Genomic DNA, 57,333 nt, shown 5'->3' on the forward strand with positions numbered 1-57,333 from the left:
TCAGCTGGGATGTCAGCGCCGCCACCGCCGCGAACAACAGTGCGGGCGTGACGAGCTGCACGCCGAGTTCCCCGGCATTGGCGGCGGTGAGCAGGTGCTGCGGCACTCCCACGGCCGCGAGCGCGATCACGCTCACCCCACCGATCGCGCAGGCCTGCACGGCGGTAGCCGTCACGGCGGCCGCGAACCACCGTCGACGCGACTGTCCACCGGACAGCACCAGATCGCCACGGCCCGCGTCCTCCTCACCGCGCAGCGCACCCGAGGTGATCACCGAGGCCCACACCGCCATGATGACGCCGACGCTGGTCATGGTCCGCCATGCCACCCATCCGGTCGGATCACCGATATCGAACGGATAGCCGTAGAGCGCGCGCAGCGCCCCATTGTCGACCAGTGGCGCGAGCATCGCCGATCGCGTCTGCTTCGCCGGGAACGCCACCACGTAGGTTTGCAGCGACGCCGTGCAGAAAACGGCCATGAGCACGGTCATCACCGCCAGCGAAACGCGATTGACGCGCAGCCTCGCTCGCACCATCACGACGTATCCGTGCCACGCTTCGCCCGTCATCGTGACGGCCCGGGCAGCGCGGCGCCCTCCGGCATCGCGTCGGTTCGAGACGGACCTCGGTCGTCTCTGCCGTGGTAGTGGATGAGGAAGATCTCCTCCAGGCTCGGTTCCCGGCTGTCGATCGTCGTCACCGGCAGCCGGGTGAGCGCGGATAGCAGCGGCCCCATCGACCCCCGAATCTGAAGCACCGCATGATGATCGGAGTAGTCGGCGACCTCGACGCCGCCCAGCGCGCGCAGGGCGGCGATATCGACGCCGGACTCGGCGAAGTTCACCTCGACGGTGCGCGCCGACAGGTGCCGCAACTGCGCGAGCGTCCCTTCGTCGATCAGCCGGCCCGCCCGCAGGATGCCGATGCGGTCGCACAGCGCCTCGACCTCGCTCAGTATGTGCGAGGACAGGAATACCGTCTGCCCGCGCTCGCGCGCCTCGCCGACGGTCTCGCGAAAAGCGGCCTCCATCAACGGGTCCAGGCCCGAGGTCGGCTCGTCGAGGATCAGGATCTCGGCCCGGGTGGCGAAGGCCGCCACCAGCTGCACCTTCTGGCGATTGCCCTTCGACAGCGCGCGAACCTTCTTGTGTGGGTCGAAATCGAACCGCTCGATCAGCACATCCCGGTAGTCGCGATCACAGCCACCGCGGAGATTCTCCAGGTACTCGAAGGTTTCCGCACCGGTCAACGCCGGCCACAACATCGCCTCGGAGGCGACATACGCGCAATGGCGGTGCGCGGCAACGGGTTCGGTCCAGGCATCGCGCCCCGCGATGCGCACCGTACCCTGCGTGGGCCGGTGCAGGCCGAGCAGTAGCCGGATCGTGGTGGTCTTCCCCGCGCCATTGGGTCCCAGGAACCCGTAGATCTGGCCGGCCGGAATATCCAACTCCAGCCGGTCCAGCGCGAGCGTACCGCGATAGCGCTTGCTCACCGCGTGCGCCTCGATGACCCCCATGGCCCTCACCTCCGACCAACGGCCCCGCCCTCCATTGTCGGACCGGTCAGCGAGTCGGCACCACGATCATCGGGCATTCCACGCTGTGCAGCAGCGCATTGCTGGTCGAGCCGAGGAGCATGCCGCCGAAGCCGCCGCGCCCGTGGCTGCCCACTACCAGCAACTGGGCGTTCTCCGAGGCGTCCAGGAGGGACTGGATCGGGCGGTCGCGGACCAGGACGCGACGGACCTGGACGTCGGGGTAGCGCTCGCCGAATCCGGCCAGCCGCTCGCCGAGGAGTTCGGTTTCGCGTTCGCGCACGGCGTCCCACTCCGGCAGCGGCAAGCCGGCGCGGTTGGTGTCGCTCCAGGCGTGCAGGGCGTCGAGGCCGACCTTGCGACGCGAAGCCTCCTCGAAGGCGAGTTCCAGGGCGGGCACGCTGTTGGGGGTGCCGTCGACGCCGACGAGCACCGGCTTCTCCGCGGCGACCGGGTCGATCGCCGCGGTCGAATGCACGACCGCGATGGGGCAGTGGGCATGCCGGGTCAACGCGGTACTCACCGATCCGAGCAGACCGCGCCGGACCGCACCGCGTCCGCGGCTGCCGACCACCACCAGGCGGGCGTGTCGCGACCGTTCGATCAGATGCGGAATAGCGGTGTCGAAGGTGATGTCCGAGCTGATGGTCAAGGCGTCGCCGACGGCGGCGGTGCGCGCCACACGGGTCGCTTCGGCCACCACCCGTTCTCCCTCGAGGCGGAGCCAATCGGTGTCGGTGTCGGTGAGCATCGCGCCGGGCCCCCATCCGCCGGGGACCGCCACCGAGGTGACGATCTCCAGCGGCGACCCGTGCAGTCCCGCGTCCACGGCCGCCCACGCCACAGCGAGGTACGAGACGGCCGATCCGTCGGTCGCCACGACAATCGGCGGATTCAGTTGCCCGCCACGAGCTTCGGAGGCCTGCGCCATTTTCCTACTCCCCTCGTCCTTCTACCGCACGCCCGACGCCCGCAGTGCGGCAAGGCGATTGGTGTACTCATTCTCGTCGATCTCGCCGCGCGCGAAACGCTGGGCGAGCAATTCCTGTGGCGACGGAGACTCGTAGCGGCCTGGACGATCCCGGTCGGATACCGCGAACCGAACCGCCAGCGCGATCCCGACGATGAGCACCGCCCAGAAGACCAACATGCCCACGCCCATCCAGGCGTAGCCCCAGCCACTCATATCGTGGCCGTACCAATACATCATGGCGATGCCTCCAGTTCCTTCGTTTCGCCATTACCGCTGGTCTGAACCAGACGCTTCGAGTACCCCCGCCTGCCCCGTCGTCGCGCCCCCGTCGACCACGAATTCCGAACCGGTCGAGAAGGTCGCCTCGGTGACCAGGAACCGCACCATCGCGGCGACCTCCTCCGGCTCGCCGAAGCGCGGCAGAGGCTGTGTGGCGGCGATGGATTCGTCCATGCCGAGGGTCATCGCGGTGTGGATCGGGCCCGGGTGCACCGAGCACACGCGGATATCCGACGAACCCAGTTCCAGCGCCGCGGCTTTGGTCAATCCGCGCAGTCCCCACTTGCTCGCGACGTACCCGCTGATGCCCGCGTACCCCATCAGGCCCGCGGTCGAGGAGATGTTGACGATGATGCCGCCGCCCGCGGCGCGCAGGCGCGGCGCGGCCAGGCGCATGCCGAGCCACGGCCCGAAGAGGTTGACGTCCAGGACGTGCCGGAACAGGTCGGGCGACTCCGATTCCACGGTCCCGTAGTCCAGGATTCCGGCATTGTTCACCAGTGCCGCCAGCGGGCCGAACTCGCGTTCGGTCTCCTCCAGCACCCGGCTCCACTCCTCCTCGTCGGTGACGTCGAGATGATGGAACCGCGCCTGCGGCGCAAAGGTTTCCGCGAGTGCCGTGCCGTCGTCGGTGAGCAGGTCGGCGATGACGACGCCCAGGCCCGCCTTCACCAGTTCCGCGACCACCGCCGCGCCGATGCCCCGCGCACCGCCGGTGACGATCGCGCTCCTGTTCGCGAACTCCGTCATGACGTGTCCTCCGATCCGTGCGAATCCGCTGTTCGGTCACAGCATCGCGCGCGCGTGACCCGCGGCGAGACGGCCGAAAGTCACCGGTTCCGAGGGCGTATGTCGGGCCATCCGTCCCTGCGGGAAACCAGCCGTACGGCCGAGGATCGAAACCGAGTTCCCACCGAGAGGAAGACCCATGAAGACATCGACGGCGACCGCGATCGGGGTGGCCTCGGCCCTCACCGGCCTGGCGGCCGGATACCGGCTTTTCGCACGTGACACGTGCGTGAGCTGGGGATCGACCGCTGAGGAGGTGGAGCGGGTCATGCCCGGCGACGACCTGCTGGCCGAGGCCGGCACCGTGACGACCCGCTCGATCACCGTCGCCGCCACCCCGGAACAGATCTGGCCGTGGCTGGTGCAGATGGGTCCCGGGCGCGGGGGCGCCTACACCTACGACTGGATCGAGAACCTGCTCGGGCTGAACATGCACAGCGCCGACGAGATCCTGCCGCAGTTCCAGCAGCTCGCGGTGGACGACGTGCTGCCCATGGGCGAATCCGGACCGGCCATGCGGGTGGCCGTGCTGGACCGCCCGCGCGCCTTCGTCCTCGCCTCGACCGACGGCCACTGGGTGTGGGCGTTCGGCCTCTACCCCACCGACGAGGGCACCCGCCTGGTCAGCCGTAACCGCATCGCGCTCTCGGATGCCGGTCTGCTGCAACGGCTTTTCTTCATGCTGATCATGGAGCCCGGCAGCCTGATCATGGAGGCCAAGATGCTGCACGGCATCAAGGAGCGCGCCGAGCGCACCGGGCCGTTGCCCGCCCCGGTGACCAACGTCCCCACTGCGCAGGCGGAAAGCCCGTATGTTCCGCACTGGCCGACGCGAACACTCGGATCATGACCGCCACCCCGCACACCACACCCGACCATCGCACTCTGCTGGCCGCGATGCGGCTGGCCTGCCGCGCGCCCTCGGTGCACAACACCCAGCCCTGGCATTGGCGCTTCGACGGTGAGCGACTGCACCTGCGCACCGATCCCGACCGAGTGCTCACCGCGATGGACCCGCAGGGCCGACAGCTGGTGATCAGCTGCGGCGCCATGCTGCACCATGTCCGCACCGCTTTCGGCGCTCAGGGCTGGCACACCGACACGACCCGGATGCCCGATCCGCTGGATCCCGGCCGCCTGGCCGAGATCCGATTCCGGCCCTGGCCTGATCCCCCGGCCGGACTGGTGGCGCGGGCGCGCGCGATCGACAACCGTCGCACCGACCGGCTGCCGATGGACGCGCCCTCGGATTGGGATGCCGTGCAGAGGAGACTGCGCATGCTGGCGTCCCCGCACTATGTCGAACTGGATACCCTCGACGAGTCGGTGCAGGACAGGATGGCCGCGGTATCCGAGCAGGCGGCGGCGCTGCGGCGGCACGACATGATGTACCAGGCCGAAATCGGTTGGTGGACAGGACATTCCGATGTTTCCGAGGGCGTTCCGGCCGACGCGCTCGTCTCGGACGCGGAATTCTCCCGGGTCCGGGTGGGCCGGTCGTTTCCGTCCGCGCCGCACTCCGCGCGCCGCGCCGCCACCGAGGACCACGCCCAGCTGGTCATACTCAGCTCGCCGACCGATTCCGTGCACGACTGGCTGGCGACCGGTGAAGCGCTCTCGGCGGTCCTGCTCGAATGCACGGTGGCCGGTCTGGCGACCTGCACCCTCACCCATATCACCGAATTGCCGACGGGGCGAAACGTTCTCGCCGGTTTCTTGAAGCAGCCGGGCAAGCCGCAGGTGGTGCTGCGGATCGGCATCGCGCCGAGCGACGAGCCGCAGCATCCGCCGACTCCCCGGCGACCGCTGACCGACATCCTGACGATCGACCGGCGCTGAACGGGAAGGCGATAGTCACATGGTCCGCGCGGCATCGGAGGCGGTGTCCGGGAATCCGGCGCCCTTCACCTGGGTGACAGCGATATCGATGCTGGTGTTCTGCGGAATCCTGTGGCTCATCGTCGATTACATGCGCACTCATCCGCGGCCCTCGATGTGGGTCTGGGGGCTGTCGCTGCTGACGTTCCCGCTCTGGATCTGGGGGCCGGGCCGGGATATCGGGCTGATCAACTGGTTCTCCTGGGCCAAGATCCTGTCGGTGCTGATACCGCTGACCCTGGTCGGCGCGATGCGGATCTCGGTGGCCGAGCAACGGCCCGGCCGGGCCTGGGAGATCCTGCGCAATCCGCGATTCCTGTGGTTCCCGTACGCGATCCTGTTCCTCAATATCGCCGAGGCCACCCTGCGTGACGCCCAGATCGGCAACTACTGGAACGCCGCGGTCGGGCTCGGACTGTGCCTCACGATCCCGTACTGCCCGCGCTTCTGGGAGGTCCTGCCCGGCCGCAACGCCGAACTCGTCGCCTACACGACGATGGCGTGGAACTTCCTTTACACCACCTGGAATCTGTGCTTCACCTTCGGCGGATATCCGCCGCAGGAAGAGCATTTCGCCGCCAGTATCTGCATTCTCGCGGTCGCCGAGATCTACCCGCTCGTCAAGCGCCGTCCCGAGCTCTACATCATGGCCCGTATCTACACCCTGCCGGTGTTGATGCTCGTCATCGCCGTCTACAACATCTTCCCGAAGGTCATGCCCTCCGACGGGTGGTTCGACAACGACGTCTGGATCGTCTGGGGCATAGCCAATTTCGTCCTCACCATCCCCTACCTGTTCTGGTACACCTGGCAACTCGAGACCGGCCGCGCCTTCCTCACCTTCCGCCGCGGCCGCGCCCGCGAGGACTTCCTGCGCCGCCACGGCGACCAGGTCCACCGGCTCATCGCCTTCGCCGACTCCCTGGACGCCGCCACCGACACCCACGGTCGCACCTCACCCACGCCGACCGCACCTGAGCCGTAGCGCACGCGGGCTTCGGCCTCATGAATGAATTCGCCACCGCCTACGACACTTTCGCACGCGCGGGCGAGACCGGAGCGTTGACGGTCGTCATCACCGCCCAGTGAGGACGATTTCCCATGAACACCGAGGAGTCCCCGCAAATCCCGCTGCCTGTCGGACCGGCCGCGCTCGCCATCGCCCGCTCCATCGCGGTCACCGTCATGCTGCTGGTGCGCCACAGAATCCGTGTGCCGCGCGAGAACATCGGCCTGCGAATCACTTTCGCTGACGGCGCCACCGCGCCGGTCTTCCGTGAAACCGCGATCGATGGGGTCGGAGCGCTCGACCCATGCATCCTGGTCGTCGTATTCACCCTGCGCGGTGTCCGGGGCCGGGGCCACGCCCTGTTCCGCTGCGAAAGCCTGCTCAACACCATCCTTTTCGCCGGATTCCCCGGCCTCATCACCAAACTCTGGCTGGCTCACGACCAATACGGCGCCTACCGGGGGCTCTACGAATGGGACACCCCCGCCCGAGCCGAGGCCTACGCCCGCAGCCTCTGGCGAATCCTGGCATTGGTCAGTGTCCCCGGCTCGATCGGCTACCACATCATCCCCGGCCGGCGCAGGACCGAACTGTTCGCCGCCGGCCCCGCTCAGCAGGCCGATGACGACGAGGGCGCCTGGTGGCGGGTGACCGGTCTGTCACCCGCCTGATCCGTCGTCGCTCCTCGCGCCGGATCAGGCGGGTGGTCACGGCCCGGCCGATCCGGGGCAGGGCCGCGGTCACCGATGCCGGCGCATGGTCATACGTCACCGGGATCGAGGTCTCTCGCATCGTGCGCGCTCGCCGCCCGCGCGTCATTCTCAGGGAATCAGACCGGGTTCGCGCGGATTCGCCGTGCGGGGAACGAGGAACGATGGATGCGCACCGCGATCGCAGCGCCGTGGTGGCCGGGGTGGACGGCTCGGCGCCTTCACTCAATGCTGTCCGCTGGGCGGCCTATCTCGCCGCGGCGATCCACGAACCGCTCGTGATCGCTTGCGCGCCGAGGTTTCCCCACCACGACGGCGACCCAGGGCACACGCCGCCGAGCGGCAAGGTCGTGCGCTGGCATGAGATCGCCGCGCACATCGCCGAACACGCCGTGGCACTGGTCCGTTCGTGCACTCCGGAGTTGCCCGTCACCACCGAGATCACCCCCGAGGCCGCCGGGCCCGCGCTCATCGCTCGCAGCACACACGCCCGGATCCTGGTGGTCGGGGCCCAGACCGCCTGGGATGGGCGGCTGGTCGGCCCGACGACCATGGAGGTCGCGCGCCACGCGCGCTGCCCGGTCGTGGTGTGGCGCGGTACCGCGGGCCGTCCCATTCCGCGGCGAAAGCCGGTCACGGTGGGTGTGGACGGCACTCCGCTCAGCACGGCGGCCCTCGAGCTGGGATTCGAACTGGCCGAGGCGCTCGCGGTGCCGCTGACCGCCGTGCACTGCTGGCCGGCGAACCGGATCACGCCGGTCGGGCCGACAGCCGATCACACGGCCGCGGAACAAGCCGTCCTGACCGACGCACTGGCTCCGCATCGCCGGGCCCGTCCGGGGGTGCGGGTCGCGGAACTCACCGTTCCCGGTGTACCCGGCACGATTCTGGCGGAGGCGGGACGCGACTCCCAGCTGCTGGTGGTCGGCACCCGGGCCCGCGGCTCCGCGGCCGCCGCATTGTTCGGCTCCACGAGCCGGGACCTGTTGCATCACGCTCCCTGTCCCGTCGTTCTCTGCGGTTGAGCCCAGGAAAGCGGCCGGCGCCGAGATCATCGGATGTGCGCTGACGGTGCGGCTTGCCGCCACCGCCATCGATGTGGCGAGCTGCCCGGTTGCCGACCGCCGCGCGGCGTAACACATCGCGCGGTCCCGCGGTCGATCGTCTACTTAGTCGATCGTCTCTCAGAGGGTTCGGCTTTCGCGGCGGCGGACAGCCGGCTCGTGAACCAGTCGCGTGCCTGTTCGGCGGCTCGGCGCACCGTGCCCGGTTCTTCGGACAAATGGGCCGCACCGGGGACCCCCGCCGGCGCGGTTTCGCACCACATCGCCGCGGCAGCGCGGCGATCGGCGCGATCCTCGAAGAACACCGGAAACTCCTCGCGGACAGCTCCTTCCGGACTCGTGGGCGTACGCGAATCCGGTCAGGTGCGGACGAACAACTCGTGTAGCGGCCGGTCGTTGTGCATGCTCGCGATGGCCTCGGCGAGCAGCGGTGCCACCGAGCACACCTCGAAGGGGGGTGTCACAGCCTCGTGCGCCACGGTGTCGGTGACCACCACCCGGCGGACACCGAGCCGGCGTAGGCGCTCGGCGGCGGCGGTCAGCGGGCCGTGGCCGGCGGCCACCACGATATCGGCCGCCCGGTAGCGCAGGATGTCGACCGCCGCTTCCAGAGTGGCTCCGGTGGAGATCATGTCGTCGACGATCACCGCGGCGCGGTGATCGACGGTGCCGAGGAGTTCGATCGCGGTGACGCGGGTTTCGCTTTCGCGATGTTTGCGCACGAGAGCCACCGGATCCCCGGTGAGAGCCGCATACCGCTCGGCCAGTCGCACCGCGCCGGCGTCGGGCGCGACGATGACGGCGTTGCCGCCGTGCGCCGGGCTGATCCGCTCGGCCAGCAGCGGGATGGCCGTCAAAGTCTCGACGGGGATGGGACTGACGGATTCCAATGCGGCCGTGTGCGGTTCGATGACGACGAGCCGATCCGCGCCCGCGCCCGCGATGGCTTCGGCGACCACCCGCAGACCCAGCGCCTGGCCGGGCCGGGTGCGCCGGTCCTGCCGGGCGTAGCCGAAGTAGGGAACCACCGCGGTCACCCGCGCCGCCCGCGATCGCCGGCAGGCATCGAGCAACAGCAGCAGTTCGAGGACATTGTCGTTGACCGGTGGCGATGTGGGCTGCACGACGTACACGTCCTGGCCGCCGACGTGCCCGACGATCGGACGGATCTCCCCGTCCGGGAACCGCTCCAGCGCGCAGCCGGGCGGCTCGACGTCGAGCAGTTCGGCGACCGCCGCGGCCAGCCTCGGATTGGCGCTGCCGGAAACGACTCGAAGCGGTGTCATGACTGCCTTCCCTTCCTTAGGACCGCGGCTACCCGGCAGATGGAAGCGCATGACCAGGCGATCGCTCGGTCACCGGATACCTACGACGCCGAATCCACCTCGCCCCGAACCGTCATGGCTCCTTCCTCCGCAAACGTTCCCAGCTCGGCGGAGCCCGGCGGCAGGGCCGGATGCCACGCGCTCCAGAGTCGTTGGACTCCCCTCACGGCGCCGCCGCCTCCGGCGTGACGAGAGTGACAACCAGCCGTTCGGCGAGAAGCGCGCGCATGCTCCGCACCGAGCTGGCTCGGGGCGCGGTGCGACGCGAGACGGACGACGGCGACACCAGCTCCGACAGCCGGTTCCGCCACCTGGCGAACGCATGAGGACGACCGGACCGGCCGCGCGGCCGGGTCTCGGCTGGGACCGGTCCGGCCGGGGTTGGGTCCGCCGCGCGAATGCCTTCAGGTCCGGTGGTCGATGACGTCGTGTCTGTTCGCCGGCCGCCGGTTAGAGCTTGTAGCCGATCCGGCGCAGCAGTTCGTGGCGAGAAGCCTGGTCGCCGGGGGTCTCGACGCCCAAGGGCGCGGGGCCGTCCACCACACCGAGGACACCTCGGCCCAGCCCGGTCTCGGCGATCAGGACCTCCACCGGATTCGCGGTGGCACAGAAGATTCCGCAAACTTCCGGCACGCGGCGCACGGCGTCGAGCACATTGACCGGAAATCCCTCGCGCAGGAAGACGATGAACGAATGGCCTGCCCCGACCGCGACGGCGTTCTTGGTGGCGAGCTCGATCAGTTCATCGTCATTTCCGGAACAGCGGACCAGCCGCGGCCCGGATGCCTCGCAGAAGGCCAGCCCGAAGCGCAGGTGCGGGCTGCTGCCCACCAGCGCCTCGTGCAGGTCCTCCACGGTCTTGATGAAGTGCGCCTGGCCGATGATGACGTTCAGATCGTCCGGCTTGTCAATGGGTACGGCGGTCAGCTCCATCCGTTCATTCTGCGCCTGATCAGGTCCCCGGTGTCCGGAATAACCGGCCGGGGGACGTCGGCGATCCGGTGGTGTCAGAGGCCCACGGATCTCCGCGCGCGGTAGCCGTCCGGTTCGGCTGAATGGTCGCGCGGGAAAACCGGACCGCGAGGACGTTCGTCACTCCGCCGACGGGCCGCAGGTCTCTGTCGGGTGGGCGGTCACCGCGGGAGGCTGGAGATGCCCTTCCCTCGACCGGCTCCCTCGCTGGGTCATCGATCGACTGATTCGCCTCTTCCTCAGGAGCACGCCATGACTTCCGAGACCGCGATCGTGCGCGACGAACCGCAGCAGATATTCCGTGACCGCCGCGAGGCGGGCCGGGTGCTGGCCCGGCTGCTCGAGCACTATCGCACCGATCCCGACGTGATCGTGCTGGGTCTCGCGCGGGGCGGCGTACCCGTCGCCTGGGAGGTGGCCGCGGCCCTGCGCGCTCCGCTGGACACGCTCATCGTGCGCAAACTGGGCGCACCCGGGAATCCGGAGTACGCCATCGGCGCACTGGCTTCCGATGGACGGGTCGTGGTGAACGACGATATGGTCCGCGCCCTGCGCCTGACCGACGAGCAGCTGCGCTCCATCGCGCGGGCCGAGGCGCGCGAGCTGACCCGTCGCGAGGCCGCCTACCGCGACGGCCGAGCGCCGGTGAACGTATCAGGGCGGACTGTGATTCTGGTCGACGACGGATTGGCGACCGGCGCGAGCATGTTCGCCGCGGTCGAGGCCCTGCGCGCCGAGGAGCCCAAGCGCATCGTGGTCGCGGTGCCGGCCGCGCCGGAGTCCACCTGCCGGGAATTCGGCGCACTCGTCGACGACATGGTCTGCGCCACCATGCCTTCGCCGTTCCGGGCGGTCGGTGATTCGTTCTGGAACTTCAGCCAGGTCACCGACGAGGAAGTACACACCCTGCTCACCACGCCGACCCTCGGTGGCACGACACCCACCGCCGATCCGGTCGCCGTACTGCGCGCCGCGGCGCTCGAAGCACCGGCGGGCGTCCCGCCCGAGCAGGCGCTGATCGATCTCGTCGGCGACGCGCGATTCGTGCTCATCGGCGAAAGTTCGCACGGCACGGCCGAGTTCTATGCGGCCCGGGCCGCGATTACCGGCTGGCTCATCAGCGAGCACGGATTCACCGGCGTGGCGTGCGAGGCCGACTGGCCCGACGCCTACCGCGTCGACCGCTATGTCCGCGGCCTCGGCACCGACAACTCACCCACCCACGCGCTCAGCGGATTCGAGCGTTTCCCGGCCTGGATGTGGCGCAATACGCAGGTGCGCGAGTTCGTCGAATGGCTGCGGCTGCACAATGACCAGCGCCGCCGTACCGGGCACGAATGCGCCGGATTCTACGGCCTCGATCTGTATTCCATGCACCGCTCGATGCGGCGCGTGATCGAGTACCTCGAGCGCGTGGATCCGGCTGCGGCACGCCGGGCCGTCCAACGCTACGCGTGTTTCGATCGTGTCTCCGAGGAGGACGGCCAGGCCTATGGTTTCGCCGCGGCGTTCGGCGCCGGGGAATCCTGCCAGGCCGAGGTGGTCCGGCAGCTGGTGGATCTACAGCGCGGTGCCGTCGACCTCATCGGAACCGGCGATGGCGAGGCGCATTTCGACGCGCTGCGCAACGCCTGGACCGTCCGCGACGCCGAGGCCTACTACCGGGCCATGTTCGGTTCCCGGGTGAATTCGTGGAACCTGCGCGATCAGCACATGGCAGACACCCTGGACACTCTGACCGAGCATCTGTCCCGACCCGGGCACCCGGCACGAATCGTGGTGTGGGCGCACAACTCCCACGTCGGTGATGCCCGCGCCACCGAGATGGCGGCAGACGGCCAGCTCTCGCTCGGTCAGCTGGTGCGTGAACGGCACGGAAAGCACTGCCGCACCCTCGGATTCACCACCGCGACGGGCACGGTCACGGCGGCGAGCCGGTGGGACGGGGCGGCCGAACGCAAAGCGGTTCGCGCGCCGCTGCCCAGCAGCATCGAGGAGCTGCTGCACGATATCGGGATGCCCGCGCTGTACCTGCGCACCGACCGGCCCAGCGACGTCGCGGAGATTCTGCGTATACCCCGGCTGGAACGCGCCATCGGCGTTATCTATCAGCCCGGCACCGAACGACAGAGCCATTACTTCCATACCCGGGCGGCCGAACGCTACGACGCGATCATCCACATCGACCACACCACCGCCCTCGAACCGCTCGTGCCGGACAGCACGTGGAGCGCGGGCACGACCCCGGAGACCTATCCGACCGGGCTCTGAGACCGTGCTCGCACGGCGGCGAGCAATTCCGCTACGGCGCTGCGGATTTTACGGCGCTGCGGATTTCCGCTGCGCGACGCGGGCTGAGAGTCCCGGCAACCACGCCTGTTCCCTACCCTCCCGCGACGCTCGGCCGTCGTGCCTCCACAGTGCATACGACGTGCGGCGGTGGATGGCGGCCCCGCATCGCGACCCTGAACGTGGTAGTGCGAGGGTCGGCTCGATCCGCGTGCCCGAGTTCGGATTGAGCCGATCTGGGATATCCGAGAATCCTTGGTGGTCACCGGGGTTGGGATCGTATCCCTCGAGGCGCCACCTGAGAGCGCGAGACCACCGCCGTATACGGCCGCGAGTCACGAACAGTGCACGCCGGTGACGGCGAAGCGCTCGACCTCGGCCACGTGACCACCGGTCGCGACGACGATGGTCAGGGTCGCGGGGCAGGCGGCGTCGATGGAAACCGCTGTGGACCACGGCGATCCGTTTCCACCGGCGGCGATCGGTCCGGATTCGCCGACCGGTTGCTCGCGGTCGAGGCGGAGAATCCGTATGCGCAGGCTCTCATCGACACCGGTGACCGTGCCGCCCACGGTCACCGGTGGGTGGACGGCCGTTGCGTAGGGTGGGGTGGAGATGGCGAGCGTGGTGTCCTCGCTGCCGACGACCTCCCAGGGAGCGGTGTCGCCTCCGCCCATACGGACCAGGTGCAGGACCGCCGCCACGGCCGCGACGCCGTTCGGATTGTCGAAACCGACGCTGACCCAGGCTTGTTCACCCTGTTGCGATACCTTCACTATCTTGTCGACGCCGGTGAAACCCAGATAGTGCTGGGTGAAGAATTGCGCGGTGGCGCCGGCGTCCAGGTGCCATGGCTGGTGGCCGCTCGGACCGGCGTTCTGCTGCCAGGCCGCCGCTTCGGCGACGCTTCGGAACGGCCACAGCGGCTCGTAGTGGAAGTCCGCGCCGGTCGGTGTGGTGGAGGGACCGGGCGCGCCCGAGGTCGTTCCCGGTCCGGCCGGGACCGCCGGGGTCCCGGCCGACGACGGCGGCGGTGCGGACTTCTCACCATGGTCGGAAAGCGTGGCCACCAGGGCCGCGGCGGCCAGTACCACCGCGACCGCCGCGAGGACGAGGATGAGCGCCCAGCGCCCCTGTGCCGGAGGGGTCTTCGCTGTCACCGCGGCTCGTCCTCGGCCGTGTCCCGCGGGCCCTGGTCGAGCCGGAACGGCGGGTAGTCATCGGTCAGCAGCGCCGAGTAGGCGAGCACCCGGTAGAACCACCGGTTGACACCCATCACGAAGCCGAACAACCCGGACGGATAGCGACCGGTGAACAACAGCGCCACGGCGGCGATCAGCACCAGCACGCCGATCAGCGGAATCGTGGTGCTGCCGTTGCGGTTACCGGTGTCACCGCCGAGCACCACACCGCCACTGAACAGGGCTGCCAGCACCAGATAGTGCGGAATGGCGAGCAGCCACCATTTCACGAGCACCAGCCCGCGCGACAGCCGTTCGGGGTAGGTGATCTCCAGGTCGGCCGGATAGTCGGTCTGCCGCAACGTGAACGGCGGATACCTGTCGGTGCCCAGCGCGGCGTAGGTGTAGAACTGCACACGCCAGGACCAGCGCATGACGCCCACGGTGAAGTCGAACAGGGAGCGTGGGTACCGCTCGGTGAACAGGATCGCGAACCACGCCACCACCGTGACCGCCCAGAAAGCGATCCACAGGAAGAACAGCACGATGTAGTGGGGTATCGCGAGGATCCATTTCACCAGCCACAGCCAGCGGGACAGCGGCTCGTCCAGGTCGCCACGCAACCGGACGGAGGGGACGGCGGGGTGTTCGGGGTTCATATCGGTCTCCTGATCGAACGGAACAGACGAAGGGGTTATGGGCTCCGGGGATCGAATCCGGTGCTCCGCTTCAGGATTGGCGTCCTTCACGCGGCGGCAGCAGGTGCCCGTCGGCCAGCACGCGGGTCAGGAAGGCGCCGGTGACCCACGCCATGACAGCGGCCATGGCCACACCGCCCAGCGCGCCGATGGCGGCGATGAGAATCGGTGACTGACCCGGCTGCCACAGCGGGGGCGCCACGACCGTGAAGGCGATGAGTCCGCTGATCCACGCGACCGCGTTCGCCAGGATCCACAGCGCCGTCCGATCAGTGAAGCGGCGCAATACCGTCCACTGCGCGACGCCGATCGCGAACACCACGATCAGCGCGCCCGCGACGGCGACCGGGACCTGTGCCCAGGTGGGCCATTCACCGAACTGCTCGCCGTAGAGCATGGGCAGCATGCCAACCGACCAGGCCACCACCGCACCGGCCGACGTGGCCGCCATCCAGTCTCGAATCCGGAATCGGGACAACAGCGTTCGCAGGACCCCGCCCTGGAAATACCCGAGTACAGCGCCTTCGACGGCTCCCGCGGTCAACAGGACGGCGACGACCACGGCCGCACTCGCGTGCGCGGTGAGCGCTCCGCCGAGCGCCGGCGCGAGGAACCCGAGGAACTCCCCGGCGCTCACCCTGGCGAACCAGCGTCGGCGTAGATCGTGCGCCGGGGCGATCGCGTGCGCGGGCGCCGAAAGATCGATCACCACATAGGGATCCCGTGCCGACGCGGCGGTTCGCGGATGTGCCTGCCGGTACACCGCATCGGCCTCTTCATATGCCAGCGTGTCCGGCATCGCGACCTGCGCGAAGCCGGTCCGCCATTCTCCGTCGACACGGATCGCGGCCGCATGCGGTGTCCGGAAGTTGCGCCACCAGGTCTTGGTGCCGGCATACCCGACCCGAATCACCACGGTATCGCCATCGAGCACATAACCCACCGGCAGCGCGATATGCCTGCCGGAAAGCCGTGCCTCGTACCGCAGCTCTCCCACCGAGTGCCGCAGACCCGTGGGCAAGCGTAAGGCCAACAGCATCGCCGCCGCCCCGATTCCCGGGGTCTCATACTTCGTAACCACCGTGTCCTCCGTCCACGAGCGCGTCCATCCACCCGTTGCTCCGATCGTCCGTCGCGAGCGGTCATCCGCGACAGGAGCCAAAGTCCCGCGCCCGACGGCCTTTCGCCGCTGTCCGCCCACCGCGGCAGCGCGGCCTGCGGGACGTTGGTCCTGTCGGCAGCTCCATTCCAGGACTTTCCATGACACCCGGCATGGGCGATGAAGCCCGAGAGATCTTCCAGGACGACCGCGAGTCCGGACGCGCACTTACCCGCCGCGACGATCGCGCACCGGTCTATGTGGCCGGCGTACGGCGATGCCGGACAGGACCTGGACCACGACCCCCGCCGACCCGGCCGGCCGGTCATTGATTCCGAGCTCGCACCGCGGTCAGCAGTTCGGCTATGGCGCTGTGGATTCCGTCGGCGATCACCTCGAGATCCGGGGTGGTGTCGTAATCACCTGTGATGCCGAAGGCGAGCTGGTCGCGATAGCTCAGGATGGCGATGCCGGTGCGCAGCCGCATGGCGATGGGAATGGCCGGCAGCAGCTCCAGCACCTGCCGCCCCAGCATGGTGAGGGTACGGCGCGGGCCCGGGATGTTGGTCGCCACGGCGGTCACGCTGCGCTGCGGCAGATGCGACCACATCCGCACACTCCAGGCGACCGGAGCGAAAGGCAAGCGTCCGGCCACGGCGAGCAGCGACTTCTCGGCTTGAGCGGCCCCGCTCAGCTTGTGCCTGGCCATCCGGTTGTGAATGGCGGTGAGGCGCTCGACCGGGTCCTCCAAATGCAACGGCAGCAGGGACAGCACCGCCGAAACACGGTTGTCGAGAGTCGATTTCGCGTCGGCGGCGCGCACCGACACCGGCACCAGTATCCGCATGGTGTTACCGGTGGGCTGCTCCCCGCGGCCCAGTAGGACGGCTCTGTACGCCGAGGTCACCGCGGCCAGCACGACGTCGTTCACCGTCGCGTCGAAGCCGTGGCCGATCTCGCGGATCTCCGGGAGAGAGGCCCGTGCGATCACGTAGCGCCGTTGCCTGCCGATCGGGCCGTTCAGCGACGTGGGCGCGGGCGCGGAGATGAGCCCGGCCAGCACGGGGACCAGGCTGCGCACCATACCCACCGCATAGCGCGGCGCGTCCACGGGCAATCGGAGCCCGCTGGCGACCCAGCCGAACGGGTTCTTCCGCCCAGCGGCCGCACCATCGCGCTCCGCACTCGTTCGATCCCCCGCCGCACCGTTGTGGTCACAGAAGCTTTCGAACAACGTGACGCCGGAGACGCCGTCGACGAGACTGTGGTGCGCCTTGATGATCACGACCCAGCGCCCGCCCGCGAGGTGGTCGATCACAATGCACTCCCACATCGGATGGTCCCGGTCCAGGCGCTCCACGAGCTCGGCGGCGACGAACTCACACAGGGCCGGTTCGTCGGCCGGTTCGGGCAGTGCGCTCCACCGAAGGTGATGGGCCAGATCGAAATTCGGATCCAACTCCCACACCGGCGCTGTCAGGTCCAGCGGCGCGCGCCGGATGCGCTGTCGTAGACGGTCATTCGCCGCTGCCCGGTCGGCCAGCATGGCGGTGACCTCCGCGCGGCTCGGCGGTTCTCCGGCCAGGATCGCCACCGCCGCGATACCGAGGCTGATATGCCGGTCGGCGTCCTCGAGTTCGATGAACCCCGCGTCCAGCGGCTGCAATTCGGTCATGACCGATACCTGAATTCGATTATGTGCGGATAACGACCGTCGGGGTTTCGACGTTGTGCAGCAGAGTGGAGCTGGTGGAACCGAGCAGCATGCCCGTGAACCCTCCCCGTCCGCGGGTGCCGACCACCACGAGTTGCGCGTACTCCGACTCCTGCAGCAGAGCCTGGGCCGGACGTTCCATCACCAGCATGCGACGGACGGGCACATCGGGATAACGTTCGCCGAAGCCCGCGAGCCGCTCGGAGAGCAGTTCGTTCTCCTGCGCGCGCAACGGCTCCCAGCCGATCAACGGCACGTAGGAGCCGAGGATGTCGGTCCAGGCGTGCAGCGCGGTCAACCCGACCTTCCGCGACGAGGCTTCCTCGAAGGCGAATTCCAGTGCGGGCACGCTGTTGGGGGTGCCGTCGATGCCGACGAGCACCGGCTTCTCGGCGGACAGCGGGTCGGTCGCCGCGGTCGCGTGGATCACCGCCACCGGGCATTGCGCGTGCCGGACGACCGCGTCGGCCACCGAGCCCAGCATGCCGCGCCGGATGGCGCCCAGGCCACGGCTGCCCACGGCGACGGTGCGCACGTGCTCGGACCGTTCGAGGAGATAGCCGATGATGGGTTCGCGGAGCACCTCGGTCGTGATCGGTACGACCGCGCCCACCACCGCGGCGCGCGCCACGCGGCTCGCTTCGTCGACGATTCGCTGCCCGTCCTTGGCCAGCAGTTCCAGATCCGTCTCACCGAGCACTTCGCCGGGTACCTCGCCGACCGGCAGCGAGACGGAGGTGACGATATGCAGTCCGCAGCCGTGCAGATTCGCCTCTACCGCGGCCCACACCGCCGCCTGGTAGGAGGTGGCCGATCCGTCGACCGCGGCGATGATGAGCGAACGCGGTTGCGCGGCACTGGAGCTGGAGTCTGTGGTCATGGTCGGTCGTCCCTGTCGATGGGTCGTGGTCAGGTGCCGATGGGACGGCCGAGCCCGCGCAGCTCCGCCTCCCATCGTCGGTCGTGCAGGCGATGCAGGAGGTGCGTCACGCACCAGAGCAGCGCGAGTGCCCCGGCGCCGGCGCCCAGCTCCAGCGCGACACCGGTGCCGATGCCGTTCCACACCGCCATTTCGGGTTGCTGCGGCGGGTCAGTGGGAATGCCGTCCGGCCCAAGCCAGATCTGCACTGTAGAACCGGACTTCGTGTCGGGACGGACTTCGATCGCTGCGTTCGCGACGCTTCCGTCGCGCTGCCACTGGACCTGCGACTCGAAACGCGCCGGCTGGGCGGGCCCGGCCGGCTGCGTTTCCTTCGGCTCGGTCAGCACCGTCGCGTGAACGGTGGTCTTCTGGGCGTTCTCCGTGCTGATTCGATCAGCGCTGCGGGTGTATGTCGCCGTGCCGACCGCGGCGGCGACCGGCACGGCGAAAAGCATCAAGACGACCATCAACAGGTGAAGAACCGACTCGAAGCGGTCCGATGCCCGCATGAGCGGATTGGTGTTCCACGGCCGCATCCGCCACACCCGCCACAGTAGTGAGCAATTGTGCGACATGGCCTTTCACCTCGTCTCAGGAGTTCTCGTCTGCCCCTTAAGCATGACGTGTCCAGGGGCCGCTCGGTGACGGCCGAAAGTCACCGTTCTCCCGGTCCGAGGTCGCTGATCTCGCGCCGAGGGGCCCATGTCACGGCACCGCGGCGGTGAGAACGAGAACGCCGGTGGCGAGCAGCGCCAGCGCCTTCAGTACTTCCAGCGCGACGTAGCCGTAGTGGGCGCGCGAACGCGGACCGACCTCTCCCGCGAGCACGGCGTCGCTGCGCCGCGTCAGCCGGGGACGCACGAAAACCAGCTGCACGACCAGCGCACCGACCGCGAGGGCCAGCGCGACCGTCGCCACGGCCCCCGGCGGATCAGCCCAGACCGCGGCGAGAACAAGGACGGCGAGCAAGGATTCGACGCCGTTGAGGGCACGGAAGACCAGGCGTCCGATGCCGAGCCCGATGGCGAGGGTGACATTCGGGGCGCGGAACTTCAGGGGCGCCTCGATGAACGAGATGGCCAGGACCATCCCCAGCCAGAGGAAGACGGCCGCGGTGAGGAAAGCGCGGGCGGTGGTCATGGGTGGACTCCTTTCGAGTGACCGGTCACCGACGCTGCCGGTTGCGGTGCACCGGTCGGGAACCGAGCTGGTCGGCGTGGGCGCGCCAGACGATGCAGACGCGGGCGAGATGGCCCGGCGGCAGCGAGAATACGCGCGCCCGGCCGCTGAAAGGCCAGAAGGTGAACAGGGCCGACGTCACCGGCGCGGGCGGTCGGAATCCGATGGGGGCGGACGACATCAGTGCCGGGGCCGCCGTCGTAGTCCAGGCCGCATTCGGTGGCGAGGGCCTCGAGGCGGTGCGCCTGTTCGGCATGTGCGAGCGGAATCATGTACCGCTCTTCCTCTTCGGCGATGGCCGGCCGTCGATACATCTCATGGATCCGTGCTCCGGTCGTCCCCGCGGCCGCGGCGTTCTCCTGCCCTCCAAACCGCCCAGATCGGCTGTGGTCAGCGACTTCTCGGGTCGGCACGCCTCGCCCTCGGAAACGAACCGCACCAGCGACGGCGGGTCGGTGCTCGCTTCCGGATCCTCGTCCACGCTGCGCCGAGGGCGGGCCCCGCGCGGCTGTACCGGCTCACGTGCCATGGTCATCATCAGGCCCTCATCCGCTTGTCGATGCGATTGCCCGCCGTCGAGTCGGCGGGCATCCCGAGCCTCGCGCAGTGATCGGAACGCTCAGCAGAGTCCACAGGTCGTTGGTGAAATGACCATCGCCCCTATATATCCGGCCCTCTGGATCCCGCCGCCGCCCGCGGGACCCGCCACGCGATCACGCGATGGGAGGCAGACCCCGGGTTCGAAGGACTTCCGGACATCGAACGACGCACCAAGGTCACCGGCGCCCCGCCGAAGGTCATCGGTCTTCGTCGAAGGGTGGTGCGGGCCACGGCTCACCGAATACCTTGCGGTTGCTTCGTTATGTCCCGGGTCTGTACAGAGGAATCACGCCACGCTGTCCGCCTCGGGGGAATCACTCGCCAGGAGGACGCTCGGTGACTGCGGTATCGCCGAAACCCGAATTCCCATCGCCGGGTAACTGCCGCGCCTGCGAACAGAGCGATCCGCAATGACGCGCTACGAACCCGGGTCGATGCGGGAAGTCCTGTCGCAGTTGCGATTGCGGGAGTTGCTCGTCGAAGTGCACGAGCGCGTCGAGCAGCTCATCGACGCCCGCGATCGCCTGACCGGGCTGATCGAAGCCATGCTCACCGTCACCGCCGGGCTCGACCTCGAGCAGACCTTGCACACGATCGTGCAGACCGCCGGTGACCTGGTCGACGCCCGGTACAGCGCGGTGGGCGTACTGGGCGGCGACGGGCGGCTGAGCCGGTTCGTCTATACCGGAATCGACACGGAGGCCAAGGGGCGCATCGGCGATCTCCCGTACGGCCACGGTGTCCTCGGGGCGCTGATGACCGAGCCCGAACCGATCCGGCTCGCCGATCTCACGTCTCACCCGGCATCCGTCGGGTTCCCGCCGAACCATCCGCCGATGCACGGCCTGCTGGCCGTGCCGATCCGGGTGCGCGGCACGATCTTCGGCACGCTCTACCTGACCGAGAAGGCCAACGGAAAACCGTTCAGTGAGGACGACGAGCTGATCCTGGAGGCACTGGCCGCGGCGGCGGGCATCGCCGTCGACAATGCCCGGCTCTACGAATCCGCTCGCGCCCGCCAATCCTGGATCGAGGCGACCAGCGAACTCACCACCGAGTTCCTCGCCGGCACCGACCGGGACGCGGCGCTGGCGCATGCGGTCGACCGCGCGCGCCGACTCACGCGATCGGCACAAGCACTGCTGACGACCGTCACCGACACCCGCGCGGCGCTCACGGGTCCCATCGAACTGGTCACCACCCACAGCGCCGGCGTGCCCGAGCCGAAGATCGACCGGACTCTGCGGCTGACCGGAGCCTTGGCCGAATCGATCACGCGTCGCGAACCGGTGCGCCTCGACGACATACAACGCACGGAACTGGCCGCCGCACTTCCCCACGCCGGCCCGGCACTCTTGTTGCCACTTCGAACCCCCGAGGCGGTCCTCGGTGTCCTGATCACCATCCGCCCTGTCGAATCCGCGCCCTATGACGACGAAATTCTACGGTTGGCAACGGCCTTCACCGACCAAGCCGCGCTCGCACTGCAACTCGACCGCACCCGTCCGCACAGTGCGCATCCACGGCCTTGACGTCCTCTCCACCCTCGAGGGTGGAGATCCCTACCAGCGCCGTGCGGGGCGCTCTCGGCGGGTAACTGGTTCCCGGTTCGACGCGCGGCGCGCTCGGCATCCGGCCGGTCACGCGAGTGACCAAATACCCTGTGGCACAGGAGCAACGACCGTGTGCAGCGCACGCCGGATCACGGAGACTGACGACATGAGCGTCGACGATGGTGTGCGCGGCCGACCGGTGCCTGATCCGGCGACAATCACCGCGGTGATCGAGTTGGCGGCGCGCGCGCCGTCGTTGCACAACACTCAACCGTGGCGCTGGCGCTTCGACGGCCGATGCCTTTGTCTGTATGCCGACGCCGAACGGCAGCTGACCTCGACCGACCCGCTCGCCCGCCAGCTGGTGATCAGTTGTGGCGCGATGCTGGACCACGTCGCAACCGTGTTCGCCGACCGTGGCTGGCATACCGATATCGTGCGCGTACCCGATGAACGCCATCCGGACCGGCTGGCCGCCATCGAGTTCCGTCCCTGGAGCAATCCCCCGGCGAATATCCGCGCCCTGGCCCGTGCTGTCGAACACCGCCGCACCGACCGACTGGCCCTCCATGAGCCGGTCGGCTGGGCCGAGGTCCTGCCCAGACTGCGCGCGCTGACTGCGGCACAGTACGTGCGACTCGACGTGCTCGACGAATCCGTCCGGCCGCAACTCGCCGCCCTCTCCCGCGAGTACGCGACCCTGCGCGGCCACGACCTGTTCTACGATACCGAACTTCATTGGTGGGCAGGGCATTCCGATGCGCGGGAAGGTATTCCGCGCACCGCGCTGGCGTCGGAGGCGGAGTTCGCCCGGGTTGGCGTCGGCCGTGTCTTTCCGCCGGGTCCACGCACCGCCCACCGTGATCACTTCGCCGACCGCGCCCAGCTCGTGGTGCTCAGCGCCGTGCGGGATTCGGTGCCGCAATGGGTTCGCATCGGTGAAGCGCTGTCAGCGGTACTGCTGGAGTGCACGGTCGCCGAGCTCGCCACCTGCACCCTGACCAATATCACCGAGCTACCCGCCGGGCGGGACCTGCTCACCGGCATGATCTCCAGCCCTGGCATTCCGCAGGTGGTAGTCCGCGTCGGCACCCCACCGACCGACGACGCCTACCAGCCCGCACCCACCCCTCGCCGCCCGGTCACGGACATATTGACCCTGGCCGGTCCCACCCCTACGGCACCGCCGCGTTCGCGAAACCGCTGACAGCCCGCGATCGGGCCGGGGCCGACGCTCCGGTGCGGGCAGCCCCGCACCGGAGCGTCGGCCTCGCAGTCGTCACCGGAGTCGTTGCAGGCCCCCGTCCGCGCGGACCGCACCGGGATCGAAAACTCCTGTTGTGGTGGACGATTGGGACACTATCGAGCCTGCTGCCGATATCTCCCAGACCGGCTTCGATTAGGGGGTGATATGTGTTACTTCAATTAATATCTCTGATCAGCGCATCCGCGTGAGCCGCTGACCAATCGACACCTGGGGGGCATCACCCGACCGGCCGACGTGTCGAAGCGTAGAAAACAGACTGGGCAATCGATCAGTAACCCAGCGGGCCCCCACTGCGGAATCCGGTCCCAGATCTCCGTCGTAGCGGCGGCACCGCGGGCGGCCACGCCCGTCGGCCCGATCGGCGACGAACAGGAACGGCAGGCCGAACTGCCGAGGCAGCCGACCCTGCGGACACCGTCGAGGCAGTGCGTCAGAGGTCAGCAAGCGGTCCGTCACGGGTCCGAGAGAGTTCCGGGCTTGGACCGGCGCGACCGGCGGTTGCCGTCCTGAACGACAGAGAAGATGTCGCGGCCGATCCTGCGGATCGTCTCGTCGAGATCCGCGACGGCCGAGTCGAGCCGGGCGCCGGCGACCCGCTCATGGATGAGGCTGCGCACGCCGGACAGGGTCAGACCCACCGAGAACAGGCGGTTGATGATGTCGCCCGCGAATTCCGACAGGGTGATCTGGGGCTGGGCGAGAAGCGATTCCCGCAACGTTTCGAACGGATCGCCGTCGGGCCATCGGATCAGCTGCGGCGCCTGCCCGTTCGGTCCCCCGGCGTCGTCGTAGGCGCCGGGTCTCAGCAACGCGGTCACGAGCGCCATGCCGATACGATCGGTGTCGCTCTCCGGACGGAGGCGTTGCGCGATCGCCTCGCCGGCCACGTCGCCGAAGAGCTGCATGACCGCCGGTTCGAGATCGGTCATGCGGTGTGGCCGGCGAGTGTGGGTGGACACCATCCCGATCAGCTCGCCGTCATAGGCGAGCAACGGCGTGGACTGGACGCCCCGGTGTCCGGGGTCGTCGGCGAGGTCGAGCTGCGACGTGAACGACGGCTCGGATCGGACGTCGGTGATCACGATCTGCTCCCCGAGGTGTGCGGCGCGCCCGCACGCGGAGGCGCCGCCGCCGACCACCGCGACGTGGTCGAGGGAGTCGGCGCCGGAACCGCACCGGGCCACGATCCGCAACGTCCCGGTATCGGGGTCGACGAGTTGGACGTTCCCGAAGTCCGCATCGCTCACCGCGATCGCGGCATCGAGCACCCGCACGAGCAGATCCTCGAGCCCCTCGGCGTCGGCGAATGCGCTCGTCGCGGAATGCAACCAGCGCATCTCCGCCGGTCGCCCCATGACGCGACGGATCGCGGTGGCGAAATGCTCCGCACGCCGTACCGCACCCGCCGGATCGGTCGCGCTGGACCGGTCCGCGACATTGGCGACGACCGCCTCGAGCGGCCCGGATAGCAGCGGTTTTCGGTGGGACATTGCGTCCATCCCAAGCCAGTCGGTCGACCCTCGGGTACTGCCATGCCTGACGACATCGATGCCGGTGGTGGTGGCGATCATATTCGCGAGGGCCGGGACGAAATCTGCTGGCCGAGTCCACGCGCCGACAAGGCCACCCGACCACACACGATGCTACGCGCACCCCGAGATCTCCACTACCGGGCGGGCTCTCGGCATCGACGCAGGTATCTTCTGCCGACACGACAGGGCCGTTCGACCCTACGGCTCCGCACCGCACGGCCCGCACAGTGGGAACCAGATTGATGCGGACGGCGGGCCGACCACGGCCGTTCCAGGGAGACGACCATGAGCAGACGAGCCGACGTACCGGCACCCAGCACCCCTTCTACGCCGAAAACGCCTCCGCGACAACACCGTCCAGCCTGGCTACGATGGCTGCTCCCGGTCGTCGCGGCGATCGCGGCTGTCGCCATAGCGATTCTCACTCCCGGACTCCGGACGTCGACGCCGCCCTCGACCACCCTGACCTACAGCCAATTCCTGTCGGAGGTCGATACCCACCAGGTCAAGACCATCGTCGTGCAATCGTCCGGCGAGGCCTCGGGCACCTTGAACAATGGGCACGACTACAACACCGTGATTCCCGCCCAGGCCGGTCCCGCCCTGCTGGACCGATTGGAGAAGGCCGATGTCACCGTGACCGCGGCGCTGCCCGCGAGCGGGCCCTCGGTGTGGTCGCAGATACTGACCTGGGCGGTGATCATCGGGCCGTTCCTGGTGCTGTTCTGGTGGTTTCAGCGCATGGGTCGCGGTGCCGCGAACCCGATCGGTGGCGTGATGGGCGTCGGCAAATCCAAGGCGAAGGTATTCGATACCGAGCGTCCGGCGACCACCTTCGACGACGTCGCCGGCTACACCGGACCGAAATCGGAGATCACCGAGGTCGTCGACTTCCTGCGCGCGCCGGAACGCTATCGCCGCGCGGGCGCGGTCGCGCCCCGCGGGGTGCTGATGATCGGCCCGCCCGGCACCGGCAAGACACTGCTGGCACGGGCGGTGGCCGGCGAGGCCGACGTTCCGTTCCTGTCGGTGGCCGGGTCCAGTTTCGTGGAAATGTTCGTCGGTGTCGGTGCCGCCCGGGTCCGGGACCTGTTCGCGGAGGCCCGCAAACGCGCCCCGGCAATCGTCTTCGTCGACGAGATCGACGCCATCGGGTCACGTCGCGGCGGCTCGACGGCGATGGTGTCCAATGACGAACGCGAACAGACCCTCAACCAATTGCTCTCGGAAATGGACGGATTCGACCCGGCCGTAGGCATCGTCGTGCTGGCGGCCACCAACCGGCCCGAGGTGCTCGATCCGGCGCTGCTGCGGCCGGGACGATTCGACCGGCAGGTCACCATCCCGCTGCCGACGCTGGCCGAGCGGGCGGCGATTCTGGCGGTGCACTGCCGCGGCAAGCAGCTCGGACCGGACGTCGACCTCCAGGTCGTGGCACGCGGCACACCGGGCTTCTCCGGCGCGGACCTGGCCAACCTCGCCAACGAAGCCGCGATCTGCGCGGTTCGCGACGATCGGGAAGTGCTCCGGGACGCGGACTTCGACGCCGCCCGCGACCGAATCCTGCTCGGCCGCCGCGAGGGCTCCAATGTGCTTCTCCCCGAGGAGAAATACGCGGTGGCGGTCCACGAGAGCGGACACGCGCTGGTTGCCGCGCTGTCCGAGCACGCCGATCCGGTCGCCAAGGTCACCATCCTGCCCGCGGGCCAGACGCTCGGCACCACCGAGCAACTGCCGCTGGTCGAACGGCACCTCTACAGCGAGTCCTACCTCACCGACGGCCTCGCCGTGCGACTCGGTGGCCGCGCCGCCGAACTGGCGGTGTTCGGTCAGGGCTCGACCGGGGCGGCCAACGACCTGGCCCAGGCCACCGAACTGGCCACCAAAATGGTTCGGGAATTCGGTCTTTCGGCCGCGCTCGGCCCGGTCGGCTATCCGCGTGGCGGGTCGATGTACCTCGGCGGCGGTGGAGCGGAGTTGTCCAGCCGCCCCTTCGCCGAAGCCACCCAGGCGGCCATCGACACCGAAGTGTCCCGTCTCCTCCGCCAGGCCGAACATCGAGCGGTCGACCTCGTCGAATCCCACCGCGACGCATTACAGCGCCTGGTCGAATTGCTGCTGGAACACGAAACCGTCGATGGCGCTGACGTTTACGCGCTGGTCGGCGTCGACGCGCCCACCGAACGCTCCGGTTCCGCCCCCACCGCCATCGTCGCGCCCCGGCGCGCCGCACTCATCAGCAAGATCAGCGCGGAACCGCGCGAGCGGGGATGACCTCAGCGAGACCCGTGGGCGAGGGCCGGTTGCGCCGCCACCCCGTTCCAGCTCGAGCGGGCGCCGGATTCGCCGATGCGGTACACCTGCACGGTCGCGGCGGCGCTCGCCGCGATGGTGAGGACGGCGATCGCGCCGACGACAACCCGCGACAGCGCTCGACCGCGGGTCTCACGAACATGGACCACCGCCAGCAGGCTCGCCGCGATCGCCAAGGGGATGGCGAAAAAGACGAAGCTGTCGCCGAGATGAGTGTGGGTGCGCAGGTCGGGGGTTCGCCCCACGCGCTTCTCGAGCCACTCGCCCGCCTCGGTGGTGATCGGGGTGAGCATCGCGGTCACCACCGCGAGCGCGACCGTCAGCCAGACCATCCGCCGCCGAGCGGCAGGCCATACCGCCGAGAGGATCGCCAGCACCGCGGTCAGCGGGACCAGGACGACGATGGCGTGGACGAGCAGAATGTGGGCCGGCAGGCCATTGAACGTCGACATCGGCAACTTTCGTTCGGATCGGGGACGGTGTGGGTCCGAGTCTTCACAGACTCGCTGTGAGAACGCTGAGGGTGCGACGGGAGGCCGCTGGGATCCGTGCACGCCGCACAGTCGGCCCGCGCAGCGGGTAGCGTCCGCCCGCAGCGGCGGATGATCAGCCCTGGCCCCCGATGGGCGGGCCCCCGGAGTAGGTACCGTGCACGTCGACGCGGCCGTCGGGCCCCGGCGGCGGTGGTCGGAGGACTTGATCGCGGCGGCTGCCCGACCGATACACGGTGGTGCCCTTGCAGCCCGCGCGCCATGCCTGATGAAAGACGTCGTGCACCTGCCCGACCGCCGCCGTCTCGGGAAGATTGACCGTTTTGGCGACCGCCGCGTCGGTGTGCCGCTGCACCGCGGCCTGCATCCGGATATGCCAGTAGGGCTCCATCTCGAGCGCCGTGACGAATCGGCGGCGCAGGTCGGCGGGAACGCCGGGGTGGTCGGCGGTGCCGGTGGCGGCGATCTCGGCCGCGAGGGCCGGCGTCCAGATTCCGCGTTCGGTGGCGAGTCGTTCGAACAACGGCTCCACCTGGTCGAATTCACGCCCCAGGATATGCCGGGTGTAGGCGAGGGCGAACAGCGGTTCGATGCCCGCCGATGTGCCCGCGAGCAGCGAGATGGTTCCGGTGGGCGCGACGGACGTGACCTGTGCGTTACGCATCGGCCCGCCGGGCAGGGGAGCCCAGACGCTGCCCGAATACCGTGGAAACGCGCCGCGTTCGGCCGCGAGAGCACGGGACGCGGCGTGTGCCCACCGTGAGATCCGGTACATGAGCCGCTGGGTGAACCGCACCGCCGCTTCACTGTCGTACGGAAGACCCAGCGCCGCGAGCGTGTCGGCCAGCCCCATGATTCCGAGACCGATCTTGCGGGTGGCGTGCGCCGCCGCCGCGAGTTCGGGTGCGGGGTAGTCCGCGACATCGATGACATCATCGAGGAACCGCACGGCGACTCGGACCGCACGGCCGAGGCGCTGCTCGTCGATCCGATCGCCGGACAGGAACCGCGGCAGCGCGAGGGATCCGAGGTTGCAGGATTCGTTGGGTGCCAGCGGCACCTCGCCGCAGGGGTTGGTCGCCTCGAGCGCGCCCAGTGCCGGGAGCGGATTGGCGCGATTGATGGCGTCGAGGAACAGCAGTCCCGGCTCGCCGGTGCGCCACGCCTCCGCCACGATCGTTTCCAGCAGTCCGCGAGCGGAGATCTCGCGGACCACCCGCCCGGTGCGCGGGTTGATCAGCGGATGCGGCCGATCCGCGACGGCGGCCAGCATGAACTCATCGGTGACACCGACCGACAGATTGAACGTCGGCAGCGCGGCGGGATCGGACTTCGCCGTCACGAACTCTCGGATATCCGGGTGGTGTACGTCGAGCACCGCCATGCTCGCGCCGCGCCGCCGCCCGCCGAGCCGGATGACCTGTGTCGCGGCGTCATAGAGTCCGATGAACGAGACCGGGCCGCTGGCACGTGCGCCGGTGGAGCAGACGCGGTCATCCCGGGGCCGCAGATGCGCGAAGGAGAATCCGGTTCCGGCGCCGGCCTGGTGCAGCAGTGCGGTCGTCCGCAATGTCGTGAAGATCGAGTCGAGCGAGTCCTCGATCGGCAATACGAAACAGCCGGACAGCACCGGGGATCCGGTGCCGGCGTTCATCAATGTCGGTGAGTTGGGCAGGAATTCGCGCGACCGTAGCAGCCTGGAGAAGCGCGCCGCCCAGCGATCGGCTTCATGCGCCCGGTAGGCGTCCTCCGCCTGCGCCACGAAACCTGCCACCCGGTCCATCATCTGGCCCACGGACTCGCAGACGCGGCCGTTGTCGTCCCGGCGCAGATACCGGTCGGCCAGGACCGCCATCGCCGCGGGTGACATCTCCGGATCCACGGTGCCCGTTCCGTTCGGCGTCGACACCATCGCCTCTCACCTCCGCATCGGCAGCAGACAGTTGGCCTCCGGCACCCTCCCGAGGTCCGGCCGCGACCGGAGGTCCGGTGGCCGCCGAACCGGAGGCCGACGACCACGTTCTGCCCGGTGGCCCTACACGGGCCAACGCCAATCGGTGATCTCCGGCGGGTCCACGCCGTAGCGGCGGGCATAGGCGTCGGCGGCTTCGCGCCTCGCCGTGAGCTGTTCGGTGAGCGGGGCGAGTTGCTCGCACAGCCGCGGAACCTCGGCGAGGGCGGCGGACGCCAGGGTGAAGCGGTCGATCCCGTTCATCGCGCACATGCTGAAAGGCGTGGTGGTGGTTCCGTTGTCGGTGAAGCCGTGGACGTGCATGACGTCGTGACCGGGACGGCGGTAGGCAATGCGGTGGATGAGCCAGGGGTAGCCGTGGAAGGCGAAGATCACCGGGGCGTCGGTGAAAACCGAGCGGTACTCTTCGTCCGAGATACCGTGCGGGTGGCGATCCGGCGGGAACAGGCGGGCCAGGTCCACCACATTGACAACGCGAATTGCCAAGTCCGGCACCAGTTCTCGCAGCAGCGCCGCGGCGGCCAGGGTTTCCTGCGTCGGGACGTCGCCCGCGCAGGCCAGCACGACCTCGGCGGGACGCTCGGAATCCGAACTCGCCCACGGCCAGACGTCGAGTCCCCGTTCGCAGTGCAGCCGCGCCGCGTCGTCGCCGAGGTACTGCAGCGCGGGCTGCTTCCCGGCGACCACGACATTGACGCGACCGCGGCTGCGCAGGCAGTGGTCGAAGACGTGCAGCAGGCAGTTGGCGTCCGGTGGCAGGTACACCCGGCTCACCTCGGGCCGCTTGCTGAGGACGTGGTCGATGAACCCGGGATCCTGATGGGACGCGCCATTGTGGTCCTGCCGCCACACGTGCGAGGTGATCAGATAGTTCAAACTGGGAATCGGCTCACGCCAAGGGAATTCCGCCGCCATGTGCAGCCATTTGGCGTGCTGCACCACCATCGAGTCGATGATGTGCGCGAAGGCCTCGTAGGTGGAGAACACACCGTGCCGACCGGTGAGCAGATAGCCCTCCAGCCACCCCTGGCACAGATGCTCCGACAGCACCTCGAAGACGCGACCGTCCGGGGACAGGCGGTCATCGCCCGCGATTCGCCTGCTGCGCCAGCGTCGGCCGGTGACCTCGAGGACGGCGTCCAGACGGTTGGAGGTGAGCTCATCGGGCGAGAAGAACAGCAGATTACGAGGATTACCGGTCAACGCGTCGCGCAAGTATTCGCCCAGCACCCGGGTCGCCTCCGCCAGATCGGTTCCTGGCGTGGCGAATCCGAGGGTGTAGTCGGTCGGGCATGGCAGCTGCAGGTCCGCACTGTCGTGACCGTGCGCGGCGCGGTTGGCGCTCATGCGCAGATGCTGCGGATGCAGGCGCGCGATCCGGTCCATCGGACGGCCCTCGTCGTCGAAGAGCTCCTCGGGGTGATAGGACCGCAGCCAGTCTTCCAGTTGCGCAAGGTGTTCCGGATTCTCACGCACGTTCGGCAGCGGCACCTGATGGGACCGGAAGGTTCCCTCGACGCGCACGCCGTCCACCATCATCGGGCCGGTCCACCCCTTCGGGGTCGACAGCACGATCATCGGACGGCAGGGGTCTCGCGGACCCAGTCCGCGCTCGGCGTCGTCGCGGATCTCGCGGATCCGCTCCATCGCCTCGTCGAGGACGTTCGCGTACCGTTCGTGCACCTCGGCCCGATCGCTGCCCTCGACGTACATCGGTTCCCAGCCCTGCGCGGTGAGCATGGCGTCCAACTCGGCACGCGACATGCGTGCCAGCAGCGTCGGATTCGCGATCTTGTAGCCGTTGAGGTGCAGGATCGGCAGCACGGTGCCGTCGGTGACGCGGTCCAGGAAGAGCGACCCGTGCCAGCTGGTGGCCAGCGCCCCGGTTTCGGCTTCGCCGTCGCCGATCATGCAGGCCACCACGAGATTCGGATTGTCGAGCGCCGCGCCGGTGGCGTGGGCGAGCGAGTACCCCAGCTCGCCGCCCTCGTGGATGGAGCCGGGCAGGTGCGGCGAGGCGTGGCTGGGGACGCCGCCCGGGAATGAGAACTGCCGGAACAGTTCCCGCATTCCGGCCAGGTTCTGGCCGACCTCCGGGTGCCGCAGTGAATAGGTTCCCTCGAGCCAGGTCGCGGCGGTGAGCGCCGCGGCGCCGTGACCTGGGCCGAGCACGAACAGCATCTCCTGGCGGGTGCGCATGATGACCCGATTGAGGTGAGCGTAGGTCAGGGTCACCCCGGGCACGGTTCCCCAGTGCCCGATCAACCGCTGCTTGATGTGTTCGGGCCGCAGCTTCTCGGTGAGCAGCGGATTGTCCATGAGGTAGATCTGTCCGACGGCCAGATAGTTGGCTGCTCGCCACCACGCGTCCAGATCGACCAGATCGTCCCGGAGTCCGGTTCCGGACCCCGGCATCGTCATTGTCATCGCTTCGCCTCCTCGCCATCGGCATGCACGACCATCACCGGGCAGTGGGCGTGCTGGACGAGGGAATGGGCGGTGGATCCGAGCAGCATGCCGACGAAGCCGCCGCGGCCGCGGTTTCCGACCACGACCAGCTGCGCGGTCCTCGACAGCTCCCGCAGCCGGTCGGCCGGCCCGGCGGCGAACACTTCGCGGGTCACCTCGACGTCCGGGTACTTCTCCTGCCAGCCCGCCAGACGCTCGGCGAGGATGGCCTCCTCGACCTGTGCGAGGTCGCCGGTGATGGCCGGGATCACCTCTCCGGCGAATTGGCCGGTGTCCCAATCGCTCCAGACATGCACGGTGACCAGGCCCACCCGTCGTTCGGAGGCTTCGGCGAACGCCGCCGCCAGCGCGGCCTCGCTGACCCGGCTGCCGTCCACCCCGACCACGACGGGGCCGGAGCACCGGACCGCGTTGCCCGCGTCCGGATCCGGCCGTACCACGATCACCGTGCCTCGCGCGTGGCTGGTCACCGCGAACAGCGTGGAACCCAGGTGCGAGAGCGTTCCGGCCTCGCCGGTCGCCCCGATCACCACCGCGAAGGCGGACTCGCTGAGATCGATCAGCACCTGCGCGGCGCTGTCGGAGGACACCGACGACTCGATCGGCAGTTCCGGCTCGTACCCGGTGGCGGCCATCTGCGCCCGGGCAACCGCCGCCGTGCCGGCGGCCTTGACGGCGTCGAGCAGCGCCGGGGTCGCCACCGCGTAGGGTCCCGTACCGCGGCTGATCGCCACCAGGTCCATGCCGTGGACGATGTGCAGTCGCCGCCCGCGCAGCGCGGCGTAGTTCGCGGCCCAATGCACGGCACGTGCCGATCCGTCCGAACTGTCCACGCCGACCACGACGGGCGCCGAGGCCAGCCGATGCGGTTCGTCGAATTCCTGGTGTGCCATCGTGACCTCCGGGGTGAGGTGAAGTAGTCGGTGCCCGCGGCGGGCTCGTATCTTTCACGGTAGGAACGGGACCGGATCGCCGACTGCGGGCGATTGTCCTCGGACCGGGGACCAAAGACCTCTGCGGGGCAGCCCGCGACCATGGCGTGGACCCGCGGCGGCCGTTGGTCCCCTCGGGATCGGGAACATCGGCTCTGCCGTCTCATCCATGCCGCGACCAGGCTGGCTACCATGAATTCTCCGGCAACACCGCACGCCGTCGCCACCGTGGCCCTGATTATCGGCGCGGGGATGGTCGTCGCGATCCCCGCGGCGACGGACTACCTGTCCGTCTGGTCCCGGCTGTACGGCGCGGTGCTGGTCTATCTCGCGTTCGCCGAATATCTCGCCGTCGCGGTGGGGCTGGTCCGTTGGAGTGTCAGTCAACTACGGTCGTGATCGGTGCTGGGCCGGATTCCTTGATGCCCAATGGTATTCGCACCATGGCCCCGGCCGCCAGCAGCTCGGTGACTCCCTCGCAATGGATTTCGACCGGATCCGCGTGGCCCGGGTCCGCGGCGATCTCCAGCTCGGAGGCGCTGATCCGGATCGCGAGGCGGTGCCCGCGGTACATGATCGAGAAGTGCAGCTCTCCCAGCTCTTCCGGCCAGCTCGGGTGGAAGATCAGGCGATCGGACCGGATCTCCATCCCGGTGAAGCAGCGCTGGATCAGGTCGATGCTTCCGGCCATAGCGCCAAGGTGTATTCCCTCCTCGGTGGTCCCGCCCTGGATGTCGGTGACGTCGGCGTCGAGCACCCGGTGGAAGAAGTCCATGGTCTGGGCCCGATGCGCCCGGGCCAGCACCCAGGCGTGGACCAGGGCGCTCAGTGTCGAGCCGTGTGAGGTCCTCGCCAGGTAATAATCGATGGTCCGCGGGATCATCTCTCCGGGCAGCTCATAGCCGAGACGGTCCAGCACTTCCCGCAATTCGTCGGCCGAGAGCAGGTAGAACAGCATCAGCACATCGGCCTGTTTGCCGGCCCGATAGCGATTGACGTCGTCGCCCTCGGCCTCGAGAATGCGATCCAGCCGCTGGATGTCACCGTAGCGTTGCCGGTAACCCTCCCAATCGAGTTCGGCCAACTGCTCGTAACCATCGAACTGGCTGATGACGCCGTCATGGAAGGGCACGAACACACGGCGGCTCACATGCTCCCAGCGGCTGAGTTCCGCGGGTGAGATCCGCAGCGACTCCAGCAGTTCCGCGCGGGCGCGCGGGGTCAGACGGTCCAGGGCCTCGCGGGCGCGTAGCAGCGTCCACACCGCCATGACATTCGTGTAGGCGTTGTCGTCGATCCCGGTCCCGGGCGAGCTCGGCGACCCGGTGTGGAATTCGTCGGGTCCGATGACGCCGCGTAGGTGATAACGATCGTGACTGGGATCGTAGTCGGCCAGGCTCGCCCAGAAGCGGGCTATCTCCACCATGAGTTCGGCGCCGTAGTCGGTGAGGAATTCGATGTCGCCGGTCGCCTGGTAGTACTGCCAGACGTTGTAGGCGATGGCGCTGCCGATATGGTGGGCGCGCGGGCTCGGATCCGGATTCCAGTGGCCCGACAGCGGATTCAGATGCAGCAGCTGAGATTCCTCTCGACCGTCGGCGCCCGACTGCCACGGGAACATCGCACCGGCCGTACCGGCCGCGGCGGCCGCACGGCGCGCCTCCGGCAACCGCCGATACCGGTAGCGAAGCAGGCCGCGCGCCAGTCTCGGGAAGCGCGGGTTGAGGACCGGGTACACGAACAGTTCATCCCAGAAGATGTGTCCGCGATACGCCTCGCCGTGCAGGCCCCGTGCGGGCACCCCGACATCCAGGTCGGCGGTATGCGGTGAGAGGGTTTGCACCAGATGCAGGAGGTGCAGCCGGATCGTCCGGGTCGCTTGCTCGCCACCGCCGAGATCGATGCGCAGCCGATCCCATAGGTGTTCCCATGCCGCCGTGTGAGACTCGAGGAGGTCCTCGAACCTGCCGGCACTGCGCAAGGACCGTGCCGCCTCCTCGTCGGGCGCCGACACGGCGTGATCGCGGCCGGTCACCACGGCCGCGATCTTCTCCAGCACGACCGTCTCCCCCTCGGTCATCGAGACGCCGTGATCGTGCCCGATCGACCGCTCACCTTCCACGAGTTCGGTTGCGGGGCACAGCTTCACATCCTCGCGGTGCAGCGTCCCGCGGGTCGCGGTCGCGATCGGAATCCTGGACTCCCCGGTGCGCACGACCAACACCACCGCTTCGGGTGACAGCTCCCGCGCCGATACCTGCTCGAGATGGTCCCCCGACAGATCCCGATACCGTGCCACCAGGCTGTTGTCCACGGCGCCGTCCACCCTCGAACGGAAGACCACGGTGCCCGACCAGTTCTCGGCGGTCACCGCGGTCTCGAGCGCACACAGGTGTGGTGCGTGCATCGCCGCGAAGCGCCGCTGCCGCACCCGAGTGATACGGCCGGTGGCGTCCCGGAATCGGAAGTGCCGCAGCAGGACCGCCCGCCGCAGATCGAATTCCTGCCGATACGAGAGCAATTCGACGGTGTCGATGTCGAACCAGTCGCCGTCGCCGATGCGGAAGGTGACCGGCAGCCAATTCGGCAGGTTCACCAGGCTCTCGTTGTCGACGGTGCGTCCGGCGATCTGGTCGAAGAGCCGGTTGTAGATCCCGGCGACGTAGGTGCCCGGGTAGTGATGTTCTCCCGCCGTGCACTCCGGCGCGGCGCCCCGGGTCGCGAGATAGCCGTTGCCCACCGTGCACAGCGCCTCGCGCAGTCGTTCGTGGATCGGGTCGTACCCGTCGAAGCCGAACACCCACGAGGACGATATCGCCATATCGGCTTGGGCCGCGAGCAGTCCGGCGAGTTCGTCGAGGAAGGATCGCACGCCTTCGGGTCCGGGCAGCGCGAGGCGGGCGGCGGTCCGCCGGTCGCCGTTCTCGTCGTGGCGGACCACGATCGGAATGCCCTCGGCCTCGACGGCGTCGAAGGCGTCCTCATCGGTGAGGTCGTCGCCGACGTAGATCGGCAGGGTGGGCGTGGTGAGATGGCCGAGGATCCACTGGAGCGCGGTTCCCTTGTCCCAGTCCATGTCCGGCCGCAGTTCCACCACCTTGCGCCCGCTCGTCACGCGCAGGCCCCGCTTGCGGGCCTGCGCGTGCACAGCGGCGGTCACCGCGCCGACCCGCTCCGGCGCGACCCGCCGATAGTGCGCGGCGACCGCGAAGCGCTTGTGCTCCACCAGCACTCCGTCGATCGAGCCCAGCGATAGCGCCAGTTCCTCGGCTGCCGCGGCCAGAGCCTGCTCCGCGCCCGGGGCGGCCTCGTGCACGTACGTCGTCCCGTCCGGGGCGAGCAATTCGAATCCGTGGCACCCGGCGTACCACAGTCCGTCGACACCCACCCGCCCACGCAGATCATCGAGTTCGCGCCCGCTGACGATGGCGACCGGGCACCGAGCCGCGAGCCGCGTCAGGGCCGCCGCCCCGCCCTCCACCAGGGTCGCGGCGGCCGGATCGGGGACGATGGCCGACAGCGTGCCGTCGAAATCGAGGAGGACGGAGGCCTTTTCGGTGTCGAGCAGGTCACCGAGCCGGGCTGTGACCAGGTCCGGCACCTCCGACATCCGCCGGAAGCCGTTGTGCAGCCGCACCCGGTCCAGATCCGAGACCACCACATCGGCTCCGCGCTCGACCAGCCGGTCGCCGTGCCCGCCCCGATCGACTCCGATCACCAGGCCGAATCCGCCCGCCCGGCCGGCGGCGACACCGGCCTCCGAGTCCTCCACGACGACGGTCCGTTCCGGCTCCGCCCCGAGCCGGCGCGCGGCCTCGAGCAGCATCGCGGGATCGGGTTTGCCCGCCAGCCCCAGCTCCGCGGCCACGATGCCGTCCACCCGCACCGGAAACAGATCTCCGATGCCCGCGGCGCGCAGCACCTCGGCGCAGTTGCGGCTGGCGGAGAACACCGCGACACCGATTCCCGCCGTCTGCAGGCGCCGCACCAGCGCCACGGTGGAGCCGAAGGCCGGGACGCCATCGCGGACGAGGCGTTCGATGAACAGCCGGTCCTTGTGGTTGCCGAGCGCGCACACCGTTCCCGCGTCCTCGGCGTCGGCAGGATCCCCCTCCGGCAGTGAAATGCCGCGCGCGGCAAGAAAATCGGCAACACCCCGGTATCGGGGTTCGCCGTCCACCCACCGCAGGTAGTCCTCGTCGGTGAAGGGCGACAGGTCCTCGCCGGGCGCCGGCGCGCGATGCGCCAGGAAGTCGTCGAACATCTCCTTCCAGGCCGCCGCGTGCACGCGAGCGCTGTCGGTCACCACACCGTCCATATCGAAGATCACCGCATCATGGCGCCGCGCGTCGATCAGCGGCACGGCCTGTGTGTTCTGGTCCACGAATTCAGCCTGCGTGGCGCTGAGCGCCAGGCCAAGGGTCCTGTAGCACCGTAACGAGGACCAACGGCCCCTGGGACGCGCGTGTCGGGCGTCCTAGCGTGAGTCCATGAGTCCACTACCCAGCAGCGAGACGATCGAGCAGGCTGTCCGGTTGGCCGGTCGCGCACCCTCCCTGCACAACAGCCAGCCGTGGCGCTGGGTATTCGATGGTGAAGCCCTGCACCTGTTCTCGGTGCGGGCCCGGATGCTGCCCGCCACCGACCACTCGGGGCGGCAGATGCTGATCAGCTGCGGCATCGCACTGGGTCATCTGCGCGCCGCGCTGGCCGCCACCGGATGGCAGACCCACGTCACGTACTTCCCGAATCCGACCCGCCACGATCAGCTGGCGACGGTCACGCTGGAGCCCGCCCGCATCGTCACCGACGCCGACCGCGACCGTGCCGCCGCCATCACCGTTCGCTATACCGATCGCCTCCCGTTCAGCGCCCCGGCCGAATGGCGGGAGTTCGAACCGGTGCTGCCGGTCATCGTCGATCCGTTCGACGCCGTGATCACCGTGCTGCCGCCCGAGGCCCGCACCGAATTGGCCCGCGCGTCCCGGATGACCGCCGCCGTACGCCGTTACGATTCGGGTTATCAAGCCGAATTGCAGTGGTGGGCAGGGCATTCGCTGGCCGCGGAGGGCATCCCGCCATCAGCCCGCGTCACCCCCGACGAGCGGCAGCGGGTCGACCTGAGCCGCGTGCTCCCGGCCGTCGACGACGAACCGCGCCGGACCGAGATCAAGGACGACGAGTCCGTCGTCCTCGTCGTGTCCAGTGGAAGCAGCTTCACCGAATTGCTGCGCTGCGGCGAGGCGCTGTCCACGATCCTGCTCGAATGCACGGTCGCGGGATACGCGACGTGCCCGATCAGTCACGTCACCGAGGTGCCGCAGAGCCGATCGGTCATCCAGGGGCTCACCGGCCGCGCCGAGCAGCCACAGGTTCTGATACGGGTCGGCACGGTTCCGGCTTCCGACCGGCAGCCGACGCATACGCCGCGATTGCCCCTCACACAGATCCTCGACATCAGCGCGGCCGCAACCCCCGGTGTCCGAACTCCGTCCGGCGATCCCCGATAATCCGCTCGGCAAGCTATGTTCGACCACGTAGTCCTTACAGATGGGAACCGGCCATGATCAAGGTATTTCTCGTTGACGACCATGAGATCGTTCGCCGAGGACTCGTCGACTTGCTCGAGAGCGATCCCGAGCTCACCGTCATCGGTGAAGCCGCCGATGCCGCCCAGGCTCTCGCCCGGATCCCGGCACTGCAACCGGACGTGGCGGTCCTCGATGTCCGCCTGCCGGACGGAAACGGCATCGAGCTGTGCCGCGACCTGCTCTCGCGCCTGGACACGCTGCGTTGTCTCATCCTCACCTCGTTCACCGATGAGCAGGCCATGATGGACGCGATCCTGGCCGGGGCCAGCGGCTACGTGGTCAAGGACATCAAGGGCATGGAACTAGCGAAGGCCATCAAGGAGATCGGGGCCGGCCGCTCCCTTCTCGACAATCGAGCCGCCGCGGCGCTCATGGATCGCTTGCGCCGCAGCACTCAATCCGACGGACCGCTGGCCGGTCTCACCGATCAGGAGCGCAAACTCCTCGATCTGCTCGGCGACGGCCTGACCAATCGGCAGATCGCCGAGCGGATGTTCCTGGCCGAGAAGACGGTCAAGAACTACGTCTCCCGGCTGCTCGCCAAGCTCGGCATGGAACGCCGCACGCAGGCCGCGGTCTACGCGTCCAAGCTGCGTGGCGAGCATCCACACGCGCAGTAGTCCGATCCGCTCGCCGCGCACCGTCGCCGCCCGCGGCGAGCATGCGTTCGTGGGGCGGCAAGTCCTCGGCTACAAGGTCTTTGGTCCCCTGCCTGCGTGCGAGCAGGCCCTACCAGCCTTTCACCTGAAGCGGAACCCTCGACTACATGCACACTCATGCCCGACTCGGCGTCGCGAATCCCGATCTGTCCCAATCGGTTCGCGCCGTCTCCGCGACGGCCGCCGCTCCGCAGACCACCGACGGGGTATTGACCGCGCTGGCAACCGGTGACAGCGGGCTGACCGAGGAGGAACACGCCCGGCGGGCCCGGGTCTTCGGAGCTAATGCGATTCGGGCGCATCGGGCTCGTATCGGACCGGTCGTGGCCCGGCAATTGCGTTCACCGCTCTTGCTGCTGCTGGCCGTGACCGCGGCGGCGTCGTTTTTCCTCGGCGAGCGCACCGATGCGGTGGTCATCGGCGTGATCGTGGCGATGTCCGTGGGCCTGGGCACCGTCAACGAGTTCCGTGCCGAGAAGGCCGCCGAAGCGCTGCACGACCGCATCCGGCACCGCGTCGTGGTGCTGCGCGACGGGCAAGCCCGATCGATCGACCTCGCGGAACTGGTCCCCGGAGACATCGTCGAGCTGCGACCGGGTGAGCTGGTACCCGCGGATCTGCGCCTGCTGTCGACCACCGGGCTGCAGTGCGATGAATCGGTGCTTACCGGAGAGTCCGAGCCGGTGCGGAAGTCGACCGATCCGGTCCCGGAGGGAACCCCGGTCGCCGAACTCACCTCCTGCGCGCTCATGGGCACGGTGGTCGCCGCCGGGACCGGACGCGGCGTGGTCACCGCAACCGGTGGCGACACCGAATTCGGGCGCATCGCAGTCGGTTTGGCGCGGCGGGAGCCCGAGACCGAATTCCAGGCCGGGCTGCGCAAATTCTCGATGCTGTTGGTCCGGGTCGCGGCCACATTGACGATCGGCATCTTCGTGGTGAACCTGATGCTGCATCGGCCGATCCTGGACGCGCTCATGTTCTCGCTGGCGATCGCGGTCGGCATCTCGCCGCAGCTGCTCCCGGCAGTCGTGTCCACCAGTCTCGCAGCGGGCTCGCGGCTGCTGGCACAGCGCAAGGTGCTGGTGAAAAGGCTCGTCTGCATCGAGGATCTCGGCGATATCGAGGTGCTGTTCACCGACAAGACCGGGACGCTGACCGAAGGACGGATCGAGTTCATGCGCACGATCGCCGCTGACGCGGCCGACGGCGATGTCACCGAGCTCGGCCTGATATGCACCGACGGCCTGATCGAGAACGGCCGGCTGGCGGGCGGTGACGCGCTGGACACCGCGCTGTGGGCGGCGCCTGTCGCTCCGTTGGGCGCGATCGAGGGGTACTCACGGCTCGCCACGCTGCCTTTCGATCACCGGCGCCGGATGGTCTCGGTCCTCGCCGATTCACCCGTACGCGGGCGAACCATCATCACCAAGGGCGCGCCCGAGGCCGTGCTGGCATGTTGCGAGAATGTGCCCGACTCGGCGGCGCGGGCGCTCGACGCCGAATTCGCCGCCGGCCACCGCGTGGTCGCCGTGGCGACCCGTTCCGTACCCGGGCAGACCACGCTGACGACCGCCGACGAGACCGGTCTGCGGCTGGCCGGAATCCTGGTCTTCCTGGATCCGCCGAAATCCTCGGCCCGAGAGGCGATCAGCCGACTGGCCGCGCTCGGCATCGCGGTCAAGGTCATCACCGGCGATCATCCGACCGTGGCCGCGCGGGTGTGCGAACAACTGGGCCTGCCGGCCGGCGGCACGCTCTCGGGCGCCGATCTGGATCGGCTCACCGATGCCGAGCTCACCGAGGCATTATCCACCACAACGGTTTTCGCTCGCATCGATCCCGAACAGAAGGCGCGCATCGTGCGCGCGCAACGCTGCCTCGGCGTCGACGTCGCCTACCTCGGCGACGGCGTCAACGACGCGCTGGCCCTGCACGCCGCCGACGTCGGAATCTCCGTCGACGCCGCCACCGATGTCGCCAAGGACGCCGCCGACGTGGTGCTGCTCGAGAAGGACCTGCAGGTGCTGGCCGACGGAGTCACCCAGGGCCGCCGCGTGTTCGCCAACACCATGAAGTACGTCTTGATGGGCACGTCCAGCAACTTCGGCAATATGTTCAGCGCCGCGGGCGCCTCGGCCTTTCTGCCGTTCCTGCCGATGCTGCCCTCGCAGATCCTGCTCAACAACCTGCTCTACGACTCCAGCCAGCTCGCCATCCCCACCGACAATGTCGACGAGGAGCAACTGGCCCGCCCCTCGCGCTGGGACCTGCGGCTGATCCAGCGGTTCATGCTGGTGTTCGGTCCGATCAGCTCGGTGTTCGACTTCGCGACCTTCGGCATCATGCTCTGGGTCTTCCATGCGGGCGAAGCGCTGTTCCATACCGGCTGGTTCGTCGAATCGCTGGCCACCCAGACCCTGGTGCTGTTCGTGATCCGCACCCACAGAACGCCGTTCTTCCGCAGCCATCCCAGCGTCGCTCTGCTCACCGCCGCCCTGGCCGCGGTCGGGATCGGCGCGCTGCTGCCCGTGACCCCGCTGGCCGGCTCGCTCGGCTTCCAGCCACTGCCCGGCGGCTTCTTCGTCGTGTTGATCGGGATGATCCTGGTGTACCTGGCTCTGGCCGAGGCGGCCAAGCATTGGTTCTTCCGGACCGCCCCGGCTGTACCGGCCGCCCGCGAGCGGCGCACCGATCATCGATTGCGCCGTCGCGCAGCGCGTTTCATCACCAGAACGCATCCCGCAATGGGGACTTCCGTGCGTCCGGCCCAGGCATTTGGTCCCTAGAGTCGTACGGCGGGGTGCGGTGTGCTTCTAGACATGACACACCACAAGATCCACGAAGAGCACCGCACCCTCGACCGCGCCGAACTCGCCGACCGACTGCGGCGCGTCGCCGACGAACTCGATTCCGGCAGCGTGATCACCTACGGCGGCGACGGCACCACGGGAACTCTCGCGCTGCCGGACAAGCTCCACGGCGAACTGGAGATAACCAGCGCCAAACACGACGGACACATCAAACTCGTTGCCCGGCTTCACTTCACCGAACCCAAGTCCGAGAATGCTACGCGCGCAGAGGCTCTCGACCGGACCGATACCGACGAGACCGATGCCGATGAATGGGAGGCCGACGACCCGTACGCCTGAACACCCTGTGCGGCCGCTATCCCGCCTTCTCCGCTACCAGCCGCACGCCGGTTACCAGGGTCGGCTCGATGGCGACGATGGTGTCCATCGGCCCGTCGACCCAGGGCCGCAAGAGGCGTTCGTACCGCGCGACCCGTTGCGGATCGGACACGGGGCGAGCGATGCCCGTGACCACCACCGACCATCCCAGCTGTTCGATCGGGTCGATGTCATCGGCTTCGTACGCCACAACGACATTCGAGTCCGCGCGTACTGTCGACGTCAGCCGGGAGGTGAGCCGAGTGCGCACGATGATGATCTCGCCCTCGTCGACCAGATGGTTCACCGGCCGCACGGCGGGCAACGCGTCGCGGGTGAAGATCACTCGCCCGAACGGAACACTCGCCAACAACCGCAGCGCTTCCGCACGGCCCATGGTCTGTGTGGCCCGCGGAACGAAAGAGCCTCCGGACAGCCCGTTCATGCGACAACTCCCGACCCCGGAGCCGCGACCCGGGCGGAGATCACCGACCACGGGCGCGTTCGGACCGATCGAGCTTCGTACGCACGCATGAACTGTCAAGCCTTTCTCACAGGTCCCCTTGCAACATTGGGTTTCCCCCTGATCCATGTCAGCACCACGCCCCGCCGCCCTCACAGGGCCGAAGGTCCCGTCTCGAACTTCCTTCGGACACCGCCCCCGCCGTGGCGCTCTCCCCTCTCCACCGCCGGCCGGCGAAAGCCGCCGCGAGAACGTCCCGGGCGCACTGTGGCCCGAATGGGTCCAACGGCAGCGATCTGGAGGGACTGTGGCCCTGTGAGGTGCGGCATTCCCGCGGTGCACTGCATACGAACGCATTTCAGCGGGAAGGAACAGCGCGATGGCCGATTCACGGTACCGATGGCAGCCTCAGACCGGCGTCGTGGGGGCTGTGCTGCTCATCGGCACTATTGCGCCGCTACTGGCGGGTCTGATCGCCTGGGTTGCCGGCTCGGCGTCGGTCGCCGATTGGTGCTGGGCCGCGGGCACGGTGGTGGCCATTGCGCCGGCGCTGTGGTGGGTGATCTCGGCCCTGCGGCGAGGGCGAATCGGGGTCGATCTCATCGCGGTGTTGTCGTTGGTCGGCACGCTGTGGGTGCATGAGTACCTCGCGGGGGCCCTGATCGCGGTCATGCTCAGTGGCGGGCATGCGCTGGACGCGGCGGCGGAGCGGCGGGCTACACGTGATTTGCGGGCCTTGCTCGAGCGTGCGCCACGGACAGCGCGTCGGCGCTGCGGCGATGTGGTGCGGGTCGTCGATCTCGATGAGATCGGTGTGGGTGACATTCTGGTGATCGCCGCCGGGGAGGTGGTGCCGACCGACGGCAGAATCTTGGATTCGGTTGCGGAGCTGGATGAATCGGCGCTCACGGGTGAGCCGCTACAGGTCGAGCGGACGGCCGGGCAGCCGGTGCGAAGCGGCGTCCTCAACGCCGGCGGTGTCTTCGAGATGCGCGCCACCGCGACCGCTGACGAGAGTACGTATGCCGGTATCGTGCGGCTGGCGCGGGAAGCCGGGGCCGCCACCGCGCCCACCGTGCGCTTGGCGGATCGCTATGCCGCCTGGTTCCTGCCCTTGACCTTGGCCGTCGCCGGGGCCTCCTACTGGTTGAGCGGTTCGCTGGTGCGCGCGGTGGCGGTGCTGGTGGTCGCGACCCCCTGTCCGCTGCTGCTCGCCGCGCCGGTGGCCATCGTGTCGGGCCTGTCGCGCTCATCGCGGATCGGGGTCGTGGTCCGCGATGGTGGCGCACTCGAAAACCTGGGCCGGGCAACCACTCTCGTGATGGACAAGACCGGCACCGTCACCGCCGGCCGACCGATTGTCACCGAGGTCGCCGCGGCCCCGGGCGCGGATCAGACATGGCTGCTACGGGTCGCGGCCTCGGTGGATCAGCTGTCGCCGCACGTGCTGGCCGAGGCGATCGTGACCGAGGCACTGGCCCGTGGCATCGAACTCGACGTCGCCACAGCGGTTTCCGAGCAGGCAGGGCGCGGTGTCACCGGTGAGGTCGATGGTCACCGCGTGCAGGTCGGCAAATTGGCCGAGTCCACGACCGTCCCGGGGTGGGCGCGGCCGGTGCTGAATCGGGCCCGGCTGGATTCCGCCGCGATCGCCTGGATCACCGTCGACGACGTGCCGCTCGGTGCCGTACTGCTGCGAGACCCTCTGCGCCGCCACGCGCCCCGCACGCTTCGACGGCTGCGCGAGGCAGGGCTGAACCGCCTCGTCATGTTGACCGGCGATCGCCCCGAACCCGCCCGGGAGGTCGCGACGGTTTTGGGCCTGGACGAGGTATGCGCGGAACAGAGCCCGGCCGACAAGGTCGAGGCGGTGCGGCGGGAAGCCGACGAGCACGTGACCGTCATGGTCGGCGACGGCATCAATGACGCGCCGGCCCTCGCCGCCGCTACGGTCGGCGTGGCCATGGGCGCCCGCGGCTCGACCGCGTCCTCCGAGGCAGCCGACATCGTGCTCACCACCGACCGGCTGGACCGGCTCGCCGACGCGATGGATATCGCCCGCTGGTCACGGCGGATCGCCGTGCAGAGCGCGACAGTGGGGATGGCGCTGTCATTGCTCGCCATGGTCATCGCGGCCGTCGGCTGGCTGCCGCCCGCGGCCGGCGCGCTGCTGCAGGAGGGGATCGATGTCGCCGTGATCCTCAACGCGCTGCGGGCGCTGCGCGGCGGCCCGGCGGCCGACCGCGGTCTGCCGACCGACACCGAGGAGCTGCTGCGCCGTTTCGCCGCCGAACACGATGTCATGCAGGACGCGCTCGCGACCTTGCGCACCGTCGCCGACCGCATCGCCGACCGACCCGACGCCGCAGCCCTGGCGACACTCGAGACCACGCACCGCTTCCTCGTCGAGGACCTGCTGCCACACGAGCAAGCCGAGGAGACGCAGCTCTATCCCGCCCTCGCCGGGCCGCTCGGCGGATCCGAGGCGACGGCCACCATGAGCCGCGCCCACGCCGAGATACAACGGCTGACCACCCGCATCGGCACTCATCTCGAACTCGCTCGCGCCCGTGGCGGTTTCGATCCGGATCAGGTCGACGATCTGCTCGCCTGCCTCTACGGGCTGTACGCGGTGCTGCGCCTGCATTTCGTGCAGGAGGAGGAGAACTACTTCACCCTGGCCGCCGACGAGCGGCTGTGATCATGGCCGGCCCGACCGAATGCCGGCCATTGCGGCCCGGTCTCGCTCCGGGCAGGATGGCCTTGCTCATCACAGCGGCGGGAGCGCTGGCGGTCTGCGGACTCGCCGCGCTGTTCGCCGCGATTCTGGACAACGTCCTCGACGGTGACGGTGTCACCGCATGGGACGGGCCGATATCGGCATGGATCATGGTGCATCGTGAACCGGTGCTCACCACGGTCATGCGTTCACTGACCGAGGTGGGAAATCCGCCCGTGCTGGCCGCGATCATGGCACTCGCCGCGGCCGTCACGACCCTGCGGGTACGCACACTCGCGCCGGCGATCCTCGGATCGGTCGCGGTGGCAGGGTTCGCACTGATGGTGCTGACGGTGAAACTGGCAGTGGGACGACCCCGCCCGCCTGTATCGGAGCGAGCCATCGCCATCGACGGCTCGTCGTTCCCGTCCGGGCACGCGACGGGTATCGCGGTCGTCGCGCTCGTGTCGGTATGGATGCTCACGCGGGGGCGGCAGGGTCACAGGTGGACTCGTGCCATCGCCTGGATCGCGGCGGTCGTTCTCATTGCCGCCGTGGGGTTTTCCCGCGTTTACCTCGGTGTCCACTACCCCAGCGACATCGTCGCCGGTTGGGCGCTGGGCGCAGCCTGGGCCGGAATTCTGATCGCCGCGGGCACCGCCGCCACGCCGTTGTGGCTGGGTCACCCGCGCGGACGACGCCTTTGTCGCCCTTGAACTTCGAGCCTTCGGACTTCGAGCCGATACCTCGATTCTGCTCGCGGTGAGCCGTGTCACACACCGTCGAAGGTCGACGTTCACAATGCTGTTGGCCCTGCCTGTGTCGCCGCAATGGTCGGACGATCGTGTGACCTTCGTCCTCTTCGGCCGGTCGCCGTCACGCGGTCGTGCATTTGTTCCCGCCCCACCGTGACTTTCTCCTCTGTGGCCGCCCGGACCGCCGGACGCAGGCTGAACGCACGAACTATCCGAAGGAGGCGCGTGATGGAGTACCGGGTGAACGTCTGCGAGACCCCGCCGCAGGCGGTCCTGCGCATCCCGTTGGAGATCCGCCCGGACCTGTTGAGCGAGGGCATTGTCGGCGGCATGAACCGGCTGTCGGAGGTCGCGGAGAAGGCCGGGCTCGTCGCGAACGGCGCGCCGACGATCACCTTCCATCGGGAATTGCCCGCCGAGGAAGCCATCATCGTCGATTTCGGGCTTCCGATCGAGGCCGCGCCCGGCCTGGGCCCCAGCTCCGGTGCGCAACTGGTCATCCAGTCGCCGACGCTGGTGGCCCGCACCTGTCATCGCGGGGGCTACCACGACATCGACGCCGGATACCGCGCACTGCGAGAGTGGCTGCAGGGCAACGGTTATCGGCCTGTCGGTCCGCCGACCGAAGCGTACCTCATCGGTCCGGACGAAGTGAGCGATCCCCGTCTGCTGATCACCGAGATCCGGATTCCGGTGACCGCGGCCCCCGCCATCGCCGTCCACCTCGACACGACGTTTCCCGATGCTGTGGCTCGAACCCGAATGACCCTGCGGGAGCATGGATTCGGCGTCGTCACCGAGTTCGATGTGCAGGCCGCCCTCCGGGAGCGGACCGGCGAGCACATCGAGGAATATCTGATCCTCGGAGCCTGCAACCCGCAGCTGGCCGGCCGCGCCCTCGCCACCGACCGGGAGGCCGGACTGCTGTTGCCCTGCAATGTCGTCGTGCGCGCCGACCAGACCGGCGTACTGGTCGAGGCCGCGGATCCCGCGCTGCTCGTCCAGGTCCTGGCCAGGCCCGAGCTCGCCGCGCCCGCCGAGGAGACCCGGCGGCTGCTCGCCGCCGCTTTGTCGGACCTGACCCGCCCCGCCGCGGCGGCCGGCTGAGACCACCGAGGACCATGGTCCCGGGCAGCGCGGGTAGGAGTCCTCTCACCGAAATCCGGCCACACGAGCAGGCTCGATATATGGAAACCACTACTCCACGCATCGCCGTCATCTACGCCACCGCCCAAGGGTCCACACGCGAGATCGCCGATTTCATCGGCGCCTACCTCGCGGCCCGCGGCGCGACCGTCGAGGTCGCCGATACCGAGCACGCCCCCGAACTCTCCCGCTTCGACGCCGTCGTGCTCGGCAGCGCCGTGCACGATCGAGCGCTGCTGCCGGAGCTGGAGGAATTCGTCCGCCCGCATCGCCACGAACTCCGCGCACGCCGGGTATGGCTTTTCAGTGTCGGGCTCGGGCCCGCGCTGGTCGGCCCGATCGGACGCCGCGTCGGCCGCATCGTCCCGAAAGAGATCGCTGCCCTGCGTGACTCGATCGAGCCGGTCGACTACCACGCTTTCGCCGGCCACTATGAGCGGGCCGGCGTCTCCCTGCCCGCCCGCACCATCTACCGCGTCCTCGGCGGCACCCGCTACGGAGATCTGCGCGACTGGTCGGCCATCACGCTCTGGAGTGACGCCATCGCGCAGGCATTGAATCTTCCGCAGGCGCAGGCCACTCCGACCCATCCTTGACCCCGTACTCGCCTCTTCGAGAAAGACCACGCCGATGAGCCACCACACCGATCCGTTCGCCCCGGCGATCCACACCGGCCGCATCTGGCTGCGCACCGTCGCCGACCGGCTCGGCACCGACAACAAGATGGCGGCGCACCAGGCCCTGCGCGCATGGCTGCACACCGTGCGCGACCGCCTCGACGTCGGCGCGGCCGCACACCTGAGCGCCCAGCTGCCCACCCTGCTGCGCGGTGTCTTCTACGAGGGCTGGACGCCGGGACGTGGTCCGGTGCCCCATGATCCGCAGTCGTTCCTGCACCAGTTCGCCCGCACGGCGGATGTGTCGATCGAGGAGGCGAGGCGTTCGTCCGCGGCGGTCACCGACGCGCTGACCCAGCTCTTCTCCCCCGGCCAACTCGACCACGTGCTGGCACAACTGCCCGCACCGCTGCGGCGGGTACTGCTGGGCGCCGAATTCAGCGATATCCTCACCGCCGCAGGCATTTTCGAGACGCCGGAGGATCTGTGACCATCCGGCACGCCCCCCTGTTCGTCATCGCGCTGCCCTTCGTGGTCACCGGCCTCGAACTCAGCGGCGCCTCGCCGCTGGCGATGCTGTCCGCCTTGTTCATCCTCGCCGTCCCCTTCCTGCTACTGCTCACGCTGCCCGGGTCGAAAGAGAACTGGAGCCGTCGTCGGTGACCATGTCGCCGCCTTCGACGAATCGCGATTGACCGATGCCGACCGCGTCGGCGACGAGGGAGCCGATCTCGGCGAACTGGTCGCGGCGCAGGCCGGTGACATCTCCGGGTCGCTTCCCTGCACTATCGTTGGCGTGTACACGTTTAAGCTAGCAATGTCGTAACGAGACAAATCGTGCGCGCATCCGACACGAGTACAGGAACACCGGATATGAGCGTTGAGCCTCAAGACGGCTCTTACTCGGTACGTGACACGCTCTCGCAGCTCCGGCTGCGGGAATTGCTGACCGAGGTGAAGGACCGAGTCGAACAGATCATCGACGCCCGTGACCGCATGGACGGCCTGGTCGAGGCGATGCTGGCCGTTACCTCGGGACTCGACCTCGACCAGACGCTGCGGACCATCGTGCACACCGCGATCAGCCTCGTCGACGCCCGCTACGGCGCTCTGGGCGTGCGCGGTCACGATCAGCTCGAGCAGTTCATCTACGAGGGCATCGACGAGGAGATGCGGGCCCGCATCGGCGACCTGCCCGAGGGCCTCGGCGTGCTCGGATTGCTGATCAGCCAGCCCAAACCGATCCGCTTGGACAACATCGCCGATCATCCGGCGTCGGTGGGATTCCCCGCCAACCATCCGCCGATGCGTACGTTCCTCGGCGTCCCCGTCCGGATCCGCGATGAGATCTTCGGCAACCTGTACCTCACCGAAAAGTCGGGCGGGCAGCCGTTCACCGAGGACGACGAGGTGATCGTGCAGGCACTGGCGGCGGCCGCCGGTACCGCCATCGACAATGCGCGCCTCTATCAGTCCACCCGAACCCGCCAGGCATGGATCGAGGCGACCCGCGACGTCGCCACCGAATTCCTCGCCGGGACCGAGCCGGATGAGGTGCTCGCCCACGTCGTCGCGCACGCGCGCACGCTCACCGAATCGGAGTGGACGTTCCTGGCGTTCGACGACGAGCCCGACAGCAATCACCGTGACGCGGAGGGGCTGCGGATCAGCCGGTGCTCCGGCCCGGATGGCAAGGTCCGCAGCGGTATGGTGCGCACGTCCGGAACGGCGATCGGGCGAGCATTTCGCGAGGGTCACCCACTCTGCCTCGACGACAGCGTCGATCTCGGCCTCGATATCGCACTCGACGCCGGACCATCGCTGATCCTCCCCCTCAAGACACAGGACTCGACCTTCGGTGTCCTGGTGATGGTCCGCGCGGCCGGGGCTCCCCCGTTCGCCGAGGAATTGCAGGGATTGGCGGGCGCTTTCACCGATCAGGCCGCACTGGCCATCCAGCTCGCCGAGGCCCAGCAGCGCATGCGCGAGCTCGACGTGCTCACCGATCGCGACCGTATCGCCCGCGATCTGCACGATCATGTCATCCAGCGGCTCTTCGCGGCCGGCCTGAGCCTGCAGGGCACCGTCGCCCGCGCCCGCTCGGCCGAAGTGCGGGAGCGTATCTCGGATGTCATCAACGAGCTCCAGGACGTGGTGCAGGAGATCCGCACCTCGATCTTCGACCTGCACGGCGGCGCGGCCAGCAGCACCCGGCTGCGGCAGCGGATCGAAGACGTCATCCGCAAGCACACCGTCGACACCGGACTCCGAACGTCATTGCGGATCTCCGGGCCGCTGTCGGTGGTGGCGGCCGAGCTCGCCGACCACGCCGAAGCCGTGGTCCGTGAAGCGGTGTCCAACGCGGTGCGGCACGCGGGCGCGGACACCCTCTCGGTGAGCCTCGACGTCTCCGACGACCTGACCGTGCTGATCACCGACGACGGTTGCGGGATTCCCGAGAACATCACCGCCAGCGGGCTCCAGAACTTGGCGCGCCGGGCCGAGGAGCTGGGCGGCAACTTCTCGTTCGGCCATGGTCCCGAAGGTGTGGGGACGTCGCTGCGCTGGGCGGTGCCACTCTGACGAGCCGGCGCGCCGTCGTGCGGCGCACCGGCTCGAGGACCGAAGTCACGGCTACGTGCCGCGCACGATGACGATCGGACAGTCCACGCTGTGCAGCAGGGCATTGCTGGTGGAGCCCAGCAGCATACCGGTGAAGCCGCCCCGGCCGTGGCTGCCCACGACCACCAGCTGGGCGTTCTCGGATTCGTCCAGCAGTGACCGGACCGGCCGGTCCTTCACCAGGATTCGCCGCACCGGGACATCGGGATAGCGCTCTGCGTATCCGGCCATCTCCTCACCGAAGGTGGCGTGCTCCTGTTCCTCCACGGCTTCCCAGCCGGACATCGGCAGATAGGGTCCGCTGACATCGCTCCAGGCGTGCAGGGCGGTCAGGCCGGTCTTGCGCAGCGACGCCTCCGCGAACGCGAACTCCAGTGCCGCGACGCTGTTCGAGGTGCCGTCCACGCCGACCAGCACCGGCTGCCGGGCCGACACCGGGTCCGCCGCCGCGGTCGTGTGGATCACGGCGACCGGGCAGTGCGCGTAGTGGGTCACCGCGGTGCTGACCGATCCCAGCAACCCGCGCCGGAGCGCGCCGAGCCCACGGCTGCCGAGCACCATTATCCGGGCGTCCCGCGACAGTTCGATCAGACGCGAGATGATCGGCTCGGTGGTGACTTCCGACGACATTTCCACCCCTTCGCCGGGCAGGGTCTCGGACGCGATATGGGTCGCCTCACCCACGATGCGCTCGCCGTCCAGCTCCAGCGACGCGATATCGGCGGCGTTGAGGACGGCCGTCGGCGGCGGGCCGACCGGCGCGCAGATCGAGGTGACGATATGCAGTGGGCACCCGTGCCGCGCGGCATGTAGCGCCGCCCAGGCCACCGCCTGGTACGAGACGGCCGAGCCGTCCACCGCGACGATGACGGGCGGATTCGGATCCGATCGCGGTGCAGTGTGTTCGGTCATGATCATCTCTCCTGGTTCGGTGTCTCCACTGTTCCGATAGGTCTAGGTTCCGACGGGTCGTGCCAGGGTGCGCCATTCGACATCCCACCGCCGGTGGCGCAGCGTGTTCAGCGCCCAGGTCGCGCACGACTCCAGCCAGAGTGCGCCACCCCCGCCGAGCAGCAGCGCTGCCACCGCGACGGCGACCCCGTCCGCGGCGGCGGAGCCGGGCAGACGCGGCGCGTCCGTCAGCCGGCCATCGGCCCCGATCCACACCGGCACCACCGATCCGGGCGTCGGCTTCCCGTTCACGGGGACGGTCGCCGTGCCGGAACGACCGGCGTCCTCCCATCGGACCAGGGCCTCGTCATGGCGCGGCCCGTATGGGGTCGCAACGGTTTTCGGCGTTGTCTCGCCGATGGTGGTCGCCATCACCTGGACCTTGGTCGCGTTCTCGGCCCGGATCTCCTCGGCGGCGTTCGTGTAGGCGACCGTTCCGGCGGCCGCCGCGATGGGGACAAGGGCGAGCATCCATACGACGACCAGCAGCCGGACCAGCGATTCGCATCGATCCGAGGGCCGCATGAGGGGGTTCGAACTGCACGGCTGCATGCGCCAAAGGCGCACCGGCAGTGCCTGATTCGCGATCATTACTGATCGCCCGAGAGCGTCAGCGTTTCGAGCGGACGCACCACACTCTCCAGCGGGAGCCGGGGTGTGGGGGGTATCGGCGTGGCGCTGGTCGCCGCCCAGCCCACCCGGATGATCAGTTGCGGATAGCCGAAGTCACCCAGCAGATCCCGGCGGATTCTCGTCCGCACACTGGTGACTTCGAGCGGTTCGCTCAGCGCGCAGGTGGCCAGACCGCGCACGGTGGCTTCGAGCAGCACCGCGCTCGCCACTTCTCCGGCGCTCAGCCAACTCCGCAGGTCGTCGGAGGCGGTGCACACCAACAGCATGCGAGCGGACTCATCGGTGTCGCGCACTACCGCCTCGGGCATGCCTGGATCGTCGAAGGGGCGCACCGTCGGATCCGACGACACCACCGCGTTGCGCGAGGGCACGCCCTGGGCACTGGCGTGATGACCGCTCCACTCTGCCAGCTCGGCGGCGTAGCCGGGATCGCCCCGGTGCTCGGTCGCGGCGTCGACGAAGGCTTGCATCAGCCGCGCGTGTTCGCCCGTCGTGTCGACCTCGCGGACCTGCACCCCCGTTTTCCCCGCGCCGACAGCCACGATGGCGGACAGTTGGGCGGCGGGCACCTCCCAGGAGGTGAACCGCCGCCGATCGGTGCGCCGCTGCGAAATCGCCCGCGCCAGACGTACGGCTGCCGCATCAGCCTCGGCGGGCCGGAACTCCAGCGACGCCAGGTGCCGCGGGTCGGCGGGGTTCGGGAAGCGGTGCACGACCGTCTTCCAGCCCACGGCCCGCAGTGCGATGCGCAGGTGATGCAGCGCCGCACCGCAACTCACCACCAGCTCCCGGTTGTCCGGGTCGGTGTGGGGCAGACGGCGACTGTCGTCGGCGTACAGGTGCACCGTGGTGTCCCCGACCCGCCACAGCCACGGCTGCGTGTTGTGAACCGACGGCGCCCGCACCGCGAGCGCCAGGGCGGCGCGCAGGGTGTCGTGATCGGGATGCTTCGACATCACGTGTCCTTCCTCGGATTTCGTGTGCTCGTACCATCAGCATGGCCCGAGCGAGCAGCCGCGGGTGACGGCCGAAAGTCACTGCCCGGCGGGTTCTTCGGCCCGGGTTTGCGATGGCTGACGGACCACCAGCACCGGACACTGCGCCAGATGCAGCAGCGCTGTGCTCACCGAGCCCAGCATCATCCCGGCGAAACCACCCCGCCCATGGCTGCCCACGACGACCAGTTGAGCCTTGTCGGCCTGTTCGAGCAGCGCGCGCACCGGCGTGTCGAGGGCCACGACGCGATGCACCGTGACATCCGGATAGCGCTTGGCGTAATCGGCGAGCGCCCCTTTCAACAGCACATCCTGGCTCTCGCGAATGGATTCCCAGCCCATGACGGGCAGGTCGAAGCCACTGGTGTCGGTCCACGCGTGCACCGCGATCAGGTCGACTTTCCGTCGGGACGCCTCGTCGAAGGCGAGATCGATGGCGGGCACGCTGTTCAGCGACCCGTCCACGCCGACCACGACCGGTTTCGATGACGCCGCCGGGTCCGTCTCGGACATGCCGTGGACCACCGCGACCGGGCAGTGCGCGTGCCGGGTCAACGCGGTGCTCACCGAGCCCAGCACCGCGCGCCGGATCGCACCGAGCCCCCGATTGCCGACCACCAGCAACTGGGCCCGGCGCGAGCGCTCGATCAGCGCCCCGGTGATCATGTCGAAGATGAGTTCGGTCCTGATGTGCAGACTCTTGCCCGGTACGGCATGAGCGGCCAGACTCGCGGCGTCGGCCAGCACCTGTTGCCCTTGCAGCCTCAGGTCGCGCATGTCCTCAGGGTCCAGTTCGGTCGCTCCCGGCACGATCGGGTTGGCGTACGACGTGACGATGTGCAGCGCGCAGCCCCGCGTATCGGCCTCGACAGCGGCCCACGCCACTGCCTGATACGAAATCTCGGATCCATCCACGCCGACGACAATTCCCAGATCATCGTGATCGGTGTGCGCGAAACTCCTTGCGGGGGCGGTGTTCTCTTCCATGGCATCTCCTGATTTCGGCGATGCTTCGAGCATCCCGCGCCAGGCCCGAGCGGCCACAGAGAACAACGTCATCCCCCGGCGGGCCATCCTCCCCCACCGGTGCGGGGCCCGTTGCGGAATCTCCCGAGCTGTCCCGCGAGGAATTGGCTGTCCGGCGCGTCGCCGGAAATCGCGTCCGGGGTCCGGCGAATTGCGCCGGGAACCGCCCGACCTGACACACCTGCGGTACCCCGCCGAGTCAGGCGGTCACCTGGCCGAACAGCGCGCTCGTGCGCACAATCGTCACCGCCGCCCGGATCGCTGCGGAGGAGCTGCGCCGAAACCTGACATCAGATCCCCGCCACGCCCAATCCGGCACCGCCGCAAGACTTCCCGCCTAGCTCTCGACGTACCGGGCCAAGCCGTGCACGATCGACCGGGTCGCGCCGGACAGCGCCGGGCGGGCGAATCTCGTTCCGGGAGCGAGCCAATCGGCGGTCGATACCGCGAAGGACCACACGACCGCGGTTCCCACCGCACTCGGCGCCAGCGTGATGTCCTCGGCGAAGTGGGTGAAACCCGGTCTCGACATCGAATCGACGGTGAAGGTCATCCGCCGCCCCTCCTCCCACCGGTAGAACCGCTCCTCGAGACGCACCAGCCCCGGTCCGAGCGTGACGCTCCGACAGCTGCCCACCCCGGACGGGGGCGTATGCCATTCGACCTTCCGAATGAGCGGGGTCCACGCCACCAGCGCGTCCTGCGCGGTCAGCGCCGCCCAGACGATCGCGGGCTCGGCCCGCACGTCGATACTGTGCTGGAAGCGGGTCTCGGCGACCCGGAAGGTCGAATCGTCGGACTCCTGCAGCCGATATCGATACCTCATAGCGCCTTCCTGGCATCTGGTCCGTGGCCGGCCTCGATTCGCCGTTGACCGTGCATCACCTCGTCGACCAAGTCCGCCCATTCCGTGGCGAGCACACTCAGCGCATGCCACGCGGCGTGGACATGCTCGGGATCGGTGTCGGTTCGCAAGGCCGCGATGGCCTTCCGCTGCGTCTGCGCCAGCCGATCAGCCGCATTCCCGAGCGACTCACCACACCTCGACGCATGCGGGGCGTGACACGCGACCCACTCGTCGATGCCGACGATCAAAACCCTTCGCGCACTGGCGAGATCCACGATTCCGGGTTCCCGCTCATGGGCTGCGTGCAGTTCGGCCAACCGCCGCGCGCAGCGAGTCACCGGGTGGGCGTGCGGGTCGTCGGCGACATGGCCGCAGAGCGCCGCGAACAGCTCATGCCAGTCGGGAAGCACCACCCGCGTAGCGAGGCCGTCGGCCGGGGATCGGGCGGACCGATCGTTTCCAGCACTCATCACTCACACCCCTTGCTCAGGCCCCCGGCCACTGTTCAAATCCCTGTGCACCACTCCCCGCGAGCATCTCGACGCGTGGCATCCCGACAGTAAATTACATAGCAACAAACATAATTGCAATGTTGCAGATTGCCCCCGAAGATCGCTCGAGCGCGCCCCCAGCTGATCGAACTGATCACCATCGAGCTCGAAGACCCCGCATCGTCGCGGACCCATCGGACGCGATATGACGGCCCTCGGACATCGTCGCCCTCGTCATGGCCGCCACCGCCCTGGCGCCGACCGACCAGGTAGCCCGACAGCCGGTCGCGCGGCAGGCGCGGAACCGCTGTCACACGCGGGCCTTTCGCAGTCCCCAGCCCTTCTCAGGACCCTCCGCCAGGCCTGCGAGGAGGCCGTACCGCGCGCGGAAATTGTACCGAACATAGGTCTGTAGTATCATCCGGACATATGTCCGAACTCGCGTCTACCGGGATTGAGGCGACTCGACGTCGCTTGACCGAAAAACAGGCCGACACCGTCGATCGCCTGACCGTCGCCGCGGTCGACGTGCTGTCCCGCGAGGGCTACTCCGGCACCACGATACGGCTGGTCGCCGCGGCCGCGGGCGTCGGCACCGCCACCGCGTACACCTACTTTTCGTCCAAGGAGCATTTGATCTCCGAGGTGTTCTGGCGACGCTTGGTCGCCAACCCTCCGGTGCAGATCGAGGACGCCGATCCGGCCACCCGGGTGGCGGCGGTCCTGCGTCAGGTCTCGATGCTCGTCGCCGACGAACCGGCCCTGGCGGGCGCGGTCAGCAACGCGCTGCTCGGCGACGATCCGGACGTCAAGCATCTGCGAGTCCGGATCGGCATGGAGATCCGGCATCGGCTCACCGAGGCGCTGGGATCGAAGGACCCCGAACGGCTCGCCATGCTCGAGTTGCTGTACTCCGGCGCGATGCTGCAGGGCGGGATGGGACTGCTGTCCTATGCCGAAGTCGCGGACCTACTCGAGGCGTGCGTGCGCCGGGTGCTCGCCGACCCTTCCGCCACAGGCTAGTCCGCGGTCACGCGCCTCGACGCTCCCGCGCGGGCCAATTATCAACCGGTGCAAATGATTCGGCCGATCGGGGACGTCGGCGGTCAGCCGTGCGTCTCGAGAAATCGCACACCGGTCATGTCCTCGGCGAGTTGCCACAGCCGCCGCCCCGCCTCGACATCGCGGGCCCGCCGCGATACCTCGACCAGCACCGGCGGACCGACCAGCTCGCCGCGCCCGGCCGGTCCGTAGAAGTCGCCGCCGCGCGTGCTCGAATCCAGCGCGGCGCGCAGTATCGGCCGGGCCCCGTCGGCCGGACTCTGGGTGAACCAGCCGGTCAGCCACGACAGTCTGGGGTTGTACACCAGCTGAATCAACCGGTTCTGCTGCCGGAGGATGTGAGTCCGCACCCCGCCGGGATGCGCCGCCACCGACAGCGTCCGCTCCCCCGTCGCCGCGAGGCGTCGCTGTAGCTCGACCATGAAGGTCATCGACGCCATCTTCGATCGTGCGTACGCGGTCGCCGGATCGAATCGTCGCAGACCGTTCGGATCCTCGAAATCCAAGGTGGCCGTGCGCCGCCGGTGGGTAATGCTGCTGACGGTGACGACCCGCCCGGATGGCGATGCCCTGACCCGATCGAGGAGATGACCCGTCAGTGCGAAATGGCCGAGGAAGTTCGTCCCGAAGTCGGACTCGAAACCGTCCGCGGTGCGCGTGGGCGCGGCGGCCATCACACCGGCGTTGTTGATCAGCAGATCGATGACCGGCCAGTTCTCCCGAAGCCTTCGAGAGCAGGCCGCGATGGAGTCCAGGCTGCCCATATCCACCTGTACCGCATACACATTCGCCTTGGGCGCCGACCCGAGAATGTCGGCTCTCGCGGCATCAGCGCGG

The 57,333-nt window shown here is 68.7% G+C and carries 51 protein-coding genes and 1 pseudogene (2 of these 52 running past the window's edge); 22 read left to right on the plus strand and 30 right to left on the minus strand.

From position 1 onward, the window contains the following. The 5 genes in view from GLP40_RS16135 to GLP40_RS16155 are tightly spaced (at most 46 nt apart) and all read right to left on the minus strand, a layout consistent with a single transcriptional unit that may run on beyond the window. Positions 1-538 carry the start of a hypothetical protein gene (locus tag GLP40_RS16135; protein ID WP_154788746.1) on the minus strand. Its footprint begins 1,034 nt before the window's first position, so only the first 538 of its 1,572 coding nucleotides appear in the window; its start codon is at positions 536-538; its stop codon lies off the left edge, out of view. A gap of 29 nt (positions 539-567) precedes the next feature. Further along, positions 568-1,521: an ABC transporter ATP-binding protein gene (locus tag GLP40_RS16140; protein ID WP_154788747.1), complete on the minus strand. Its 954-nt coding sequence runs from the start codon at positions 1,519-1,521 to the stop codon at positions 568-570. A gap of 46 nt (positions 1,522-1,567) precedes the next feature. Further along, positions 1,568-2,470: a universal stress protein gene (locus tag GLP40_RS16145; protein WP_154788748.1), complete on the minus strand. Its 903-nt coding sequence runs from the start codon at positions 2,468-2,470 to the stop codon at positions 1,568-1,570. A gap of 21 nt (positions 2,471-2,491) precedes the next feature. Next, positions 2,492-2,749 carry an SHOCT domain-containing protein gene (locus GLP40_RS16150; protein ID WP_154788749.1) on the minus strand — a complete coding sequence of 86 codons (258 nt, stop codon included), beginning with the start codon at positions 2,747-2,749 and terminating at the stop codon, positions 2,492-2,494. A gap of 30 nt (positions 2,750-2,779) precedes the next feature. After that, entirely contained in the window at positions 2,780-3,541 is a 762-nt protein-coding gene (locus GLP40_RS16155; protein ID WP_154788750.1) for an SDR family NAD(P)-dependent oxidoreductase, read from the minus strand. A gap of 178 nt (positions 3,542-3,719) precedes the next feature. Between GLP40_RS16155 and GLP40_RS16160 the strand changes: the two genes are divergently transcribed. The 5 genes from GLP40_RS16160 (at position 3,720) to GLP40_RS16180 (ending at position 8,202) form a co-directional block, all read left to right on the plus strand. Beyond that, positions 3,720-4,430 (plus strand): SRPBCC family protein, encoded by a 711-nt coding sequence (locus tag GLP40_RS16160; RefSeq protein ID WP_154788751.1) that lies wholly within the window; start codon positions 3,720-3,722, stop codon positions 4,428-4,430. Beyond that, positions 4,427-5,419, plus strand: coding sequence for an Acg family FMN-binding oxidoreductase (locus tag GLP40_RS16165; protein WP_154788752.1), 993 nt, complete (start codon positions 4,427-4,429; stop codon positions 5,417-5,419). The genes GLP40_RS16160 and GLP40_RS16165 overlap by 4 nt, the downstream gene beginning before the upstream one ends. Positions 5,420-5,549: 130 nt before the next feature. Further along, entirely contained in the window at positions 5,550-6,443 is an 894-nt protein-coding gene (locus GLP40_RS16170) for a hypothetical protein (protein ID WP_196054698.1), read from the plus strand. 116 nt (positions 6,444-6,559) lie between these two features. Beyond that, complete coding sequence (locus GLP40_RS16175; protein WP_154788753.1) at positions 6,560-7,138, plus strand: hypothetical protein; 579 nt, start codon at positions 6,560-6,562, stop codon at positions 7,136-7,138. 203 nt (positions 7,139-7,341) lie between these two features. Beyond that, complete coding sequence (locus GLP40_RS16180; protein WP_154788754.1) at positions 7,342-8,202, plus strand: universal stress protein; 861 nt, start codon at positions 7,342-7,344, stop codon at positions 8,200-8,202. 140 nt (positions 8,203-8,342) lie between these two features. Here the strand turns inward: GLP40_RS16180 and GLP40_RS16185 are convergent, their stop codons facing one another. The 3 genes from GLP40_RS16185 to GLP40_RS16195 form a co-directional block, all read right to left on the minus strand. Continuing rightward, positions 8,343-8,546: a hypothetical protein gene (locus GLP40_RS16185; RefSeq protein WP_154788755.1), complete on the minus strand. Its 204-nt coding sequence runs from the start codon at positions 8,544-8,546 to the stop codon at positions 8,343-8,345. A 54-nt stretch (positions 8,547-8,600) separates the two neighbouring features. Further along, positions 8,601-9,527 carry a ribose-phosphate diphosphokinase gene (locus GLP40_RS16190; protein ID WP_154788756.1) on the minus strand — a complete coding sequence of 309 codons (927 nt, stop codon included), beginning with the start codon at positions 9,525-9,527 and terminating at the stop codon, positions 8,601-8,603. A 489-nt stretch (positions 9,528-10,016) separates the two neighbouring features. After that, entirely contained in the window at positions 10,017-10,499 is a 483-nt protein-coding gene (locus GLP40_RS16195) for an adenosine-specific kinase (protein ID WP_154788757.1), read from the minus strand. A gap of 291 nt (positions 10,500-10,790) precedes the next feature. Between GLP40_RS16195 and GLP40_RS16200 the strand changes: the two genes are divergently transcribed. Then, positions 10,791-12,809, plus strand: a complete 2,019-nt coding sequence (locus GLP40_RS16200) for an erythromycin esterase family protein (RefSeq protein ID WP_154788758.1) — start codon at positions 10,791-10,793, stop codon at positions 12,807-12,809. A gap of 353 nt (positions 12,810-13,162) precedes the next feature. Here GLP40_RS16200 and GLP40_RS16205 read toward each other — a convergent pair whose 3' ends face one another. The 8 genes and pseudogenes from GLP40_RS16205 to GLP40_RS16240 form a co-directional block, all read right to left on the minus strand. Continuing rightward, positions 13,163-13,987 (minus strand): hypothetical protein, encoded by an 825-nt coding sequence (locus GLP40_RS16205; protein WP_230329635.1) that lies wholly within the window; start codon positions 13,985-13,987, stop codon positions 13,163-13,165. Next, positions 13,984-14,637, minus strand: a pseudogene (locus GLP40_RS16210) (DUF4389 domain-containing protein); the annotation flags it as partial. The gene GLP40_RS16205 and the pseudogene GLP40_RS16210, both read right to left, overlap by 4 nt. A 100-nt stretch (positions 14,638-14,737) precedes the next feature. Further along, entirely contained in the window at positions 14,738-15,787 is a 1,050-nt protein-coding gene (locus GLP40_RS33275) for a hypothetical protein (RefSeq protein ID WP_196054699.1), read from the minus strand. A 343-nt stretch (positions 15,788-16,130) separates the two neighbouring features. Further along, a complete protein-coding gene (locus GLP40_RS16220; protein WP_154788760.1) occupies positions 16,131-17,480 on the minus strand; it encodes a wax ester/triacylglycerol synthase family O-acyltransferase in 1,350 nt (449 codons plus the stop codon). 19 nt (positions 17,481-17,499) lie between these two features. Then, positions 17,500-18,399: a universal stress protein gene (locus tag GLP40_RS16225; RefSeq protein WP_154788761.1), complete on the minus strand. Its 900-nt coding sequence runs from the start codon at positions 18,397-18,399 to the stop codon at positions 17,500-17,502. A gap of 29 nt (positions 18,400-18,428) precedes the next feature. Continuing rightward, positions 18,429-18,977 carry an Rv1733c family protein gene (locus GLP40_RS16230; RefSeq protein WP_154788762.1) on the minus strand — a complete coding sequence of 183 codons (549 nt, stop codon included), beginning with the start codon at positions 18,975-18,977 and terminating at the stop codon, positions 18,429-18,431. Positions 18,978-19,146: 169 nt separating this feature from the next. After that, the gene (locus GLP40_RS16235) at positions 19,147-19,581 is read right to left on the minus strand and encodes a hypothetical protein (RefSeq protein ID WP_154788763.1); all 435 of its coding nucleotides are present in this window, start codon (positions 19,579-19,581) and stop codon (positions 19,147-19,149) included. A gap of 25 nt (positions 19,582-19,606) precedes the next feature. Then, the gene (locus GLP40_RS16240) at positions 19,607-19,762 is read right to left on the minus strand and encodes a hypothetical protein (protein ID WP_154788764.1); all 156 of its coding nucleotides are present in this window, start codon (positions 19,760-19,762) and stop codon (positions 19,607-19,609) included. 868 nt (positions 19,763-20,630) lie between these two features. Here GLP40_RS16240 and GLP40_RS16245 point away from each other — a divergent pair. Together GLP40_RS16245 and GLP40_RS16250 are read left to right on the plus strand one after the other, a co-directional pair. Continuing rightward, entirely contained in the window at positions 20,631-21,752 is a 1,122-nt protein-coding gene (locus tag GLP40_RS16245; protein ID WP_154788765.1) for a GAF domain-containing protein, read from the plus strand. Positions 21,753-21,939: 187 nt separating this feature from the next. After that, positions 21,940-22,980: an Acg family FMN-binding oxidoreductase gene (locus tag GLP40_RS16250; RefSeq protein ID WP_154788766.1), complete on the plus strand. Its 1,041-nt coding sequence runs from the start codon at positions 21,940-21,942 to the stop codon at positions 22,978-22,980. 512 nt (positions 22,981-23,492) lie between these two features. On the opposite strand, the gene GLP40_RS16255 is transcribed toward GLP40_RS16250, so the two are convergent. Next, on the minus strand, positions 23,493-24,530 hold the full coding sequence (locus tag GLP40_RS16255) for a GAF domain-containing protein (protein ID WP_196054701.1): 1,038 nt from the start codon (positions 24,528-24,530) through the stop codon (positions 23,493-23,495). A gap of 327 nt (positions 24,531-24,857) precedes the next feature. On the opposite strand from GLP40_RS16255, the gene ftsH reads away from it, so the two are divergent. Next, positions 24,858-26,846, plus strand: a complete 1,989-nt coding sequence (ftsH, locus tag GLP40_RS16260) for an ATP-dependent zinc metalloprotease FtsH (protein ID WP_154788768.1) — start codon at positions 24,858-24,860, stop codon at positions 26,844-26,846. A gap of 2 nt (positions 26,847-26,848) precedes the next feature. Here the strand turns inward: ftsH and GLP40_RS16265 are convergent, their stop codons facing one another. From GLP40_RS16265 to GLP40_RS16280, 4 genes are all read right to left on the minus strand, one after another. Beyond that, the gene (locus GLP40_RS16265) at positions 26,849-27,337 is read right to left on the minus strand and encodes a DUF2231 domain-containing protein (RefSeq protein WP_154788769.1); all 489 of its coding nucleotides are present in this window, start codon (positions 27,335-27,337) and stop codon (positions 26,849-26,851) included. 154 nt (positions 27,338-27,491) lie between these two features. Then, positions 27,492-29,288 carry an adenosylcobalamin-dependent ribonucleoside-diphosphate reductase gene (locus GLP40_RS16270; RefSeq protein WP_154788770.1) on the minus strand — a complete coding sequence of 599 codons (1,797 nt, stop codon included), beginning with the start codon at positions 29,286-29,288 and terminating at the stop codon, positions 27,492-27,494. A 123-nt stretch (positions 29,289-29,411) separates the two neighbouring features. Further along, positions 29,412-31,769: a phosphoketolase family protein gene (locus tag GLP40_RS16275; protein WP_196054712.1), complete on the minus strand. Its 2,358-nt coding sequence runs from the start codon at positions 31,767-31,769 to the stop codon at positions 29,412-29,414. A gap of 2 nt (positions 31,770-31,771) precedes the next feature. Further along, on the minus strand, positions 31,772-32,710 hold the full coding sequence (locus GLP40_RS16280; protein WP_154788772.1) for a universal stress protein: 939 nt from the start codon (positions 32,708-32,710) through the stop codon (positions 31,772-31,774). 231 nt (positions 32,711-32,941) lie between these two features. On the opposite strand from GLP40_RS16280, the gene GLP40_RS16285 reads away from it, so the two are divergent. Next, the gene (locus GLP40_RS16285) at positions 32,942-33,148 is read left to right on the plus strand and encodes a hypothetical protein (RefSeq protein WP_154788773.1); all 207 of its coding nucleotides are present in this window, start codon (positions 32,942-32,944) and stop codon (positions 33,146-33,148) included. Here the strand turns inward: GLP40_RS16285 and otsB are convergent. After that, positions 33,129-37,133: a trehalose-phosphatase gene (gene otsB, locus GLP40_RS16290; RefSeq protein WP_328290239.1), complete on the minus strand. Its 4,005-nt coding sequence runs from the start codon at positions 37,131-37,133 to the stop codon at positions 33,129-33,131. The two genes, GLP40_RS16285 and otsB, sit on opposite strands and share 20 nt — an antisense overlap. A 106-nt stretch (positions 37,134-37,239) precedes the next feature. On the opposite strand from otsB, the gene GLP40_RS16295 reads away from it, so the two are divergent. From GLP40_RS16295 to GLP40_RS16310, 4 genes are all read left to right on the plus strand, one after another. Continuing rightward, the gene (locus GLP40_RS16295; protein WP_154788774.1) at positions 37,240-38,259 is read left to right on the plus strand and encodes an Acg family FMN-binding oxidoreductase; all 1,020 of its coding nucleotides are present in this window, start codon (positions 37,240-37,242) and stop codon (positions 38,257-38,259) included. 53 nt (positions 38,260-38,312) lie between these two features. Next, positions 38,313-38,960, plus strand: a complete 648-nt coding sequence (locus tag GLP40_RS16300) for a response regulator (protein ID WP_154788775.1) — start codon at positions 38,313-38,315, stop codon at positions 38,958-38,960. A gap of 146 nt (positions 38,961-39,106) precedes the next feature. Then, complete coding sequence (gene mgtA, locus GLP40_RS16305; RefSeq protein ID WP_154788776.1) at positions 39,107-41,788, plus strand: magnesium-translocating P-type ATPase; 2,682 nt, start codon at positions 39,107-39,109, stop codon at positions 41,786-41,788. Positions 41,789-41,821: 33 nt separating this feature from the next. Continuing rightward, on the plus strand, positions 41,822-42,151 hold the full coding sequence (locus GLP40_RS16310) for an amphi-Trp domain-containing protein (protein WP_154788777.1): 330 nt from the start codon (positions 41,822-41,824) through the stop codon (positions 42,149-42,151). Between the two features lie 16 nt (positions 42,152-42,167). Here the strand turns inward: GLP40_RS16310 and GLP40_RS16315 are convergent, their stop codons facing one another. Further along, a complete protein-coding gene (locus GLP40_RS16315; protein WP_154788778.1) occupies positions 42,168-42,614 on the minus strand; it encodes a pyridoxamine 5'-phosphate oxidase family protein in 447 nt (148 codons plus the stop codon). Between the two features lie 397 nt (positions 42,615-43,011). Here GLP40_RS16315 and GLP40_RS16320 point away from each other — a divergent pair, with 397 nt between their 5' ends. The 7 genes from GLP40_RS16320 to GLP40_RS16350 all read left to right on the plus strand — a co-directional run bounded on the left by GLP40_RS16320 (position 43,012) and on the right by GLP40_RS16350 (position 50,452). Continuing rightward, on the plus strand, positions 43,012-45,333 hold the full coding sequence (locus tag GLP40_RS16320; RefSeq protein WP_154788779.1) for a heavy metal translocating P-type ATPase: 2,322 nt from the start codon (positions 43,012-43,014) through the stop codon (positions 45,331-45,333). Between the two features lie 2 nt (positions 45,334-45,335). Next, positions 45,336-46,067, plus strand: a complete 732-nt coding sequence (locus GLP40_RS16325) for a phosphatase PAP2 family protein (RefSeq protein ID WP_154788780.1) — start codon at positions 45,336-45,338, stop codon at positions 46,065-46,067. A gap of 267 nt (positions 46,068-46,334) precedes the next feature. After that, positions 46,335-47,213, plus strand: coding sequence for a DUF302 domain-containing protein (locus GLP40_RS34850; RefSeq protein ID WP_328290240.1), 879 nt, complete (start codon positions 46,335-46,337; stop codon positions 47,211-47,213). An 80-nt stretch (positions 47,214-47,293) separates the two neighbouring features. Next, positions 47,294-47,848, plus strand: coding sequence for a flavodoxin domain-containing protein (locus tag GLP40_RS16335; RefSeq protein WP_154788781.1), 555 nt, complete (start codon positions 47,294-47,296; stop codon positions 47,846-47,848). A 34-nt stretch (positions 47,849-47,882) separates the two neighbouring features. Beyond that, complete coding sequence (locus tag GLP40_RS16340) at positions 47,883-48,359, plus strand: DUF2267 domain-containing protein (RefSeq protein ID WP_154788782.1); 477 nt, start codon at positions 47,883-47,885, stop codon at positions 48,357-48,359. After that, complete coding sequence (locus tag GLP40_RS16345) at positions 48,356-48,532, plus strand: hypothetical protein (protein WP_154788783.1); 177 nt, start codon at positions 48,356-48,358, stop codon at positions 48,530-48,532. The genes GLP40_RS16340 and GLP40_RS16345 overlap by 4 nt, the downstream gene beginning before the upstream one ends. A 210-nt stretch (positions 48,533-48,742) precedes the next feature. Then, positions 48,743-50,452, plus strand: coding sequence for a sensor histidine kinase (locus GLP40_RS16350; protein ID WP_154788784.1), 1,710 nt, complete (start codon positions 48,743-48,745; stop codon positions 50,450-50,452). Positions 50,453-50,503: 51 nt separating this feature from the next. Here GLP40_RS16350 and GLP40_RS16355 read toward each other — a convergent pair whose 3' ends face one another. The 6 genes from GLP40_RS16355 to GLP40_RS16380 all read right to left on the minus strand — a co-directional run bounded on the left by GLP40_RS16355 (position 50,504) and on the right by GLP40_RS16380 (position 55,413). After that, entirely contained in the window at positions 50,504-51,403 is a 900-nt protein-coding gene (locus tag GLP40_RS16355) for a universal stress protein (protein WP_154788785.1), read from the minus strand. 42 nt (positions 51,404-51,445) lie between these two features. Next, positions 51,446-52,033, minus strand: coding sequence for an Rv1733c family protein (locus GLP40_RS16360; RefSeq protein WP_154788786.1), 588 nt, complete (start codon positions 52,031-52,033; stop codon positions 51,446-51,448). Continuing rightward, positions 52,033-53,031, minus strand: a complete 999-nt coding sequence (locus GLP40_RS16365) for an Acg family FMN-binding oxidoreductase (protein WP_154788787.1) — start codon at positions 53,029-53,031, stop codon at positions 52,033-52,035. The genes GLP40_RS16360 and GLP40_RS16365 overlap by 1 nt, the downstream gene beginning before the upstream one ends. Before the next feature lie 78 nt (positions 53,032-53,109). Further along, positions 53,110-54,057, minus strand: a complete 948-nt coding sequence (locus GLP40_RS16370; RefSeq protein ID WP_154788788.1) for a universal stress protein — start codon at positions 54,055-54,057, stop codon at positions 53,110-53,112. A gap of 376 nt (positions 54,058-54,433) precedes the next feature. Next, a complete protein-coding gene (locus GLP40_RS16375; RefSeq protein WP_154788789.1) occupies positions 54,434-54,922 on the minus strand; it encodes an SRPBCC family protein in 489 nt (162 codons plus the stop codon). Continuing rightward, entirely contained in the window at positions 54,919-55,413 is a 495-nt protein-coding gene (locus GLP40_RS16380) for a hypothetical protein (RefSeq protein ID WP_154788790.1), read from the minus strand. The genes GLP40_RS16375 and GLP40_RS16380 overlap by 4 nt, the downstream gene beginning before the upstream one ends. A gap of 450 nt (positions 55,414-55,863) precedes the next feature. Between GLP40_RS16380 and GLP40_RS16385 the strand changes: the two genes are divergently transcribed. Beyond that, positions 55,864-56,457, plus strand: coding sequence for a TetR/AcrR family transcriptional regulator (locus tag GLP40_RS16385; protein ID WP_154788791.1), 594 nt, complete (start codon positions 55,864-55,866; stop codon positions 56,455-56,457). An 83-nt stretch (positions 56,458-56,540) separates the two neighbouring features. Here the strand turns inward: GLP40_RS16385 and GLP40_RS16390 are convergent, their stop codons facing one another. Further along, on the minus strand, positions 56,541-57,333 hold the 3' portion of the coding sequence (locus GLP40_RS16390; protein ID WP_154788792.1) for an oxidoreductase. 158 nt of this gene lie beyond the right edge of the window; 793 of the gene's 951 nt are visible here — the last part of the coding sequence; its start codon lies beyond the right edge, outside the window — the gene reads right to left on this strand; it ends in the stop codon at positions 56,541-56,543.

The organism is Nocardia aurantiaca (assembly GCF_009708175.1).
GTDB lineage: Bacteria > Actinomycetota > Actinomycetes > Mycobacteriales > Mycobacteriaceae > Nocardia > Nocardia aurantiaca.

Coding starts and splice junctions, on each gene's coding strand:
- GLP40_RS16300 (WP_154788775.1), top strand. CDS start 38,313: ATGATCAAGGTATTTCTCGTTGACGACCATGAGATCGTTCGCCGAGGA.
- GLP40_RS16370 (WP_154788788.1), bottom strand. CDS start 54,057: ATGGAAGAGAACACCGCCCCCGCAAGGAGTTTCGCGCACACCGATCAC.
- GLP40_RS16160 (WP_154788751.1), top strand. CDS start 3,720: ATGAAGACATCGACGGCGACCGCGATCGGGGTGGCCTCGGCCCTCACC.
- GLP40_RS16385 (WP_154788791.1), top strand. CDS start 55,864: ATGTCCGAACTCGCGTCTACCGGGATTGAGGCGACTCGACGTCGCTTG.
- GLP40_RS34850 (WP_328290240.1), top strand. CDS start 46,335: ATGGAGTACCGGGTGAACGTCTGCGAGACCCCGCCGCAGGCGGTCCTG.
- GLP40_RS16155 (WP_154788750.1), bottom strand. CDS start 3,541: ATGACGGAGTTCGCGAACAGGAGCGCGATCGTCACCGGCGGTGCGCGG.
- GLP40_RS16365 (WP_154788787.1), bottom strand. CDS start 53,031: ATGTCGAAGCATCCCGATCACGACACCCTGCGCGCCGCCCTGGCGCTC.
- GLP40_RS16355 (WP_154788785.1), bottom strand. CDS start 51,403: ATGACCGAACACACTGCACCGCGATCGGATCCGAATCCGCCCGTCATC.
- GLP40_RS16280 (WP_154788772.1), bottom strand. CDS start 32,710: ATGGCACACCAGGAATTCGACGAACCGCATCGGCTGGCCTCGGCGCCC.
- GLP40_RS16335 (WP_154788781.1), top strand. CDS start 47,294: ATGGAAACCACTACTCCACGCATCGCCGTCATCTACGCCACCGCCCAA.
- GLP40_RS16380 (WP_154788790.1), bottom strand. CDS start 55,413: ATGAGTGCTGGAAACGATCGGTCCGCCCGATCCCCGGCCGACGGCCTC.
- GLP40_RS16350 (WP_154788784.1), top strand. CDS start 48,743: ATGAGCGTTGAGCCTCAAGACGGCTCTTACTCGGTACGTGACACGCTC.
- GLP40_RS16340 (WP_154788782.1), top strand. CDS start 47,883: ATGAGCCACCACACCGATCCGTTCGCCCCGGCGATCCACACCGGCCGC.
- GLP40_RS16150 (WP_154788749.1), bottom strand. CDS start 2,749: ATGATGTATTGGTACGGCCACGATATGAGTGGCTGGGGCTACGCCTGG.
- GLP40_RS16360 (WP_154788786.1), bottom strand. CDS start 52,033: ATGATCGCGAATCAGGCACTGCCGGTGCGCCTTTGGCGCATGCAGCCG.
- mgtA (WP_154788776.1), top strand. CDS start 39,107: ATGCACACTCATGCCCGACTCGGCGTCGCGAATCCCGATCTGTCCCAA.
- GLP40_RS16165 (WP_154788752.1), top strand. CDS start 4,427: ATGACCGCCACCCCGCACACCACACCCGACCATCGCACTCTGCTGGCC.
- GLP40_RS16190 (WP_154788756.1), bottom strand. CDS start 9,527: ATGACACCGCTTCGAGTCGTTTCCGGCAGCGCCAATCCGAGGCTGGCC.
- GLP40_RS16195 (WP_154788757.1), bottom strand. CDS start 10,499: ATGGAGCTGACCGCCGTACCCATTGACAAGCCGGACGATCTGAACGTC.
- GLP40_RS16200 (WP_154788758.1), top strand. CDS start 10,791: ATGACTTCCGAGACCGCGATCGTGCGCGACGAACCGCAGCAGATATTC.
- GLP40_RS16310 (WP_154788777.1), top strand. CDS start 41,822: ATGACACACCACAAGATCCACGAAGAGCACCGCACCCTCGACCGCGCC.
- GLP40_RS16320 (WP_154788779.1), top strand. CDS start 43,012: ATGGCCGATTCACGGTACCGATGGCAGCCTCAGACCGGCGTCGTGGGG.
- GLP40_RS16175 (WP_154788753.1), top strand. CDS start 6,560: ATGAACACCGAGGAGTCCCCGCAAATCCCGCTGCCTGTCGGACCGGCC.
- GLP40_RS16265 (WP_154788769.1), bottom strand. CDS start 27,337: ATGTCGACGTTCAATGGCCTGCCGGCCCACATTCTGCTCGTCCACGCC.
- GLP40_RS16325 (WP_154788780.1), top strand. CDS start 45,336: ATGGCCGGCCCGACCGAATGCCGGCCATTGCGGCCCGGTCTCGCTCCG.
- GLP40_RS16235 (WP_154788763.1), bottom strand. CDS start 19,581: ATGACCACCGCCCGCGCTTTCCTCACCGCGGCCGTCTTCCTCTGGCTG.
- GLP40_RS16180 (WP_154788754.1), top strand. CDS start 7,342: ATGGATGCGCACCGCGATCGCAGCGCCGTGGTGGCCGGGGTGGACGGC.
- GLP40_RS16225 (WP_154788761.1), bottom strand. CDS start 18,399: ATGACCACAGACTCCAGCTCCAGTGCCGCGCAACCGCGTTCGCTCATC.
- GLP40_RS16255 (WP_196054701.1), bottom strand. CDS start 24,530: ATGTCCCACCGAAAACCGCTGCTATCCGGGCCGCTCGAGGCGGTCGTC.
- ftsH (WP_154788768.1), top strand. CDS start 24,858: ATGAGCAGACGAGCCGACGTACCGGCACCCAGCACCCCTTCTACGCCG.
- GLP40_RS16375 (WP_154788789.1), bottom strand. CDS start 54,922: ATGAGGTATCGATATCGGCTGCAGGAGTCCGACGATTCGACCTTCCGG.
- GLP40_RS16295 (WP_154788774.1), top strand. CDS start 37,240: ATGAGTCCACTACCCAGCAGCGAGACGATCGAGCAGGCTGTCCGGTTG.
- GLP40_RS16315 (WP_154788778.1), bottom strand. CDS start 42,614: ATGAACGGGCTGTCCGGAGGCTCTTTCGTTCCGCGGGCCACACAGACC.
- GLP40_RS16145 (WP_154788748.1), bottom strand. CDS start 2,470: ATGGCGCAGGCCTCCGAAGCTCGTGGCGGGCAACTGAATCCGCCGATT.
- GLP40_RS16275 (WP_196054712.1), bottom strand. CDS start 31,769: ATGACGATGCCGGGGTCCGGAACCGGACTCCGGGACGATCTGGTCGAT.
- GLP40_RS16285 (WP_154788773.1), top strand. CDS start 32,942: ATGAATTCTCCGGCAACACCGCACGCCGTCGCCACCGTGGCCCTGATT.
- GLP40_RS16230 (WP_154788762.1), bottom strand. CDS start 18,977: ATGCGGCCGTGGAACACCAATCCGCTCATGCGGGCATCGGACCGCTTC.
- GLP40_RS16220 (WP_154788760.1), bottom strand. CDS start 17,480: ATGACCGAATTGCAGCCGCTGGACGCGGGGTTCATCGAACTCGAGGAC.
- GLP40_RS16270 (WP_154788770.1), bottom strand. CDS start 29,288: ATGGTGTCGACGCCGAACGGAACGGGCACCGTGGATCCGGAGATGTCA.
- GLP40_RS16250 (WP_154788766.1), top strand. CDS start 21,940: ATGAGCGTCGACGATGGTGTGCGCGGCCGACCGGTGCCTGATCCGGCG.
- GLP40_RS16245 (WP_154788765.1), top strand. CDS start 20,631: ATGACGCGCTACGAACCCGGGTCGATGCGGGAAGTCCTGTCGCAGTTG.
- GLP40_RS16140 (WP_154788747.1), bottom strand. CDS start 1,521: ATGGGGGTCATCGAGGCGCACGCGGTGAGCAAGCGCTATCGCGGTACG.
- GLP40_RS16170 (WP_196054698.1), top strand. CDS start 5,550: ATGCGCACTCATCCGCGGCCCTCGATGTGGGTCTGGGGGCTGTCGCTG.